Source organism: Streptomyces sp. 2114.4 (assembly GCF_900187385.1).
GTDB classification, from domain to species: domain Bacteria; phylum Actinomycetota; class Actinomycetes; order Streptomycetales; family Streptomycetaceae; genus Streptomyces; species Streptomyces mooreae.
In genome coordinates this window covers 3,909,333-3,967,003 of sequence record NZ_FYEY01000001.1, presented here as the reverse complement: position 1 = coordinate 3,967,003, position 57,671 = coordinate 3,909,333, and the positions used below count along the sequence as shown (strand labels likewise).

The window sequence follows — 57,671 nt, the reverse complement described above, 5'->3', positions numbered from 1 at the left end:
TACCGGGCCGCGTCGCTGCGCCGTGAGCTGGCGCGGGTGCGGGCCGGGCACGGCACTCTGGCCGGACTGCCGCTGCGCGCCCTGGTGAACGGGCTGCGGCTCGGACGGGTCCCGGACGTCACGGCCACGGCCTCCTTCGACTGCGACACCTGGGAAGACCTCAGCGCGGCACGCGCCCGTATCAGGGAGCATGGAAACGTGTTGGATGAATGGATCACCGCAGTCAAGGCCGAACTGGGCATCGAGCTCGATGTCGACACGGCGGCGCTTCTCGACCTCGCGCGGGACGCGGCGCACGGTGTGGCCCGGCCGGCCGCACCCCTGACGACTTTCCTGATCGGTTACGCGGCGGGCCGGCAGGGCCGGGACGTCAAGGAGCTGACCGAACGGGCCACCGCACTGGCCAACCGCTGGGCGGCGGAGGCCGAGGAGTCCGCCGGTCCGGCGGAGACCGGCGGCGGCCCGGGTGCCGAAACGAAGCCCGCAGAATGACCGACAGGGGCTTCGGCAAGGAATTCGACGGGGATTTCGAGGGCGATTTCGGCTGGGATTGCGGCGGGCAGCCCGGCGGCACGGTGGGCAGCGCAGGGAGCGCGGCGGCGGACGAGGGGCGCGTCGACCCGTTCGAGGAGGCGCTTGCACTGGCCAATGCCACGGCGCCGCTGCGCGTACGGCCCGGGGCCGAGGACAGCGGGGCCGGGCGGCCTACGACCGGCAGGGTGCCGTATGCCACCCGCGAGGCCGCGGCGGCCAACTCCGCCGCCGGCGGGGGCAGCAACGACATTCCCTACACACCGGACGACCCCTTCTCCCTCGATGACCCCATGGCCGCCGGGACCGGCGCCTCCGCACGCTCCTCCGGGCCCTCACGCGCACTCGGCAACGGCGCCTCTCGCCCCTCCGGGCCTTCCCGCCCCTCCGCCCCCGTCGGCCCCCAAGGCCCCCAAGGCCCCCAAGGCCCCCAAGGCCCCGAAGCCCCCGAAGCCCCCGAAGACCCTGCGGACCCCCCGCCTCCCCCCGGCCACGGCTCCCGTCCCGCCCCGGTCGCCGTCCCGTGGCACACCGCCCGGGACATCGCCGAGCGCGCCGTGACCGGTCCCCCCGAGCCCGTGACCTCGGCGCTCGGCGACGCGCTCGGCCGTACGCTCGCCGCTCCCCTCACCGCGCTCACCGATCTGCCGTCGTTCGACACCTCGGCGATGGACGGCTGGGCGGTGTCCGGCCCCGGCCCATGGCGTCTCGACCACCCCGCCGGCGCATCCGAGGCCGGCCCCCCTCCCGGCATCCTCGCAGGCCACGCCCCTGACCGGGCGCTCCACGACGGGCATGCGATCCCGATCGCCACCGGTGCGCGCGTGCCGTCCGGTGCCACCGCCGTGCTGCGCAGCGAGCACGGCGAGGTCCGTGAGCTGAGTGACGGCGGGCGGCGGCTGTATGCGCCGCAGCCCGCGCCGCCCGGTCAGGACATCCGCCCGCGGGGTCAGGAGTGCCGTCGCGGCGACCAACTGCTGCCCGTCGGCGCCCTGGTGACCCCTGCCGTGCTCGGCCTGGCCGCCGCGGCCGGTTACGACGAGCTGACCGCGTACCGCCGGCCACGCGCCGAAGTCCTCGTGCTGGGCGATGAGTTGCTGGGCCACGGCCTGCCGCAGGAAGGCCGGATCCGGGACGCGCTCGGCCCGATGCTCGCGCCGTGGCTGCATGCCCTGGGCGTCGAAGCGGCCGCGCCGCGCCATCTCGCCGATGACGCCGGCATCCTGTACGCCGCCGTTGCGGAGTCCACCGCCGACGTGGTGATCACCACGGGCGGCACCGCGGCGGGCCCCCTCGACCATGTGCACCCCACTCTGCGCCGGCTGGGCGCCGAGGTGCTGGTCGACGGGGTCGCGGTACGCCCCGGGCACCCCATGCTGCTCGCCCGCCTGGCCCCGCACCGGCATCTCGTCGGCCTGCCCGGCAACCCCCTCGCCGCCGTCTCCGGCCTGGTCACGCTCGCCGAACCGCTGCTCCGTACGCTCGCCGCCCGCCCTCCTGCCGCGCCGTACCGTACGCCGCTGGCCGGCCCGGTCCACGGGCATCCGCGGGACACCCGGCTCGTCCCGGTGGCCTACCGCGAGGACGAACGGCACGGCCTGATGGCGGCGCCGCTGCGCTTCCACGGCCCTGCCATGCTGCGCGGAATCGCCGCCGCCGATGCGCTGGCCGTCGTCCCGCCCGGTGGCGCGGAGCGCGGCACCGAGCTCGAACTCCTGGAACTTCCCTGGTCGGCCGGGGCGTCCGCGGGCTGGTCCCTGGGCTCATCGACGGGCTGGACCGCTCCGGGGGCCGGGTAGGGCCGGGCGCACCCTCTGCCACGCACATCCCCGGCCGCGTGCCCTCGACCGCGCACCGGTGCCGCGCATGCGTCAGCTGCTCGGCACCGCCTGCCGGATGGTGATCACGCGGTCGGTGAGTTCGAGTGTCGCTGCCTGCGGATCGCTGTAGCTCAGCACCCGGTGCCCCCGTACGACCGCCACCACCAGATCACCGAGCTCCCGGGGCGAGCGGCCCGCCTCGCTCTTCGTCACCGGTCGCTCGTCGAGATCCAGCCCGCTCCCGTAGGTCAGCAGATCCTCCAGGACCGTGCCGACGTACGGGCTGGCCATGGACATACCGAGCAGCCGCCCCGCCGCGCTGGAACTCGTGATGACCATGTCGGCGCCGCTCTGCTTCAGCAGCGGTACGTTTTCGTCCTCCCGGACCGCCACCACGATCGAGGCGTGCGTATTGAGCTGCCGTGCCGTCAGCGTCACCAGGGCCGCGGTGTCGTCGCGCTGGGTGGCCACGACCACGCGCGCGGCACGCTGCAACTCGGCTCTGGTCAGCGTGTCGGAGCGGGTCGCGTCTCCGTGCACGCCCACGAAGCCGTCACTGCTGGCGGCGTCCACGACGGTCTTCTGCGGGTCGACAACGACGATCTGCTCTTTCGGGACGCCCTGACCGAGCAGCGTCTCGATGGTGTGGCGGCCCTTCGTCCCGTACCCGATGACGACGACGTGATCTCGCATGCGGGACCTCCAACGGTGAATGCGTACCTGGTGCCGGGTGCGCGCGGTGAGGACTTCGAGCGTGGTGCCGACCAAGATGATCAGGAACAGCACGCGGAGCGGCGTGATGACCAGGATGTTGGTCAGCCGTGCGCCATCGCTGACCGGCGTGATGTCGCCGTAACCGGTGGTCGAGAGGGTGACCGTCGCGTAGTAGGCCGCGCCGAGGAAATCGACCTCGTGGTGGGCGCTGTCGCGGTATCCGGCGCGGTCGAACCACACGAGCAGCGTCGTGAGGGCCAGCACGCCGAGCGCCATCACCAGCCGCCGCAGGACCTGTTGGAGGGGCGGCACCATGCCTTGGGCGGGCAGGACGATGGAGCGGCCGGCCTCGGTGTCGTCCTTGGCCTCGGTCCGGGTGCGGGACCACAGGGAGCGGAGGGTGGAGGAACTGCCCGTCCCGCGGCGCGGTTGCTGCTCGCCGCTCATCCGGCCGGTGCTCCCAAAGCGGCCGGGGCTGAGACGGTCTGTGAAGGAGACATACCTCCCATGCTCCTTGATTCGGGCACCCCGCGTGCCCGGCCGCGGCGGGAGCCGGCGTGCGGCGGCAGGATGCCGCCGCACCGGCCGAGGTGCGAGCTGGGGTGAGCTGTGGTGGTGATCACGGAGCGTTGATATCGCCGGTGGCGGGGCGGTCGTGGGGTGATGCCGGGGCGCTCACCCGGTGGAGTGGCAAGTCGTACCGGAGAGCAGACAGCCGTGGCCCGGCACCCGGCCGTGGCCCAAGGGCCGCTCGCCGTAGCCCGGCACCGCCCCGCCGGACCCACCCGGCACCCCCGCCCCGGACCCTGCCCGGCACCGCGCCCGAGCCGCCCGCTGCCTCGGCCCGCGGCTGCCCCCGTGCGCCGGACGGAGGAATAACCGCACGTCATCCGGGGGCCGGTGGCCGACCCGGCGGTAGTTGTGGACCCCCGCACCGTCGCCCTGTGCGCGGACGACGAGTAGCCTCGCGCCATGCGAGCGATCACTATCCCGGAGCCCGGTGGACCCGAAGCACTTGTCTGGGCGGAGGTGCCCGATCCGCAGCCCGCCGAGGGCGAGGTCCTGATCGAGGTCGTGGCCAGTGCCGTGAACCGTGCCGACCTGCTCCAGCGCCAGGGCTTCTACGACCCGCCGCCGGGGTCCTCCCCGTATCCGGGGCTGGAGTGCGCGGGGCGGATCATCGGGCTCGGTCCCGGCGTGCACGGCTGGGCCGTCGGCGACGAGGTGTGCGCGCTGCTGGCGGGCGGCGGATACGCGGAGAAGGTCGCCGTCCCTGGCGGGCAGGTCCTGCCCGTGCCGAACGGCCTGGATCTGGTCTCGGCCGCCGCGCTGCCCGAGGTGACCTGCACGGTCTGGTCGAACGTCTTCATGATCGCGCACCTGCGGCCCGGCGAGACGCTGCTGGTCCACGGTGGTGCCAGCGGCATCGGAACCATGGCGATCCAGCTCGCCAAGGCGGTCGGTGCGCGGGTCGCGGTCACCGCCGGCGGCCCCGAGAAGCTGGCCCGCTGCGCCGAGTTGGGCGCGGACATCCTCATCGACTACCGCGAGCAGGACTTCGTCCAGGAGATCCGCAAGGCCACCGATGGCAGGGGCGCGGACGTCATCCTCGACATCATCGGTGCGAAGTATCTGCAGCGGAACATCAAGGCGCTGGCGGTCAGCGGGCGGTTGGCGGTCATCGGGCTGCAGGGCGGGGTGAAGGCGGAGCTGAATCTCGCCGCCCTGATGGCGAAGCGCGCTGCGATCACCGGCGCCGGGCTGCGGGCCCGCCCGCTGAACGAGAAGGCGGCCATCGTCGCCGCCGTCCGGGAGCATGTCTGGCCGCTGATCGGCAACGGACAGGTGCGGCCGATCGTGGACCGTACGCTCCCGATGCCCGAGGCCGCCGAGGCGCACCGCATCGTGGAGGACAGTGCGCATGTCGGCAAGGTCGTGCTGACCCTCTGAGCCGGCCCGGCCACCCCTCCCGTCACCCGCGCCGCCCGGGCCCGCCCCGCCCGCGTCCCGTCGGGTAACCCGCCTGATATGTCCGAGATGCCGTGAATCTCATCACATGTGACTCTGATGAGGTCACCCGACGGCTCGGCACGGGAGGGGCACTGTGGTCGCTCCAGGTTTCCGTTCGCGCATTGCCACCGGTCTGTTGGTGGCCGCCGTCGTCCTGCCCGTTCCGATAGGAGCTACCTCGGCTGCGGCCGCGGACCGGCGGGGCACACCGGTCGACCGCCCCCCGCACCTCGCCCGCCCGGGCGATCAGCCCGACGACTATGCGCAGGACGAGACCGGACCCGATGAGTACGGGTTCGACGAGTACGGGCCCGACGACTTTGCGGCCGACCGTCGTCCGTTCGGTGGCCGCGATGACGGAGCGGGCCGGGGCCACCATGGTCACCCCGGCCGTCCCGGGGCGCCGGCGCGCCTCCCGGAGCTGTCGCCTCGCTTCCCCGGGATGCCGGATGCCTTTCCGCGCTTCCCGCACCGGCCGTCGCACCGCCACTTCGGTGGTCCTCACCTGCCCGGACGGTGGCACCACCGCCCGCATCACCCGTTCAGCCCTGCATTCGTCGGGCCGGACGGTCCGTCGTACCCCTTCCCGGGACCTGACGACGGCGCGGGCTTCCCGGGGGCGGGTCATCACGGGCCGACCGCCGGGGCGAACGCTCCGGATGCCGACCGTGCGCACCGCCGCCCCGCTCCGCGCCCCCCGGCGCCGAAGCACCCCAGGCCCGCGGCGTCCGCATCCCATGCGGCAAAGAGCACCCCGGCACGGCTGTCGTCCTCGCATCGCTTCGATGTCGCCGACCGGTTCACCCGGCGTCCCTACGAGGCGTTGCCGCCGCTTCCGACCCCTTCCGCCCCGGAGGGGGCGCGCTCGGTACGGGAAAGCGCGGACGGCGAAGCGGCCGCAACGGCGAGTCCTTACGCCATGGAATCCCCGGACGCACCGGTCGAGCGAGTCCTTCCGCTGGGCGCCGGCCTCGCTCTCACGGGCCTGGGGCTGGCTTTCTTCGCCCTTCGGCTGCGCCGGAGCTGATGCCGGCCGCTTTGTCGGCGGACCTGCTGGCGGTCCTGTGGGCTGTCTTGTCCGTGGCGTTGTCGGCGGTTTCACGTGAAACGGTGGGAATCCGTTGTTTCACGTGAAACCGCGGCAGCCGAGCCCGCCCGGAAGGGTGGATCACCTTCTCTCAGGGGCACCACCCTTCATGACCCCTCGTACGAGAGAATGGCGGCATGGATATGCCGATGAATGAACGGTCGCAGGAAAATCCGCACGTCCTGGTGGTCGGCCCGGACGGCATGGCACTCGGCAGCTCCGGTGGCGGGGGCGAGGGCGACGAGCCCCGTGAGACCCCCGTGACGGACATGGTTGAACAGCCTGCGAAGGTCATGCGCATCGGCAGCATGATCAAGCAGTTGCTCGAGGAGGTGAAGTCCGCGCCTCTGGACGAGGCGAGCCGGGTCCGGCTCAAGGAGATCCATGCCAGCTCGGTCAAGGAGCTGGAGGACGGGCTGGCGCCCGAGCTGGTCGAGGAGCTGGAGCGGCTGTCGCTGCCGTTCACCGATGAATCGGTGCCGACGGATGCGGAGCTGCGGATCGCCCAGGCTCAGCTGGTGGGCTGGCTGGAGGGCCTTTTCCACGGCATTCAGACCGCACTGTTCGCCCAGCAGATGGCCGCCCGTGCCCAGCTGGAGTCGATGCGCCGCGCGCTGCCGCCCGGAGCCGTTCCGATGGACGGCGAAGAGGCCAAGCCCGGCCCGGGCGGCGCCCGCTCGGGCCCGTACCTCTAACCCGGTCCGTACTTCTCACCCGGCCCGTACTTCTCCTCACTCGGGCTCACTCGGGCCCGTACCTCCCACGCTGTCCCGGAACCGCATGCCGGAGCCGGCGCACCACGCGCGGAACAGACAGCAGCGGAACAGACAGAGGGGGCCGGCACGCTGTGCGCGTGCCGGCCCCTTTGCTGTCCACGGGCGGCCCTGGCGGTCCGTCGCCGTCGGCGACCTCCGTCAGCCGCTGCGGCCGGTCGAGACGGTCAGCTCGATGGGCTCGGTCTTGCTGGGGAGCCAGTAGCTGAAGGCGGCAGGCGTCTGACTGGTGACGGTGTTCTTGCCCCAGAGCGCACTGTCCTCGTGCGCGACGATCTTGTACTTCCAGCCTGCGGCCTCGATGCACTTCGTCACCGAGCCCAGGTTCTTGAAGCGGAACGAGGGGACGAGGATCTTGCCCTTCTCGCTGAAGCTCTTGCTCGGGTTGGTGCACTCGGACATCAGGATCGTCGCCGACTTGTCCTCCGGCTTGACGTTCTGGGCCGGCGAGGCCGTCTCGATGTCGGTGTCGTCGGAGTAGGCCGAGGACGGGCTGACGCCACCGCCGTTGTCCTCGCTGGAGCCGGCGCTCAGTCCGATGCCGATCGCGATCGCGGTGACCACGATCACGCCGACTATCGCCGAGATGACGACCACCGCGGTGTTGTTCTTGCGCCGGGCGGGGCCACCGGCCGGCGGCATCGAGGCCGTCACGGGCGGCGGGCTGTACGGCGGCGGCTGGAAGCCACCCGAGTTGAAGGGTGCCGGCCCCGGAACGGGCCCCGGCGCGGGCGTCGGGTAGCCGCTGTTCGGCGGCGGGGGCGTCGGGTAGGTGTTGTTCGGCGGCGCCGGCGTCGACGGGCCGAACCCGGCCGCCTGCGTCGGCTGGTACGGCTGCTGCACGCTCGGCGGCGCCGGGGTCTGCGGGTTGCCGGAGGCGGTGGGGAACACCGCGGAGGAGACCGAAGCGCCACTGGTGCGCGCCCGCGGGCCCTCGCCGATGATCAGTGGCGTGGCACCGGACTGCCCGGAGCCGACGATCCGCAGGCACTCGTCCCGCATCGCCTCGGAGGTGGGGAACCGCTCGTTGGGATTCTTCTTCAGCGCGCGGGCCACCAGCGCGTCCACGGCCGGCGGCAGCGAGCTGTTGATGCTCGACGGGACCGGGGGCTCTTCCTGGACGTGGGCGTAGGCGATGGCGAGCGGGGAGTCCGCGTCGAACGGCAGCTGACCGGTCAGCAGCTCGAAGAGCATGATGCCGACGGAGTAGAGGTCGGAGCGGGCGTCCACGGCCCGGCCGAGGGCCTGCTCGGGCGACAGGTACTGCGGAGTGCCGACGACCATGCCGGTCTGGGTCATGGACGTCACGCCGGACTGCATGGCGCGGGCGATGCCGAAGTCCATGACCTTGACCACGCCACGCTTGTTCAGCATGACGTTGCCGGGCTTGATGTCCCGGTGGACCAGGCTCATTTCATGGCTGACCTCGAGCGCGGCCAGCACATCGGCCGTGATCTTCAGGGCCTTTTCCGTCGGCATCGCGCCATGCTGGGCGATGTCGTTGTCCAGATCGGAGCGCAGCGGCTGGCCCGCGACGTACTCCATGACGATGTACGGCACCATGCCGCCGTCGAGCTCGTCCTCGCCCGAGTCGTAGACCGAGACGATATTGGTGTGCGTGAGTTTCGCCACGGACTGGGCCTCACGCCGGAAGCGCTCACGGAAGGCCTGCTCGCGGCCGAGTTCGGTGTGCAGCGTCTTGATCGCGACCTCGCGGTCCAGCACGCTGTCGTAAGCGAGGTGCACGGAGGCCATGCCACCGGCGCCCAGAAGATCCCGAAGCTGGTAACGTCCTCCGCCGACCGAACGGCCCTCGAATTGGCCCTGAGCGCCGTCCTGGCTCATCGTTCCGCTTCCCCCTAGGCGCTATACGCACATGTATAGCGATCAAAATCTGGAATTCCGCAGCCAAGTCTGCCCCAGGCCTCGGACACGTCAAGCTGTGTGCCCGTTCCGTGACCAGATGTGCAAGATCCCGTCGCGGTCAGAAGACGGTTCCGTGCCTCATTACCCCAGGTGAGCTTGCGGCAAGTGACGCGCGGCAGGTTTGATGGCCGGTCCGCGACGGACCGGCGAGTGCCGCGGAGCCTGTAGCGTGCTCTAGCGAAGACCGATGACCTTACCGCTCTCATGCGGATTGATTCGACGGCGAGGACCGATGGCACCGACGCAGAGCCCCCAGGGCCCGTCCGATCCTGACGCCACCGGCTCCAATATCCCCGACGCACCGGAGATGTGGGGCAACGGCGGGCTGGTCGGCGATGGCCGCTACCGGCTCACGCGACGGCTCGGCCGCGGCGGAATGGCGGAGGTGTTCGCGGCCGAGGACGTACGTCTCGGCCGGACCGTCGCCGTGAAGCTGCTGCGCGCCGACCTCGCCGAGGACCCGGTCTCCAAGGCCCGCTTCACGCGTGAGGCACAGTCCGTGGCCGGGCTGAACCACCACGCGGTGGTGGCGGTCTACGACTCCGGCGAGGACCTGGTCGGCGGCAACACCGTGCCGTACATCGTGATGGAGCTGGTCGAGGGCCACACCATCCGCGATCTGCTGCTCAACGCCGACGCCCCGCCGGCGGACCAGGCGCTGATCATCGTCTCCGGTGTGCTGGAGGCACTGGCCTACAGCCACCAGCACGGCATCGTGCACCGTGACATCAAGCCCGCGAACGTGATCATCACGAACACCGGCGCCGTCAAGGTCATGGACTTCGGTATCGCCCGTGCCCTGCACGGCGCCGCGTCCACCATGACCCAGACCGGCATGGTCATGGGCACCCCTCAGTACCTCTCCCCGGAGCAGGCGCTCGGCAAGACCGTCGACACCCGTTCCGACCTGTACGCCACCGGCTGCCTGCTCTACGAACTCCTCACCCTGCGGCCGCCGTTCACCGGCGAGACGCCGCTGTCGGTCGTCTACCAGCACGTTCAGGACATGCCGGTGGCGCCCTCCGAGGTCGCCGACGCGGTGCCCCCGGAGCTGGACGGCCTGGTCATGCGGTCGCTGGCGAAGGACCCCGACGACCGCTTCCAGTCCGCCGAGGAGATGCGCGGCCTGGTCCAGTACTCGCTGCAGATGCTGCACGAGCAGGGCGGTCACACCGGCACCTGGAGCACCGGCCCGGTCGCGGTGCACGAGGGCGGTCACACCTCGTCCCTGGGGGCTGCGGCCACCACCGCGCTGCCGCACCCCGACGCCGGGCAGACCACGGCGCAGCCGATCCTCACGCCCGGTATGCGGGCCGACGACGGCGGCTTCGACGGCGGGCCCCGGCCGGCCAAGGGCGGCCGCGGCAAGGTCTGGCTGATCGCTGCGCTCGCGGTGATCGCCATCGCCATGGGTGTGGCCTTCGCGATGCAGAACACCGGTGGTCAGGGCAAGAAGCACGACACCCCCACGTCGCAGTCGCCGAAGCCGACGAAGGACGACAAGGCGAGCGAGCAGCCTTCGGAGGAGCCGAGCGTCCCGGAGAGCGACCCCGGCAACACGGGTGAGGACGACAGCACATACAGCGAGCCGCCGCCCGAGCAGCCCAGCACGCCGGAGACCTCACAGCCGCCCACGTCACAGCCGCCGACATCGGAGCCGCCGACGTCCGCGCCGCCCAGCGACACCGGAGGGACGTCCGACGGCGGCCCCACGGACGGCACCGCTGACGGGGGCGCCGCGGACGGCGGCACCGCCGACGGCGGGGCGAGCGCCGGTACGGACGGCGGCGCCACCAGCGGCAGCGGCGCGGACGGCGGCCCCGGCACCACGCTCGGTGCGGGCGGCTGAACCGTCGCCCTGCCCGGCTCAGCCGGTGAAGGCGTTCCGTACGGCCCGGTACTCGCGGGTCCACCACACGGCCAGTGCGGCCGCTGCCGGGAACTGAGGGTCGGTGCGGCGGTCGCCCAGCTGGTAACGCCAGGTCAGCATCCAGAAGTCGTTCAGCCGCTCCCACCACACCCGGTGGACGGCCGCCGCGAGCTCATCGGCGCCGGCATGGCAGGTCCTGCGGTAGGCGCCCGCGTACGCCGCCACCTTCGCCAGGTCCAGCGTGCCGCACGGGCGGACGAAGAAGATCGCGGCGGCGCGCACCGCCTCCTCGGCCCGGGGGTGGACGCCCAGCCGGTCCCAGTCGACGATCGCAGTCGGCTCCGCGTCGCGGTAGAGCACATTCAGCGGATGGAAGTCCCCGTGCACCCAGCCGGCCGGCGGCTCCGCGCCGGGGGCCGGACGGTGGTGCGCCAGCTGCGCCAGCAGGGCCCGGCGCTCCAGCAGGCGGTGTTCGGCGAGTTCGTCGAAGCTGGTGCGCGGCCGGGCGCCGCGGGCCAGGGCCAGCAGCTCCTCGATCGTCTCGAAGGTCCGCTCGGGGTCGGCGCCGGCGTCCGCGCAGGGCAGCCGGGGCGGATGCGGCTCGTCGGCCATGACCTGCTCCAGCGTGGTGTGGACGAGCCCGAGCAGGGCGCCGAGCTGCCAGGACTGGCCGCGGGTCAGTGCGGCGCCGCCCAGGTGCCCGCCTTCGACCCAGGGGTGCAGGGCGTAGCAGCGGCCGTCGAGGACGGTGACGGTGTGGCCGTCGTCGTCCGCGACGGGCGGGACGACCGGCAGGCCGAGCGCGGCGAGCCGGCGGGTGGCGCGGTGCTGGCGGGTGAGGGCCGCGCGGTCGCCGTCGAGGTGGTGTTTGAGGAAGTAGCGGCCGCGGGTGGTGGCGAGGAAGTAGCCGTGGTTGAGCAGGCCCTCGGCGACGGGTTCGCACGACAGCGGCGCACCGGCGCCGGCGTAGTGGCGGAGCAGGGATCCGAGGGTGGCTTTGTCGGGCGTTGCCGCCGTCCGGACTACAGATGAGCGCAGCACGCGCCAGATGTTAGATCAACTGCGCGCGTCGGGGTGGGTGTGCCGGAAAGCCTTACGCAGAGTGCGCATAGCGGAAGACGGGTACATCGGTGAGGCAGTGCATGGTCACGAACTCCGGCTCGATGCGCAGGAAGACCGGGTCGAAGGGGACGCCGTCGGCGAGCAGCGGAGTGCGGCCGAAGAGCGCGCGCACCGCGGGGGTGGGCTCGATGACCCGGGCGGTGCCGGTGAACTGCACCGACCATGTGTCGGGCTCGCCGCTGTTGACGTTGTCGGCCTCGTAGGCGACCACGCTGCCGTCCAGGGCCTGGTGGTAGTCGTAGCCGCGGTGCAGCCGCAGGACCAGCCGTCCGTCGAGGACGAGGTGACGGGTGACGGTGGTGAAGGGCAGCGCCCGCCGACTGGCCGAGACGCGCCCGTAGGGCGTGCGGCTCAGCAGGTCGATGGCACGGTAATTGTCGGTGGGCATGTCACCACCTTGCCGGGCGGTTCCGGTCGGCACGTAGGGGCCGGCAGCCCTCGGCGGACCGGGTCGATGGTCCTGAATCGCCATGAGCCGGGCAGGGCGGCGCCCGGCTGTTTCAGTGGCGCTCCGCCTGCCGTCGTGCGACGTACGCGGCGGCCTGCGAGCGGCGCTCCATGCCGAGCTTGGACAGCAGGCTGGAGACGTAATTCTTGATCGTTTTCTCGGCGAGATGGAGTCGTTCACCGATGGCGCGATTGGTCAGCCCCTCGCCGATCAGGTCGAGAATCCTGCGTTCCTGGTCGGTGAGGTTCGCCAGCCGGTCGTCGCCCTTCGCGGTATTGCCGTCGCGCAGCCGCTCCAGCACGCGGGCGGTGGCCACGGGGTCGAGGAGGGACTTACCGGCCGCCACCTCGCGCACCGCGGAGAGCAGTTCATTGCCCCGGATGGCCTTGAGGACATAACCGGCCGCACCGGCCAGAATCGCATCGAAAAGGGCCTCGTCATCCGCGAACGAGGTGAGCATCAGGCATTTGATGTCCTCGTCCTGCGAACGGATCTCACGGCAGACCTCGACACCGCTCCCGTCCGGCAGCCGGACGTCGAGCACCGCCACGTCCGGACGCGTCGCCGGGATCCTGACCAGGGCATCTGCGGCGGTACCCGCTTCGCCGACCACCTCGATGTCGTCCTCGACCGACAGCATTTCGTGAACGCCACGCCGGACCACTTCGTGGTCGTCGAGCAGGAATACCGTGATTTTTCCGTCTTCGCGCACCTCACCAGTCTCACACATCAACCCTTCCCGTGCTCCAGGTCAGCGATATAACGTGCCGTTGTCCCGGCGGCCTGCAACGCTGTGACCAGGAGTTGTTCCAAGCCTCCGCGGTTTACTTGGAAATCCAAGCAAAATCGCAGGTCAGCGCCGTTTCCACTTCGGCTTTGACAATGGGTAACGTGCAATGAGCAGGCCACCTTCCGGGAGCTTTGTTCCACCCGGAGCCGGCCGCGTTCGCACACACCCCGTGCGCCGTATCGGATACCGGGTGAGCCGCAATACGGCCACCGGCGGACCCCGGGGGCCGGACAGACGGAGGAGCAGCACGTGACCGTGGAAGGCACTGCGCAGCGGAAAAACGCCCGCGGCAGCAGCAAGCGCACCACCGCCAAAAAGGCGACGTCGGCGAAGAAGGCGTCCCCGGCCAAGAACCGGAACTCCGGTCGGCCCGAGCAGGCGGAGCAGGACCAGCTCGTACAGCTGCTGACCCCCGAAGGGAAGCGGGTCGAGCACCCGGATTACTCGATCGATCTCTCCGCCGACGAGCTGCGCGGGCTCTACCGCGACATGGTGCTCACGCGGAAGTTCGACGCCGAGGCGACCACCCTCCAGCGCCAGGGCGAACTGGGTCTGTGGGCCTCGCTGCTGGGTCAGGAGGCCGCCCAGATCGGCTCCGGCCGGGCGCTGCGCGACGACGACTATGTCTTCCCGACCTACCGCGAGCACGGTGTGGCGTGGTGCCGGGGCGTCGACCCGACGAATCTGCTGGGCATGTTCCGCGGTGTCAATCACGGCGGCTGGGACCCCAACAGCAACAACTTCCACCTGTACACCATTGTCATCGGTTCGCAGACGCTGCATGCGACCGGCTATGCGATGGGTGTGCAGAAGGACGGCACGGATTCCGCGGTCATCGCGTATTTCGGTGACGGTGCCTCCAGCCAGGGAGATGTCGCGGAATCCTTCACCTTCTCCGCGGTCTACAACGCCCCGGTCGTGTTCTTCTGCCAGAACAACCAATGGGCGATTTCCGAGCCCACCGAGAAGCAGACCCGAGTGCCGCTCTACCAGCGCGCCCGCGGTTACGGATTCCCCGGCGTACGGGTCGACGGCAATGACGTGCTGGCCTGTCTCGCGGTGACCAAGGTGGCGCTGGAGCGCGCGCGTACCGGCCAGGGCCCGATGCTCGTCGAGGCCTTCACCTACCGCATGGGTGCGCACACCACCTCCGACGACCCGACGAAGTACCGGGAGGACGAGGAGCGGGCGGCCTGGGAGGCCAAGGACCCGATCCTGCGGCTGCGGATGTATCTGGAGGCCGAGGGCCTGGTCGACGAGGCGTACCTCGCCTCGATCGACGAGGAGAGCGAGGCCCTGGGCAAGCGGGTCCGCGATGCCGTGCGTGCCATGCCCGACCCGGACACCATGGCGATCTTCGAGAATGTCTATGCCGACGGGCATGCGCTCGTCGATGAGGAGCGCGCGCAGTTCGCCGCGTACCAGGCGTCGTTCGTCGATGCCGATGCCGCCGCGGAGGAGAACTGACCATGGCCGTCTTCGAGAAGATCACCATTGCCAAGGCGATCAACGAATCGCTGCGTGCCTCCATGGAGGCGGACCCCAAGGTCCTCGTCATGGGCGAGGACGTCGGCAAGCTCGGCGGCGTCTTCCGGGTCACCGACGGTCTGCAGAAGGACTTCGGCGAGGAGCGGGTGATCGACACCCCGCTCGCCGAGTCCGGCATCGTCGGCACCGCGATCGGCATGGCGCTGCGCGGCTACCGCCCGGTCGTCGAGATCCAGTTCGACGGCTTCGTCTTCCCCGCCTACGACCAGATCGTCACCCAGCTCGCGAAGATGCACGCCCGCGCGCTGGGCAAGGTCAAGGTGCCGGTCGTCATCCGCATCCCGTACGCGGGTGGCATCGGCGCGGTCGAGCACCACTCCGAGTCCCCCGAGGCGCTGTTCGCGCACGTCGCGGGGCTCAAGATCGTCTCTCCCTCGAACTCCTCCGACGCCTACTGGATGCTCCAGCAGGCCATCGCGGGTGACGACCCGGTCATCTACTTCGAACCCAAGCGCCGCTACCACGACAAGTCGCGCCTGGACACCGAGTCGATCCCCGACCCCCTGCACAAGGCCCGGGTCACCCGGACCGGTTCCGACCTCACGCTGGCCGCCTACGGCCCGATGGTGAAGGTCTGCCAGGACGTCGCCAATGTCGCGGCCGAGGAGGGCAAGTCGATCGAGATCGTCGACCTGCGCTCGCTCTCCCCGATCGACTTCGACACCGTGCAGTCGTCGGTGCAGAAGACGGGGCGGCTGGTCGTGGTCCACGAGGCCCCGGTCTTCTTCGGTGCGGGTGCGGAGATCGCCGCCCGGATCACCGAGCGGTGTTTCTACCACCTGGAGGCCCCCGTCCTGCGGGTCGGCGGGTTCCATTCCCCGTATCCGCCCTCCCGTCTGGAGGACGAGTACCTTCCGGGACTGGACCGGGTGCTCGACGCCGTCGACCGTGCGTTGGCGTACTGAGGGTTTGAGGAGAGTTCGTAACCATGACTGCAAGTACCGCCCGAGCCCAGCGCTTCCGCGAGTTCAAGATGCCCGACGTGGGCGAGGGCCTCACCGAGGCCGAAATCCTCAAGTGGTACGTCCAGCCGGGTGACACCGTCACCGACGGCCAGGTCGTCTGTGAGGTCGAGACCGCCAAGGCCGCCGTGGAACTGCCCATTCCCTACGACGGAGTGGTGCATGAGCTGAACTTCGGCGAGGGCGTCACCGTCGACGTCGGCACCGCCATCATCTCCGTGGACACCGACCCCGGCGCCGGGCCGGTCGCGGCACCGGCTGCGCAGCAGGCGCCGCAGGCCGCCGCGTCCACCGAGGAGGAGGCCGAGCCTCAGGGCCGGCAGGCGGTGCTGGTCGGCTACGGTGCCGCGCCGTCCTCGACCAAGCGCCGGGCGCGCAAGCCCCAGGCAGGGGTGCCGGCCCAGCCGGAGCCCGCGCGCGCCGCGCTCCAGGCGGAGCTGAACGGACGGGCCGCATCCTCCGCACCGGCCGCCGCCCCGGTGGCCGCTCCGGCTGCTCCCGCCGTCTCCCCGGCCGCCGCTCCCGTGACTCCGGCCGCCAACGGCGCGGGTGCGGGGCACGCCGGCCGGCCGCTGGCCAAGCCGCCGGTGCGCAAGCTCGCCAAGGACCTCGGTATCGACCTGGCGGCGGTCGTCCCGACCGGCCCGGACGGTGTCATCACCCGCGAGGACGTCCATGCGGCCGCCACCCCGGCAGCGGCGCCGTCCACGACCGAGGTTCCCGGCGCCCCGGCAGCCGCCCCGGCCGAGCCCGGTCTCGTCGATGCCGCCGCCCGCGAGCGGCGGGTGCCGGTCAAGGGCGTACGCAAGGCCACCGCGCAGGCCATGGTCACCAGCGCCTTCACCGCGCCGCATGTCACGGAGTTCATCACCGTCGATGTGACCCGCACGATGAAGCTGGTCCAGGAGCTCAAGCAGGACCCGGACATGGCGGGGCTGCGGGTCAACCCCCTGCTGCTCGTCGCCAGGGCCTTCCTCGTCGCCATCAAGCGTCATCCGGAGGTCAACGCCGCCTGGGACGAGGCGCGTCAGGAGATCGTCTACAAGGACTACGTGAACCTCGGGATCGCGGCGGCCACCCCGCGCGGTCTGATCGTCCCGAACATCAAGGACGCCGGGGTCAAAACACTCCCCCAACTCGCCGCGGAACTGGGCGATCTGGTCGCCACCGCCCGCGAGGGCAAGACGTCCCCGGCGGCGATGACCGGCGGTACGGTCACCATCACCAACGTCGGCGTCTTCGGCGTCGACACCGGGACGCCGATCCTCAACCCGGGGGAGTCGGCGATCCTCGCCTTCGGAGCGGTCAAGCTCCAGCCGTGGGTCCACAAGGGCAAGGTGAAGGCGCGCCAGGTCACCACCCTCGCGCTGTCCTTCGATCACCGGCTCATCGACGGCGAGTTGGGCTCCAAGCTGCTCGCGGATGTCGCGGCCGTGCTGGAACGGCCCAAGCGCCTGATCACCTGGGGATGAGCCGGGATGCGGGACCGGGCGGTTCGGAGCGGTGTTTCACGTGAAACTCCGTCTCGGGACCGCCCCGGCCCCGTGGACGAGCAGCTGCTCGCCCGCCCCGCGCCTCCGCTCCGGCCGTACGGCAGCGCGTACGCCGGCTACCGGCAGGCCGAATCAGAAAGACATCCTCGGCGGGCGCCGCAGCGCACCCATGCCGGTCAGCCGCGGATGAGTTCCACGGCACGGCTGAAGTGAGCCACCGGTCCGACCGGGGCCGACTCATCCGGGTGGGTGGCGCCGCGGGTCAGCGCGAAGCTCGCCCACAGGCCGGCGACGATCAATGCCAGCACGACGGTGTTCCGCGTACGGCGGCCGGCGTTCGTCCTGGGCTGCATGGTCAACTCCCCTTGGGTGTGGGAGCCTCCCCGACTCCCTGCCTCTATTCACCCACGGAATCCGTGCCGGACCGTACGCGGCAGGTATGGACTCTTGTCAGACTTGAGGCGGACCCGGCATCGCTCTCCGGTACCTCTTTCGGCAGACGGCGGGCCCGTTGCGGGAAAGGGTTTGCGGCCGTCGGCCGGGCTGCCTACGGTCGGCGGAATGAGCAGCGAAATGATCATCCGGCGCTACCGGGCATCCGACCAGGACGTGGTCACCGATCTGTGGTCCCGGGCCGTGCAGAAGGCGCATCCCTTTCTCGACGGGGAGGACCGGGGCGAACAGGCCCGGATCCTCCGTGAGGTGGACCTCGTCCGGACGGAGAACTGGGTAGCTGAGCGTGAGGGCAGCGTCGTCGGGCTGCTCGGAATGCTGCCCGGCGGGGACGGGGACGGAAGCGGGGACGGTCCCGGGGCCGGTGTCGGGGGGCTCGTTGTGGCGCCGGAGGCCCAAGGGGCCGGTATCGGGCGGGAGTTGGTGGAGCATGCGGCGTCGCTGCACGGTGCGCTGACCCTGGAGGTCTTCGAGGGGAACGGCACGGCCCGGCGCTTCTTCGCGCGTCTGGGCTTCACGGAGCGGGGGCGGCGGACGGACGAGGAGACCGGCCATCCGGTGATCGCCCTGGAGCGGGCCGCGCCGCTGAAGTCGGTGGGCTGGCTGCATGTGCGCGACGGGCGGCTGCTGAGCGTACGGACGCGGGGGAATGACACGTTCTATCTCCCCGGTGGCAAGTACGAGCCCGGGGAGACGGCGCGGGAGGCCTTGTCGCGTGAGCTCAGCGAAGAGCTCGGCCTGCTGGTGCCGGTGGAGGACCTTTCGGAGGCGTTTGTCATCCATGACGTGGCCCACGGCAAGAACGGGCGCCGGCTGCGGATGACCTGCTTCACCGGCGGGCCCCAGGACATCACACCGGTCCCCGGCCGGGAGATTGCCGAGTTCGCCTGGTTCGACCGCCAGGAGGCGCGTGAGCGCTGTGCCCCCGCCCATTCGCAGGTGGTGAACCGGCTGATCGCCCAGGGGCGGATGCCGGGCTGAGGGCGCGGCGGCCGGGGGGCGGCGGTCGGGCCGGGGTGGCCGGGGCCGGGGGCCCGCCGCCCGGCCGTCCCTCCGCGGCAGCCGCGACTCCCAGCGTCCCACCAGGACCCCTGGCCCCGCCTCACCCCCCACGCCACCTCCCCCCACCCCGCTCCTGTCCGCATCGCGGAATGAAGTACCGGACGCATACCTGTTGTATCTATCCTGTGTGCATGCCCTCTGCCTCCACGCCCACCGCTCCTGCCAGAGAGTCCGCCGCCAAGCAGCCGCCCGCCGCCGAGCGGGTCTATGCACACATCAAGGACGCCGTCCTGGATCGCCGCTACGAGGGCGGGATGCTGCTCACCGAGGGGGAGCTGGCCGACGCGGTGGGGGTGTCACGGACGCCGGTGCGGGAGGCGCTGCTGCGGCTGGAGGTCGAGGGGCTGATCAAGCTCTACCCGAAGAAGGGCGCGCTGGTGCTGCCGGTCTCCGCGCAGGAGATCGCCGATGTCGTCGAGACCCGGCTGCTGGTGGAGAAGCACGCCGCGGCCAAGGCGGTGCCCGTGAGCGAGACGCTGGCCGGCGAGCTGACCGAGCTGCTGGAGACGATGCGGGAGCAGGCCGCGGCCGGTGATCTGGCTGCCGTCTCCGTCACCGACCGCGCCTTCCATGCCGCCATCGTGCGTAGCGCCGGCAATCAGATCCTGGACCGGCTCTACGAGCAGCTGCGCGACCGCCAGTTGCGGATGGGCGTAGCCGTGATGCATGCCCACCCCGACCGGATCGCCAAGAACATCACCGAGCATGCGGAGATCCTCGAGGCCCTGCGCGCAGGGGATGCGGACGCCGCGACCGATGCCGTGCAGCGGCACGTCAGCTGGGTCCGTCACCTCGCGCAGGGGGACGTGCGATGAGCGGTGGTTCCGAAAGCTCCGGCAGCCCCGGCAACTCCGGTATACGCGGCTGCTCCGCCCGGCTGCTGCCCGCCGACCCGCCCGGCGGCCGTAAGGCCATGGCCGTCTGGGGCATCGGCGTCGCGGTCTACTTCGTCGCGATCACCTACCGCACCAGCCTCGGCGTGGCGGGCCTGGACGCCGCCGAGCGCTTCCACATCAACGCCTCGGCGCTGTCGACGTTCTCCATCCTTCAGCTACTGGTGTACGCGGGGATGCAGATTCCCGTGGGTCTGATGGTCGACCGGCTCGGTGCCAAGAAGGTACTGACCCTCGGCGTGGTGCTCTACACCGTCGGCCAGTTCGGCTTTGCGCTCTCCTCGTCGTACGCCATGGCGCTCGGCTCCCGTGCGCTGCTCGGCTGCGGGGACGCGATGACCTTCATCAGCGTGCTGCGGCTGGGCTCGCGGTGGTTCCCGGCCCGCCGCGGCCCGATGATCGCCCAGATCGCCGCGCTCGTGGGGATGGCGGGCAATCTGATCTCCACCCTCATCCTCGCCCGGTTCCTGCACAGCTTCGGCTGGACCCCGACCTTCGCCTCCAGCGCCGTCGGCGGCATCGTCGTGCTGATCGTGCTGCTGCTCTTCCTCTCGGACCACCCCAAGGGCTTCGAGCCGCCGCCCGCATCCGCCGAGCACACCGGCACGGGGTTCGTGCGCCGGCAGATCATGGACGCCTGGCGGGAGCCCGGCACCCGGCTGGGCATGTGGGTGCACTTCACCACCCAGTTCCCCGCCATGGTGTTCCTGCTGCTCTGGGGGCTGCCGTTCCTCGTCGAGGCGCAGGGCCTGTCGCGTGGCACCGCCGGTGAACTGCTCACCCTCGTGGTGCTCTCCAACATGGCGGTGGGCCTGATCTACGGCCAGGTCATCGCCCGCCATCACGCCGCCCGCATGCCACTGGCACTGGGCACCGCCGGCGCCACGGCTCTGATGTGGGCGACGGTCCTGTGCTGGCCGGCCGACCATGCGCCGATGGGGCTGCTGATCGTGCTCTGTGCGGTGATGGGCGCCTGTGGCCCCGCCTCGATGATCGGCTTCGACTTCGCGCGGCCCGCCAACCCCCCGGAGCGTCAGGGCACCGCCTCGGGCATCGTCAACATGGGCGGCTTCACGGCCTCGATGACGACGCTGCTCGCCATCGGCGTCCTGCTGGACGCGACCGGCGACAACTACCGGATCGCCTTTGCCTCGATCTTCGTCCTGGAAGCGACCGGGGTCTCCCAGATCCTGCGGCTGCGGCGGCGCGCGGCACGGCGCGAGCGCGAACGGCTGGTGGTCAGCCGGGTGGAAGCGGTCCACGTGCCCGCATGAGGCCTGCAGGCCGGTCGGTCGGCGGCCGGTCCGTTTCACGTGAAACGGACAGGGCTGTTTCACGTGAAACGGCTCACTCCGGGGCCAACTGCTCGTGGCCGGCCGACGGTCAGGGCATCGAGTGGGGTCCCCCCCCACCGGCCCCGCCCCGCTACGGCGTGATGGCGAAGTTGCCCAGGATCGCCTGGGCCAGCTCCTCATCGCCGTCGATCTTGATCTGTTCGGCGACGGCCGCCGGGCGGACCCGGCCGCAGGCCAGCTGGTGGAAGGTGTCCCAGTCCAGGGCGAGCGTCACGGTCGGGCCGAGCGAGACACTGCCGTCGATCGTGGCATTGCCCTCGGCGTCGAGGCGGACCGTGCGCAGGAATTCCAGCGGCCCGCTGACATCGAAGACCACCGCCGAAGCGGCGGGCGCCTGGGCCCTCTTGGCCACGATGCCGGGCAGCGCCTTCACCAGCAGATCGCGGGTCACCTGCGCGCCGGGGGAGTCGAGATTGCCGGGCTTCTTGAGGGCCCGGCGGAGGTCCTGCTCATGGACCCAGACATCGAACGCCCGCTGCTGCAGCACGAATTCCAGCGTACGGTCCTCACCGAGCGGGCTGCGCACCACGGCGTCCGGCTGCCGGGACTCGTTGCGCAGCTGCCGTGAGCGGCGGATGACGGTGTATTCGAGTTCGCTCAGCATCTCCGGCGCGGTGTGGTGCCGGCGGACGTCGACCTGCACCTCCATGCGTCGCGCCGACTCGCTGCGTACGTGGTAGAGATCGCGCGGCAGCGTATGGATCGGCCGCGGGTCACCCAGCATTTCGCATTCCAGGCCGATGACATGGGAGACCACATCGCGAACGGACCATCCTGGCAGGCCCGTCGCCCCGTTCCACTCGCCTTCGACGAGCGGAGTGACCAGCTCGGTTATCGCTTCTATGGAGTGAGTCCAGGCATCGATGGAGGATTGAAGGCTGGGATGGACGGTCACGGGACCCCTCGGACGGTTCGTACGCGGGCTGCTGTCTGTGCAGTTAAGTTACGCTGCGCACGGGCACCCCGGCAGTGCTTTCGGGTGACCATCGTAGGCCGATGTTGCGGGGCCGCAGAGGGCCGTACGGCCGGGAAGCCCGCTCCTCAGTCGTCTCCGCGCTCCCGCTCCGCCAGCCGGACCACACACACCGCGATGGCGATCAGCAGCGGCGGATCCGCGTCGTCCCGTACGACATTGACGGCATAGGTGTCGCGCACGGTCAGCCAGCGGCGCGAGATCTCCGCCAGCAGTTCGCCGTCGTACTCGATCGCGAACTCCCGGTCCAGGATCTTTCCGCTGACATCCAGCTCGGTGCCGTCCACCAGCGCCACGCGGTAGTGGTTGCGCAGCAGCGAGAGCCGCTTGCGCTTGATCGTGGCCAGCGGCTGGTCATCCCGCTCGATGGTCATGGTGTCGCGCAGGCTGAGCATCTTCTTGCGGATGGTGATCAGCACCCGCCGCTCGGTGTTCTTCAGCTCGAAGGTCTCCCGCAGCCGCAGCGCCTTCCCGTCCACGAGGAAGGCGTGCCGCCCGTGCTCGTCGTCGATCCAGTAGTCGTCGCCGATGCCGAAGATGCGGTCGCGCACCAGGTACTTGCCTGAGTGCCGGGGTGACCCCCCGGGGGATTGCTGCATGGCTGACGTGTTCCCGCGGGGACCTGCGGAATGTGCACGCACCGGAGTGACGTTGAATGTGCACATGGCTTCACGTGCACGCGTCCGCGCTCCCGAGCTGATCGGCAAGGGTGGCTGGCTGAATACCGGTAACAAGGATCTGACCCTCTCTGACCTGCGGGGACGCATTGTCGTTCTGGATTTCTGGACTTTTTGCTGTGTGAATTGTCTGCACGTCCTGGACGAGCTGCGGGAGCTGGAGGAGCGGCACCGCGACACCGTCGTGATCATCGGCGTGCACTCCCCGAAGTTCGTGCACGAGGCCGAGCACCAGGCGGTCGTGGACGCCGTGGAGCGCTACGGCGTCGAGCACCCGGTCCTCGACGACCCGGAGCTCGCCACGTGGAAGCAGTACGCGGTACGGGCCTGGCCGACGCTCGTGGTGATCGACCCCGAGGGGTATGTCGTCGCCCAGCACGCCGGCGAGGGCCATGCGCACGCCATCGAGAAGCTGGTCGAGGAGCTGGAGGCCGAGCACGCGGCGAAGGGCACCCTGCGCCGCGGCGACGGCCCCTACGTACCGCCGGAGCCGGTCGCCACCGATCTGCGCTTCCCCGGCAAGGCGGTCCGGCTTCCCGGGGGCAGCTTCCTCGTCTCGGACACCACCCGGCACCAGCTGGTGGAGCTGGCCGCGGACGGTGAACGGGTGCTGCGGCGGATCGGCACCGGCGAGCGCGGTCTGACGCCGGACTCCTTCAACGAACCGCAGGGCCTGGCACTGCTGCCCGACGGCCGGGTGGCCGTCGCGGACACCGTGAACCACGCCCTCCGCGTCTTCGACCCGGCATCCGGTGCGCTGGAGACCGTGGCCGGCACCGGCAAGCAGTGGTGGCAGGGCTCGCCCACCTCCGGGCCGGCGCGCGAAGTGGATCTCTCCTCACCGTGGGACCTCGCCTGGTGGCAGGACCGGCTGTGGATCGCGATGGCCGGGGTGCATCAGCTGTGGACCTGGGATCCGGCCGCCGGCACGGTCGAGGTCGCGGCCGGCACGACCAATGAGGGCCTGGTGGACGGCCCGGCCGCGGAGGCATGGTTCGCCCAGCCGTCCGGCCTCGCCGCGGCCGGTGACCGGCTGTGGATCGCGGACTCGGAGACCAGCGCGGTCCGCTGGGTGGAGCGCTCCGCACCAGGTGACGGCTATGTCATCAACACGGCCGTCGGCACCGGCCTCTTCGACTTCGGGCACCGCGACGGCGCAGCGGACCAGGCGCTGCTCCAGCACCCGCTGGGCGTGACCGCCCTGCCCGACGGCTCGGTCGCCATCGCGGACACCTACAACCACGCACTGCGCCGCTTCGATCCCGCGACCGGCGAGGTGACGACACTGGCGACGGATCTGCGCGAGCCGTCCGCAGCGGTGCTCGTCGACGACGACATCGTGGTGGTGGAGTCGGCGCGGCACCGGCTGACCCGGCTGCGGCTGCCCGAGGAGGCCGTCCGCGTCGCCTCGGTGGCGCACCGCACCCAGCGCGCGGCCACCGAGGTCGCCCCGGGCGCGCTGCGCCTGGAGGTGGTCTTCCAGGCCCCGGCCGGTCAGAAGCTCGACACCCGTTACGGCCCCTCGACGCGGCTGCTGGTCAGCGCGACGCCGCCGGAACTCCTCGCCGACGGTGCGGGCGCGGGCACCGACCTCGCGCGGGATCTGGTGCTCGCGGACGGGGTGACCGAGGGGGTGCTGCATGTCTCGGCGATGGCCGCGTCCTGCGACGACGCCCCGGACATCGAGTACCCCGCCTGCCATGTGCACCAGCAGGACTGGGGCGTTCCGGTCGAGATCGCCGAGGGCGGGGTGGCCCGGCTGGGGCTCGTGCTGGCGGGGCTGGACGCCGGGTAGGAGCGGGATCCCGGGCCCGTCGGCCGGGCCCGGGACGGGGTCAGGCCGGCGGGCCGGTGCGTCGGCGGATCAGTTCCCGACGCCGCCCGCCAGCTGAGCCCCGTGAAGGCTGGAGCTCCAGTTGGTGACCTTGCTCTTGCCGACGGAGACGTGGAGGCGCTTCTCCGCGAAGTTGACGGTGACCGGACCGTGCGTGACCGAGCTCGCCGAGATGCCCATGAAGTCGATGGTCACCGACTTCTGCTCGGTGCCCTTGGTGGCTGCGGTGTTGGTCGGGATGACCGCGTAGGCGTAACCGTGGGCGGGCACGGTGATGCGGGTGCCGTCGAAGTGGCCGGGCGTGCCCTGCAGCAGGGGCAGCGGGGACTTGGCGTTGTTGAAGCGCAGCAGCGGGGCGTTGTAGAGCTTGCAGTCGTGGCTGGTGGAGTTCTTGAACTTCACCGCCACATGGCTCTTCGGACCGGTCTGCTGCGAGAACGTGACCTTGTACGTGCTGGGGTAGCAGTCGGGCACCCGCCGGGACGCCGTCCCCGCTGCGCCGGCCGCGGCCGCACTCCCGCCGATGATCCTGCGCTTCTTGGTCTTGGAGGTCTTGGAAGTCTTGGAAGACGAGAAGGAGGACTTCTTCGACTTCTTCGAGGAGTGGCTGTTGCAGCCGGTCAGGGCGAGGGAGCCGGCCAGTCCGAGGGCCAGTGCGGCGTACGCGGCGGAACGGCTGCGGGAGCGGCGTGCGGTCATGGGTGGTTCCCCCAGTGGAGTGCTGCAATCAGCGAGGCGCGTCTGGCATGGCACGGCCACGATATCCATTGCCGGCGGATGCGCCAGGGTGGGTTCGCCGGGGCCGTGGCCGATGTGGCAGCAAAGCGGGGCAGATGGTTCGTACGCAGCGGAGATCGGCCCGTAGCCGGGGATGAAGAGCAGCCCCGGGGCGGCGCGGGGCCACCCCGGGGCAGGCACCGGAGAGCGTCCGGGCAGGAGACAGGGCGCCCGCTGGGGGAGTGCGGGCGCCCTGGTTCAGGGGGCTTCGCCGGTCGCGTCGCGCGGCCCGGGTCAGCGGGCCGGGGTCACCAGGCGGCTGCGTCGTTCGCGTCCGACTGCCAGTACGTCACCCACGCGCTGTCGTCGAGGTGCACCGAGCCGCCGGGGAGCGCCACCGCCGCCGAGCCGCCGATGCTGCCCTTGCCGTCGCGGCCGGGGAGGCTGACCGTCAGCGAGGTCACGGTGCGGCCGTTGCCGCCGGATCCGTCGGCGGACGAGGTCAGCACGCCGGCGTAGCCGGACTCGCCGGGGGCGAGGGTGACCACGGACTGCGGCCTGCTGGCGGGCAGTTCGGCGAGCGGGGACTGCGCCTGGTCGAACCGCAGGTAGGGGGAGTAATAGAGGTCGCAGACGGCACCGGAGGTGTTGGTGGCCTTCAGCAGAAGGTGGTTGACCGGCCGGGTCAGCCGCTCGGCGACGATCCGGATCTTCGCGGCATCGCACGCGGTGTGCCGGACGGCGGAGACACGGGCGGAGGCGTTGGGGGACGTGGCCGCGCGGCGCGAGCCCGTCCCGGTGGTCTTTGTCCCCGCGTCCGTTCCGGTGCCGTTGCCGCCGCGCTCCGCGTAAACCTGCTCCGTCCGGCCGCCTTCGCTCCGGCCGCCATCGGTCCCGGTGCCGCCCTGCCCGGCCTCCTCGCCCTGGCCCGCCGAGGCTGCGGCGACCTGGGGCGACGGGTTGAACGGCTTGGCCGCGCTCGTCTTGAGCGGGTTGTCCTGGCCGCCGCAGGCGGTGAGGGTGAGCGCGGCGGCGGCGGTCAGCCCGGCCGCGGCGATCCGCAGCGTACGGCGGCGGACGGTACGGGACCCACGAGAGGCAACGGTGACGGTCCGGGTGCCGGCATCGCCGGCGGCTTCGGATCGGGCGTGGCTGCGCGGCATGTCCGGTCTCCCCCGGTCGGTGGTCCGCACCGCCCCGGCGGTACGTCCTGCGGTCTGGCCGACTCTCTCCAGCGGCCTGAACACCAGATTGCCGCCCGCCGCTGCCGTGCCACTAACGTGCGCCTAACGTTTCCGCGCCCGGGCCGTTCCGACCGCCCGAGCTGCCCCGGCCGTGCGCGCCGTCCCGGCCATGCGCGCCGTCCCGGCCGTCCGCGCCGTCCGGCCGTCCGCGCCGTTCCAGGCCAGGCCGTCCCCGGGGCCGGGGGAGCGACGGCCGCAGCTCAGCCGCCGGGGCCGTCGTTCCCCTTGCACGCGTCACCTGTTCCGTTCGTGCTTCCCCTCGCCGCCTTCGCCCCCTTCGCCGCCTTCACCGCGGTCGTCCCGCGCGAACAGCTGCGTCAGCGTGCTGATCGTGTAGACGTCGGTGGCTTCTTCGTCCACCAGATGCATCTCCGCGAGCCGGTCCAGACCGTCCTGGGTGCGCTCCGGGTCGTACCCGGCGAGCGCCGCCGCCAACGAGGCGTTGAGGTGGCCGTCCGCGCTGGTCGCCAGCGCGCTGAGCAGCCGTGCGTCGTCCGCCGACAGCCGGGCGACGGACATCCGCAGCGCCGCCGCGATACCGGTGTCCTCGGCCGACAGCAGCGCCAGCCGCCGCCGTTCGTCGCGCAGCGCCGCCGCCAGCCGGGCCAGCCGCCAGCGCGGCCGGGCGGTGAGCTGGGCGGCCGCGGCCCGCAGCGCCAGCGGCAGACCGTCGCACAGGTCGACCAGTTCCCGCGCGGCGGCCGGGTCCTCGGCGACCCGCTCCGGGCCGAGCATGGCGCCGAGCAGCGCCGCGCCCTCCTCGTGGCCGAGCGTCTGGATGCCGACCGGCCGGGCGCAGTCGGTGGCGACCAGACCGTCGAGGCGGCTGCGGCTCGTGACGACCGTGGCGCAGTGCGGGCCACCGGGCAGCAGCGGCCGTACCTGCGCCGAGCTGCTGGCGTTGTCGAGGACCACCAGCATCCGGCGCTCCGCGACCAGCGACCTGAACAGCGCCGATGCGGCCTGCGCCGAACCGGGTACGCGCTCCAAAGGAGTGCCCAGCGCCAGCAGGAAGTCGCGCAGGATCTCGGCCGGGGGCGCCTCGTCGCCCTCGCCGAAGCCGCGCAGATCGGCGAAGAGCTGCCCGTCGGGGAAGGCCCCGGCGTACAGATGCGCCCACTGCACGGCGCAGGCGGTCTTGCCCACGCCGGCCGGCCCCGCCACCACCGCGAGCGGGCTCTCGCCCGTCGTACGGTCCGTCAGCACCGCGGTGAGTGCGGCCAGCTGGTCCTCCCGGCCCAGGAAGCGGGCGGGCGGACGGGGCAGCAGCCGCGGTGCCGCGCCGCCCCGCCCGGAGCCGGACCCGTCACGCCCGCCGGCCGTGGTGCCGGACTGCGTCCGGCCGGTACCCGGCGCCTGGGGACCGCCGTCCGCCGCACTCCGGTCGGCGACCCCCTGGGCGGGCGCCTGCCCCTCACGGCCAACGGGACGCGCCCCGCCGCCCGTTGTGGAGCGGCCCGCTGCCGGAGCACCGGTACGGCCGCCTCCGGAAGCCTCCCCGGAACCAGCCCCTCCGGACGGCGCCCCGCCCGGCGCGGAGCCCGCGCCGGGTGCCCCGGGCTTCGCCGCGCCCTGCCGGCTCGCGCCGGCCGCCTCCGCGCGCAGAATCTCCTCGTACGCGTTCCGCAGCCGCTCGCCGGGATCGACACCCAGCTCCTCGTTGAGCAGCCGGCGGGTGCGGTGGAACCACTCCAGCGCATCGGACTGCCGCCCCGTATGGAACAGCGCCCGCATCAGCCCGGCGATCAGCCCCTCCCGCAAGGGATGGTTGACGGCGGCGGAGTAGAGGACGGCGGCGGCCTGTTCGTGCTCGCCGAGGGCGCCGTGCGCCCGCCCCAGCGCCTCCACGGCCGTCAGCCGGCGCTCCTCCAGCGCATGCGCGGCGGCCGCGAACGGCGGACTGGTGACCGTGCCGGTCAGCGCGGGGCCGCGCCACAGGCCCAGCGCCTCCCGCAGCAGCGGTACGGCGTCGCCCGGCGCCGCCTCGGGGCGCGCCAGAGCCACCAGTTCACCGAAGCGGTGGGCGTCGATCAACTCCTCCGGCAGGCGCAGCAGATAGGCGGACCCATGGGTGGTCAGCTCGATGCCGTACGCCTCCGCGCCGCCCTCGGCGAGCGTGGCGCGCAGCCGCGAGACATGCCCCTGGACGACGGTGCGGGAGTGTTCGGGGGGCTCGTCCTCCCACAGGGAGTCGATCAACTGCTCCAGCGGGACGGTGGTGTTGGGCTGCAGCAACAGCAGCGCAAGCACACTGCGCCGTTTGGCGGGTCCGAGCGACAGCTCCGCGGAGCCGGTCGTCACGGAGATCGGACCGAGCAGTGAGAATTCCAACTCAGCCCTCCAGGAAGGCCGTCAGGGCGTTCGCCAGCAGATACGGGTCCTCGGAGCCGCACAGTTCACGCGCCGAGTGCATGGACAGGATCGCCACGCCGATGTCGACCGTGGCGATGCCGTGCCGGGCCGCGGTGATCGGCCCGATGGTGGTGCCGCACGGCATCGAGTTGTTGGACACAAAGCTCTGCCACGGCACGCCGGCCCGCTCGCAGGCCGCCGCGAAAACGGCCCGTCCGCTGCCGTCCGTGGCATAGCGCTGGTTGACGTTGACCTTGAGGATCGGCCCGCCGTTGGGCATCGGGTGGTGCCCGGGCTCATGCCGTTCGCTGTAGTTGGGGTGGACGGCGTGCCCGGTGTCGGACGACAGGCAGACGGTGCCGGCGAAGGCCCGCGCCCGGTCCTCGTACGAGCCGCCGCGGGCGAACACCGAGCGCTCCAGGACCGTGCCGAGCAGCGGTCCGTCCGCGCCGGTGTCGGACTGGCTGCCGTTCTCCTCGTGGTCGAAAGCAGCCAGTACCGGAATGCTGGTCAGCGCGCTGCCGGCGGCCGCCGCCGCGGTGAGCGCGGCCGTACCGGCGTGGACCGACAGCAGGTTGTCCATCCGTGGCCCGGCCACCAGCTCGCGGTCGCGGCCCAGGTAGGCGGGCGCCTCGATGCTGTGCACCATCAGGTCCCAGCCCTTGATGTCGTCGGCCGGTATGCCGGTCTCCTCGGCGACGAAGGCGATCAGGTCTCCCTCGGCGACCTCGCCCAGGCCCCAGATCGGCGTCATATGGCGTTGCTTGTCGAGCTTCAGGCCGTCGGCGTTCACCGAGCGGTCGAGGTGCACGGCCAGCTGGGGCACTCTCAGCAGCGCCCGGTCGACGTGGACGAGCCGGTGACTGCCGTCAGCGAGCGTCACCCGCCCGCTCAGCCCCAGGTCGCGGTCGAGCCAGGTGTTGAGCAGCGTGCCGCCGTAGATCTCGACGGCGATCTGCCGCCAGCCGCGCGAGCCGGTGTCCGGAATCGGTTTGACGCGCAAATTGGGAGAGTCTGTGTGAGCACCGACAATACGGTACGAAGTCGAGGGGCTTGCGCCCTCGGGCACGTACCAGGCGATGATCGCGCCGCCGCGCAGCACAAACTTCCCGCCGGTTCCGCCGTCCCATTCGTCGACCTCGGCGACCTGCCGGAACCCGGCCTTTTCCAGCCGCTCCGCCGCATTTGCCACTGCGTGGTAGGGCGACGGACTGGCGGCGAGGAAGGACATCAGGTCGTCGGTGTGGCCGCGATCGAAGCGGACGGAGTTGGTCATGGATTCAGCATAAGGAGCCGGACCCCGCATTCCCCGCGTGCATGCATGGTGACTCCGCTCCCTTCCGGCCAGGATTTCAGTATTCGGGCCCGGAAGCCTCCGGAGCAGGGGATTCCGGGCTCCGGGGCGATGGTCCGGCGCACGCCGCGTACTGCCCGTGCGTACGCCGCGCCTTGCCCGCGCGTCCCGCAGCTGCCCCGGAGGCCCCGGCGGCCGGCCCCGCCGCCTGCCGGACATGACGAAGCCCGCCTCTCCGGGGGAAGAGAGGCGGGCGCCATCAGTCTGGACGGCCCGTCTGAGAGTTTCCTGAGAGACCCGCCGTCGCAGCAGGGCCGCGCAAGGCGCTCCTAGAACGCGGCCTCGTCGAGCTCCATCAGCGACTGGTCGACGGTCTCGGCCAGCCCGCGCTGGACGCCGACGCCCGGCAGGACGTTGTGCGCGAAGAACTTCGCCGCGGCGATCTTGCCGGTGTAGAAGGCCTTGTCCTTCGCCGAGGCCCCGGCCAGCTTCTCTGCGGCCACGGCCGCACCCTTGAGCAGGAGGTAGCCGATGACGACGTCACCGGAGGCCATCAGCACGCGGGTGGTGTTCAGGCCGACCTTGTAGATGGACTTGACGTCCTTCTCGGTGGCCGCGAGGTCGGTCAGCATGGCGCCGACGATCGCCTCCAGGTCGGCGGCCGCCTTGGCCAGCTCGCCGCGGGCCTGCTCCAGCTCCTCGCCGCCGATGTTGTCCGCGAGGAACTTCTTGATCTCGTCGGAGAGGGCGGTGAGCGCCTGGCCCTGGTCGCGGACGATCTTCCGGAAGAAGAAGTCCTGGCCCTGGATCGCGGTGGTGCCCTCGTAGAGGGTGTCGATCTTGGCGTCACGGATGTACTGCTCGATCGGGTACTCCTGCAGGTACCCGGAGCCGCCGAAGGTCTGCAGCGACTGCGCCAGCTGCTCGTAGGACTTCTCCGAACCGTAGCCCTTGACGATCGGCAGCAGCAGGTCGTTGAGGCGGATCGCGGCGCTCGCGTCCTCGCCCGCGGCCTCCTTGACGATGATCTCGTCCTGGACCGTGGCGGTGTAGAGCACCAGGGCGCGCATGCCCTCGGCGTACGCCTTCTGCGTCATCAGCGAGCGGCGCACATCGGGGTGGTGGGTGATCGTGACGCGCGGCGCGGTCTTGTCCGTGAAGGCGGCCAGGTCCGGGCCCTGCACGCGCTCCTTGGCGTACTCCAGCGCGTTGAGGTAGCCGGTGGAGAGGGTGGCGATGGCCTTCGTGCCGACCATCATCCGGGCGAACTCGATGATCTTGAACATCTGGCGGATGCCGTCGTGCTTCTCGCCGAGCAGCCAGCCCTTGGCCGGGTGGTTGGCGCCGAAGGTCATCTCGCAGGTGTTGGAGGCCTTCAGGCCCATCTTGTGCTCGACGTTGGTGGCGTAGGCGCCGTTGCGCTCGCCCAGCTCGCCGGTCTCCCAGTCGAAGTCGTACTTCGGCACGATGAACAGCGACAGGCCCTTGGTGCCCGGACCGGCACCTTCGGGGCGAGCGAGGACGAAGTGCACGATGTTCTCGGACATGTCGTGCTCACCGGAGGTGATGAAGCGCTTGACGCCCTCGATGTGCCAGGTGCCGTCCTCCTGCTGCACGGCCTTGGTGCGGCCGGCGCCGACGTCCGAACCGGCGTCCGGCTCGGTGAGCACCATGGTGGAGCCCCACTGCTTGTCCACCATCAGCTGGGCTATGCGGTGCTGCTCCTCGGTGCCCTCCTCGAAGAGCACACCGGCGAAGGCGGGGCCGGACGCGTACATCCACACGGCCGGGTTGGCGCCCAGGATCGTCTCGGCGAAGCCCCAGAGGAGGGAGCGCGGCGCGGTGGTGCCGCCGAGCTCCTCCGGGATGCCCAGACGCCACCACTCGGCGTCCATGAAGGCCTGGTAGCTCTTCTTGAACGTGTCCGGGACCGGCGCGGTGTTGGTGTCCGGGTCGAAGACCGGCGGGTTGCGGTCGGCGTCGGCGAACGACTCGGCCAGCTCGTTCTCGGACAGCCGGGTGATCTCGGCCAGCACGCTCTTGGCGGTGTCGACATCCATCTCCGCGAACGGTCCGGTGCCGTACACGCTGTCACGGCCGAGCACCTCGAAGAGGTTGAACTCGATGTCGCGGAGATTCGACTTGTAGTGCCCCATGGATACGGCTCCGTAAGGGTTCGGGAGGGAGGACCTCAAACGCAAATACCAGCAAGTAGCAAGTGCCTACGATGATGCTACCCACCGGTAATAAGAATCAACCCCTACCGCCCATCTGTGACGAGCGTCCCCCGGCGAATCGCCGACTCAGTACGCTGTGGCGCATGTACGGCTACGACCAGAACGCGGGTGCCGGGCAGCAGCACTACGGAGCGCCGCCGCCCCCGCCGCAGCAAGCGCCCCAAGGGGGCTACGGCGAGGCGCCGCTGTATCCCGAGCCGTCCCCGCCCTCGCTCGCCGATGCGGTGCGTGCCTTCACCACCGGCTCGATGTCGGCCGAGGACTTCCAGGGCATCTTCTCCACGTCCAAGATCTACTGCCCGCGCGGTGACAACCCCGGCTTCCTGGCGCTGCACAACACCCAGCAGCCGGTGATCCCGATGTTCACCTCCCTCAAGGAGCTGCGGCGGTACGCGGGCAAGGAGTCGAAGTACTTCGTGATCACCGGCGCCGAGGTGCTGGACCTGCTGCCGACCGGCTACGGGTTCGTCCTAGACATGGAGGGTGATCACCGGATGGTCTTCGACGCGAAGGCCGTGGAGCAGATGGTCGACTTCGCGATGCGGCGCATGTACGGCTGACCGCCCCTGCTGCGCTGCGGGTCAAGGGCCGCCGTCGCGGCGGCATCGAGGGCCGGTCCCGGAAGGGGGGCCGGCCCGAAGTGTGTCCGGAGCCGGGGCGAGTCCGTCCGGAGCGCCCCCTTTGACCTGCGCACATGCGGACGGGAATACCGCACGCCTTGCGGGTTGTTCACCATTCAACTAAGTTGGGGGAACGACCGAGGAGGCCGTCATGCCCGCAGTGACCGTAGAGAACCCGCTGACCCTGCCGCGTGTGGCGGCGCCCGTCACGGCGCACGCCCGTCCCGTGCTGGCCGTTGCCACCGCTCCGAGCGGCTTCGAGGGCGAGGGCTTCCCGGTGCGCCGGGCGTTCGCCGGCATCGACTACCAGCACCTCGACCCGTTCATCATGATGGACCAGATGGGCGAGGTGGAGTACGCGCCCGGAGAGGCCAAGGGCACCCCCTGGCACCCGCACCGCGGCTTCGAGACGGTGACCTATCTGCTCGACGGCACCTTCGTGCACCGTGACTCGCACGGGGGCGGCGGCGTCATCAACGACGGCGACACCCAGTGGATGACGGCCGGTTCGGGCCTGCTGCACATCGAGGCGCCGCCGGAGTCGCTGGTCATGTCCGGCGGTCTCTTCCACGGCCTCCAGCTGTGGGTGAACCTGCCGAAGAGCGACAAGATGATGGCCCCTCGCTACCAGGACATCGGCGGCGGCCAGGTCAAGCTGCTGACCTCGGGCGACGGCGGAGCGCTGCTGCGGCTGATCGCCGGTGACCTCGACGGACACGACGGGCCGGGCATCACCCATACGCCGATCACGATGATGCATGTGACGGTGAACCCGGGCGCGGAGCTGACCCTCCCCTGGCGCAAGGACTTCAACGCCCTCGCCTACGCCCTGGCCGGACGCGGCTCGGCCGGTGCGGAGGGGCGCCCGTTCCGTATGGGGCAGTCGGTCGTGTTCGGTGCCGGCGACTCGCTCACGATCCGGGCGGACGAGTCCCAGGAGTCGCGCAGTCCGAACTTCGAGGTGGTGCTGCTCGGTGGGCTGCCGATCCGCGAGCCGATGATGCATTACGGCCCGTTCGTGATGAACACCCACGCCGAACTGGCGCAGGCCTTCGAGGACTTCCAGGCCGGCCGGCTCGGGACGATCCCCGCCGACGGGCACTGACGCCCGGTCGGCAGCAGGGGCGGCGTTTCACGTGAAACGCCGCCCCTGACCCGTTTCGGCGACCGGGTCCGGGCCTGTGGCCGTGGTGGACTGGTGAGGTGCAAAACGACTCGGAGGAAAACGGGCCCGGCGCCGGACGTGAACGGCCACGGTCCTCACCGCCGTTGCTGCCGGTCCAGGCCCGCCGTGCCGCGGCCTGGTGCCTGGTGGCGCTGTTGCTCGCGGCCGTGGCGGCCCTCGTGGTGTGGCTGTGCATCGAACTGAGCGCGGCAGTCACGCCCGTACTGCTGGCGCTGCTCGGCAGCGGGCTGCTCGGACCGCTCCACCGGCGGCTGGTGGCGATGAAGCTCAACCGCTCACTGGCCGCCGGACTGACCTGTGCGGTCCTTTTGGTGGTGGTCGGTGGCGCCGGATACATCGTCGTCAGCGCGCTGGTCGACACCGGTGACCAGATCATCTCCTCGCTCAGGCAAGCCGCCAAGGACCTCTCCCAGCACTTCGGTGCGGCCGGTACCTCGCTCGACGATCTCGCCTCCCGTTCCAAGGAGCTGGTGACCAAGTTCGGCGGCACCGCGGCCTCGGGGCTGCTGACCGGTGTCAGCGCGGTCGGCCAGTTCCTCGCCGCCTCGGTCCTGGCCCTGCTGCTGACCTTCTTCTTCCTGCGGGACGCGGACAAGGCCGTCCGCACCTTGCACCACTGGGCGCCCGGCAGCTCCGCACCGCAACTGGAGAAGATGGCCCGCCGCGGCTTCCAGTCCATCGAAGGCTTTATGCGGGGTACCACCTTCATCGCCCTGATCGACGCCGTCTGCATCACCGTCGGACTGCTGATCCTCCGGGTGCCGGGCGCCGTCGGGCTGGGTGCGCTGGTCTTCGTCGGCGCCTATATCCCCTACCTCGGCGCCTTCATCTCCGGCGCCGTGGCGATCCTGGTGGCGCTGGCCGACCGCGGCTTCGTGATCGCGCTCTGGGCGCTCGGCGTCGTCCTGGCCGTGCAGGTGCTGGAGGGGCATGTACTGCAGCCGATGATCCAGAGCCGGACGGTCAAAATGCATCCGGCGACGGTGCTGCTGGCGATCACCGCGGGCGCCAGCGTCGCCGGGATCCTCGGCATGCTGCTGTCCGTACCGCTGACCGCCGCCGTCACCGGCATCCTCCACGAGCTGCGGGAGCACTACGCCGCGGGACCGGACTCCGCGGGCCCGGACTCAGGTGACACCGGACCCGCCGCGTCCCCCGCGTCCTCGTAGAGCTCGAACCACGTCGACTTGCCGTCCCCGCGCGGGTCCACGCCCCAGGAGCCGGCCAGCAGTTCCAGCAGCATCAGACCGCGCCCCGACGACGCCAGTTCGCCGGGGCTGCGGCGGTGCGGCAGCTCATCGCTGCTGTCGGCGACATCGACGCGGATGCGCCGGGCGCCCCGCTCACCGGTGATCTCGGCGACCAGCAGCGCCTCTCCGTCGGTGTGCAGCAGGACGTTGGTGACCATCTCGGAGACCATCAGCACCGCCGAGTCCACCTGGTCCGGGTCGGCCCAGTCGTGCAGCACGTCACGGACCTGACGGCGCGCCTCGGCTATCCGCTCCGGCTCGGCCTGCGCGACGGAGAGCACCGTGCGCCGTATGGGCTGCGGCGCGAACAGGCCGCCGGTCCCGACCCCGCAGCCGGCGGCTTCGCGGCACAGCAGGAGCACGGCGATGTCGTCCTCGCGGCGGTCCGCCAGCGGCCCGGTGGTGTGGTGCGAGGACGGGCCGTGCACGGCCTGGACCAGGGCGTCGGCCAGCCGCTCCAGGCTCTCGCCGTCCCCGCCGGGCTGATGCGCCTCGATGATGTCGCGCAGCCGCTCCCGGCCGGTCTCCAGATCGTGGCCGCCGGTCTCGATCAGCCCGTCGGTGCACACCATCATGGTCTCGCCGGGCTCCAGGACGAGCCGGGTGGTCGGGTAGTCGGCGTCCGGGACGATGCCCAGCGGCAGCCCGCCCGCGGTGGGCCGGACCAGCACCGTGCCGTCGCTCATCCGGATCGCCGGGTCGGGGTGGCCGGCCCGTGCGATGTCCAGCAGCCCCGTCGCCGGGTCCACCTCGATATAGAGGCAGGTCGCAAAGCGCTGGTCCTCGCCGTGGCCGCGGAGTTCGGTCTCGTTGATCCCGGCCAGGAACCGGGAGGCGCGGGAGAGCACCGCATCGGGGTGGTGGCCCTCGGAGGCGTAGGCCCGCAGTGCGATCCGCAGCTGCCCCATCAGGCCCGCCGCCCGTACGTCGTGCCCCTGGACATCCCCGATGACCAGCGCGATCCGGCCGGACGGCAGCGGGATCATGTCGTACCAGTCGCCGCCGACCGTCAGCCCGCCGCCGGTCGGGACATAGCGGGCCGCGACCGTCATCCCCGGGATGTCCGGCTGCACCGTGGGCATCATGCTGCGCTGCAGCCCCAGTGCCAGCTCCTGCTGCTCCTCCTGCATACCGGCCCTGGCCAGCGCCTGTGCCAGCATCCGGGCGACGGTGGTCAGCACCGAGCGCTCATCGGGCGTGAACGCCACCGGCTGGGCGAACGCCGCCATCCAGGCGCCGATCGTCCGGCCCGCGTTCACCAGCGGCAGGAACGCCCAGGACGTCCGGCGGAAGCGGGCGGCCAGCGGCCAGGTGCCGGGGTAACGGCGGCTGTACTCCTCGGGCGTGGGCAGATAGATGGCCCGGCCGGTACGGATGACCTCGGCGGCCGGATAGTCGGTCTCCAGCGTCATGGCGACGAACGGCCGCTCGTCGTCGCCGTGGTGGCCGTGATGGCCGATGACCGACAGCCGGTCGCCCTCGATACCGAAGACCGCCAGCCCGTCCGGCATGAACCCGGGCATGGACAGTCCGGCCGCGACCCGCAGCACCTCGGCGGTGGACCGCGCCTCGGCCAGCCCCCGGCCCGCGTCCAGCAGGAACGCCTCGCGTGAGCGGCGCCAGTCGCCGGTGATCGGGGTGTGCGCGGCGGAGGTACCGGGCTGCGGCTCGGGCACCTCCTGAAGAGTGCCGACCAGCTCGAAGCCGCCGTCGACGATGCGGGGGCGGGAGCGGGAGCGGACGATGCGCTGCACCCGTCCGCGCTCGTCCACGATGCGCAGCCGGGCCTCGGCGAGCGTCTTCTCGGCGAGCGCGAGCTGCACGATCCCGTTGATCTCGGCGAAGTCGACGGGATGAAAACGGGAGCGCACCGCGGCCTCGGTCAGCTCCACCGGGGCGGCGGGCAGCCCGAGCAGCCGGGCCGCTTCGGAGTCGAGGGTCACCCGTCCCGCCGCGTTGTCCCAGCGCCACAGGCCGGTCGCGATGGCGGCCAGGAGATCCTCGGTGCGCATTGCCTCACTTTATGTGTGTTTAGCGGGACCGGGCCAGCGATCCGGACGTGACCATCGTCCCAATGGAGACACCCCGCTCCGCTGATGCGTATATGTCAACGAAGACGTGCGGGCCGGGACGGTAACCTGGAGCGGTTATGTCAATCCTGGGGTGGCCTTTCGGGTGATCCACGGGGAGAGCGACCGGGCACCCGCGCCCGTACTCCTTTTCCTCTCCCTCTCCCGACAACTCCTCACCTCGACCTCGCGACGACTTGGATGAGCGATGCATCGGTACCGGTCCCATAACTGCGGCGAGCTCCGAGCCGCGGACGTCGACACCGACGTCCGCCTCAGCGGCTGGCTGCACAATCGACGTGACCTGGGCGGCATCCTCTTCATCGATCTGCGTGACCACTACGGTCTCGTTCAGCTCGTCGCCCGCCCCGGCACCCCCGCCAACGAGGCCCTTGGCTCCCTGACCAAGGAGACCGTCGTCCGGATCGACGGCAAGGTCAGCGCGCGCGGCGCCGACAACGTCAACCCCGACCTGCCGACGGGCGAGATCGAGATCGAGGTCTCCGACGTCGAGGTGCTCGGCGCCGCCGACCAGATCCCCTTCACGATCAACGCGGACGACGGCGTCAACGAGGAGCGGCGCCTCGAGTACCGCTTCCTCGACCTGCGCCGCGAGCGGATGCACCGCAACATCATGCTGCGCACCGCCGTCATCTCCGCCATCCGCCACAAGATGGTGGCCCTCGGCTTCAACGAGATGGCGACCCCGATCCTGTCCGCGACCTCCCCCGAGGGTGCCCGCGACTTCCTGGTCCCCTCGCGTCTGCACGCCGGCAAGTTCTATGCGCTGCCGCAGGCCCCGCAGCAGTTCAAGCAGCTGCTGATGATCGCGGGCTTCGACCGCTACTTCCAGATCGCGCCCTGCTTCCGCGACGAGGACGCCCGCGCGGACCGCTCGCCGGGCGAGTTCTACCAGCTCGACATCGAGATGAGCTTCGTCGAACAGGAGGATGTCTTCCGGCCCGTCGAGAAGCTGATGACCGAGCTGTTCACCGAGTTCGGCAACGGCCGTACGGTCACCTCGCCCTTCCCGCGCATCCCGTTCCGCGAGGCGATGCTCAAGTACGGCTCCGACAAGCCGGACCTGCGCGCCGAGCTGGAGCTGGTCGATGTCTCGGACGTCTTCGCGGGCTCCGGCTTCAAGGCCTTCGCCGACAAGCACGTCCGCGCCCTGGCCGTGCCGGACACCGCCGACCAGTCGCGCAAGTTCTTCGACCAGCTGGGTGACTTCGCCGTCCAGCAGGGCGCCAAGGGCCTGGCCTGGGTCCGGGTCGGCGAGGAGAATGCGCTGACCGGCCCGATCGCCAAGTTCCTCACCGAGGACGACGTCAAGGCGCTGGTCGCCGCCCTGGACCTCAAGCCCGGCCACGCGGTCTTCTTCGGCGCCGGCGAGTTCGACGAGGTCTCCAAGATCATGGGTGCGGTCCGCGTCGAGGCCGCCAAGCGCGTCGGCCGCTTCGTCGAGGACGAGTTCCGCTTCTGCTGGATCGTCGACTTCCCGATGTTCGAGAAGGACGAGGACACCGGCAAGATCGAGTTCTCGCACAACCCCTTCTCCATGCCGCAGGGCGGCCTGGAGGCGCTGGAGACCAAGGACCCGCTGGACATCCTGGCCTGGCAGTACGACATCGTCTGCAACGGCACCGAGCTGTCCTCCGGCGCCATCCGTAACCACGAGCCCGAGGTCATGTACAAGGCCTTCGCGATCGCCGGCTACGACAAGGAGACGGTCGAGGCGGAGTTCGGCGGCATGCTCCGTGCCTTCAAGTTCGGCGCCCCGCCGCACGGTGGCATCGCCCCCGGCGTCGACCGCATCGTCATGCTGCTGGCCGACGAGCCCAACATCCGCGAGACCATCGCCTTCCCGCTCAACGGCAACGCCCAGGACCTGCTGATGGGCGCCCCGAGCGAGGTCGACGAGGCGCGCCTCAAGGAGCTGCACCTCTCCCTGCGCAAGCCGCAGGCGAAGTAGGCGGCATCGCCCGGGGCGAGAAGCCCCGGACAGGCTGAGGGGCGGCGTTTCACGTGAAACGCCGCCCCGGCCCGTGTGCGGCCCCCTCGGCCGGGAGCGGCACGCCCCCGCGGACGGCTCCGGATCCGGCCGAGTGCCCCGACCGCCCCATCCGTGTGGCAGGGCCCCGGCAGGGCACGCACTGTGGTGCCCATGCAGCAAGCAAGTCTCCTCACCGCCAGGTCCGCCCTGGGGCCGCCGGCTCGGGTGACCCGCCCCGTCCCGGCAGGCGACCTGCGGTGGCTCACCGCCGTGGCCGTCGTCTTCACCGCCTGCCTGCTCGCCTCCGCCGTCGCCGCGCCCGGCCTGGGGTGGGACGAGACGGTGTACGTCAGCCAGGTCGACCCTCATGCGCCGGCCGCGTTCTTCAGCGCCCCGCGCGCTCGCGGTGTCACCTTCCTGCTCGCCCCGGTGGCGGCCGTGACGACCTCGGCGACCGTGCTGCACTGCTACCTCGCGGTGCTCTCCGGCGCCGCGCTTCTGCTCACCCTGTGCACCTGGCGCCGGGTGCTGCCCGCCCCCGTACCGGCCCTGGGCGGCGCGCTGTTCGCCGGGCTGTGGGTCACGCTCTTCTACGGCGGGCAGGCGATGCCCAACCTGTGGGTCGGCTACGCCGCGCTCGCCGCCACCGGCTGCTTCCTGCGGGCCGTACGGCAGCAGCCCCGCCAACTGGCCCCGCGCCGCGACTGGCGTGCCGCGGCCGGCCTCGCCGCCGCGGTCGCCGTGGCCGCGCTGATGCGTCCCACCGACGCCATCTGGCTGGCCGTGCCGCTCTGCGCCGCCGCGCTGTGCGTCCCGTCCTGGCGGCGCCCCGCGGTGCTGCTCGCGCTGCCGGCCGGCCTGGCGCTGGGGTGTGCCCCCTGGGTCGTGGAGGCGTATCTGTCTTACGGCGGGCTCCTGGCGCGGCTGCACAGGGCCGCGCAGATTCAGGGTGGTCTCGGCTGGCATCTGACCTTCGACGACCACGCACGGGCACTCCAGGGCAAGACCCTGTGCCGCCCCTGCCATCTGAGCTGGGAACACCCGGTGACGGCGGTGTGGTGGCTGGTGCTGCCCCTGGCGGTCGCCGGAGCGGTGTGGGCGGCGCTGCGTGCCCGCGAGCCGCGTGGCGGGCTGCACGGGTACGGGCCGGCGGAGCGCAGCGGGGCCCGGCACCCCCTCGGGCTGGCCCCCATCCGGCCCGGTAGCTTCGGCCCGGATCCGGCGGACGACCCCACCCCCGGCGGCGGGCGGCACGGCCGCGGTCCCGCGTGGCCGCTGGTGCGCCTGAGCGACCCCCGCGGCCCGCTGCACCGGTACGGCCCGGCTCCCGTCGTCCTCCCGGCCCTGGCCGGCTTCTGCCTGGCCGCCCCCTACCTCCTGACGGTGGACTACGCGGCGCCCCGCTTCCTGCTGCCCGCCTACGCCCTGCTGATGATGCCGGCCGCCTGGTTCCTGTACTGGCTGACCCTCCTGCCGCGCCGCCGGCACGCCTGGGCGGTGGCCGTCCTCGTCCTTGTGCTGCTGAGCCACGAGGTCATCCAACTGACGGTCTGGCACACGATGGTGCGGAGCACCGCACGGGCACAGGCAGGTGTCGAGCGGATCGCCACGGCGCTGCGGGCGGCCGGCGTACGGCCGCCGTGTGTGGTGAGCGGCGAGGAGGCGGTACGGGTGGCGTACCGGGCGGGCTGTGCGTCCCGCCAGCCCCGCGGCCATGACGCCAGCATCACCCCCGCGGGCCTGGCCCGGCTGGGTGCGCGCCGTCCGGTCGCCGTCGTGGTGGCAGGCGGTCAGCGGCCGCCGGCCTACGCCCGTGGCTGGCGGCGGGTCACCCTGCCGCCGGTGCCGGCCTTCGGGCGGCCGGCCGCTTATGTGTCCTCGCCGCGCAAGCGCTGAGCGACGTCCTGCCGGGGACCGGAAGGCCTCCGGACGCAGTGCGCCCGTCCGACCCAGGGGGCGGACGGGCGCGAGTGCGGTGCTGAGAGGTCCGGGCGCGAACACGCCCGCGCCCGAACCGGCTTACCGCCCCGGGGCGCCGGCCGGAACCGGCGCGCACGGGCGGACGTGGCTTACTGCTCCGCGCCGCCGAAGCGCTCGCGGTAGGACTCCAGATCGTCCTCGGTGATCTTCGCGAAGAGCACCGGCGGCACCGTGAAGGGCGTCCCGGCGGGCACCGAGGCCAGTGCCTGCGCCTCCTTGGGAGAGACCCACACCGCGGTGTCGTTCTCCAGGGCGAAAGCCCCCCGCATCGCCTTGGCCGACGACGGGATGAACGGCTCGGAGACGATCGCGTAGAGGTGGATGAGGTTCATCGCCGTCCGCAGCGTCAGCGCCGCCGCGTCCTTGTCGGTCTTGATCTCCAGCCACGGGGCCTTCTCCTCCAGGTAGGAGTTGCCCGCGCTCCACAGGGCGCGCAGCGAGGCCGCGGCCTTACGGAACTGCAGGGCCTCCATGTGGCCCTCGTACTCCGCCAGCAGCCCGGCGATCTCCTCGCCGAGCTTCTGCTCCGCGGCCCCGGCCTCGGCGCCCGCGGGCACCTCGTCACCGAAGCGCTTGCGGGAGAACGACAGCACCCGGTTGACGAAGTTGCCGAGGGTGTCCGCCAGGTCCTTGTTGACCGACGCCGAGAACAGCTCCCAGGTGAAGGAGGTGTCGTCCGACTCCGGGGCGTTGGCGATCAGGAAGTAGCGCCAGTAGTCGGCGGGCAGCAGCTCCAGCGCCGCGTCCGTGAAGATGCCGCGCCGCTGGGAGGTGGAGAACTTCCCGCCGTAGTAGTTGAGCCAGTTGAAGGCCTTGAGGAAGTCGACCTTCTTCCACGGCTCGCGGGTGCCCAGCTGCGTCGCCGGGAACATCACGGAGTGGAACGGCACATTGTCCTTCGCCATGAACTCCGTGTACCGGACGTCATCGGCCTCGTACCACCACGACTTCCAGTCGCGGCTGCCGTCGGAGACGGCGTCCGCCCACTCCTTGGTCGACCCGATGTACTCGATCGGGGCGTCGAACCAGACGTAGAAGACCTTGCCCTCGGCCGCCAGCTCCGGCCACACATCGGCCGGCACAGGAACGCCCCAGTCCAGGTCACGGGTGATCGCCCGGTCCTGGAGGCCTTCGGTCAGCCACTTGTGCGCGATGGACGAGGCCAGCGTCGGCCAGTCCTTGCTGCCGTTGCCGTCCAGCCAGCCCTCGACCTCGTGCTGCAGCTTCGACTGAAGCAGGAAGAGGTGCTTGGTCTCGCGCACCTCCAGCTCACCGCTGCCGCTGATCGCCGACCGGGCGTCGATCAGATCGGTCGGGTCGAGCACCCGGGTGCAGTTCTCGCACTGGTCGCCGCGCGCCTTGTCGTAGCCGCAGTGCGGACACGTACCGACGATGTAGCGGTCGGGCAGGAAGCGGTCGTCGGCGATCGAGAAGACCTGGCGGATCGCCCGCTCCTCGATGAAGCCGTTCTCGTGGAGCTTGCGCGCGAAGTGCTGCGTCAGCTCCACGTTCTCCCGCGACGAGCTCCGGCCGAAGTAGTCGAATTCGAGGCCGAAGCCCTCGTAGATCGCCTTCTGCTTGTCGTGCTGCTCCGCGCAGAACGCGTCGACCGACTGGCCCGCGTCCTTCGCCGCCAGCTCGGCGGGGGTCCCGTGCTCGTCCGTCGCGCAGATGTAGAGCACGTCGTGCCCGCGCTGCCGCATATACCGCGCATACACATCGGCCGGGAGCATGGACCCCACCATGTTGCCCAGGTGCTTGATCCCGTTGATATACGGAAGGGCGCTGGTGATGAGGTGTCGAGCCATTGCCGGCTGCTCCCAAGTCGCTACGGTGAGTGAGGATTTGCTTTACGGAACGTCAATATCGTACTGGACGGGGTGGGGGTGCCCGCGCGGCCTTTCCCGGGGCGACCGGCCCGCCCGTTCCGCCCTCTCACGCCGCCGCGTCCGCCGGCCTCGTGCGGTCCTCCGCCGGGATCCGGCCCTGCCTCGCGGGCCGGCCGTTGACCAGCAGCCCGGCGACCAGCGCGGCCAGCAGCATGATCGCTGAACCCGCGCCGATGGCCACGGTGAACCCGTGCACCACTCCGCTCTTGACGATCCCCTCCCGCACCGCCGGGGTGAGGCCGAGCGCCCCGCTGCTGCGGGCCGCGGCCGCCAGGTGGTCCGCGATGTACGCCGCACTCGTCGAGGTCGCGATCGTGTTCAGCAGCGCCGTACCGATCGAACCGCCCACCTGCTGCGCCGTGTTGACCGTCGCGGACGTGACACCGGAGTCGTGCGCGGCCACCCCGGACGTGGCCGTCGCCATCACCGGCATGAAGGTCAGGCCCATGCCGAGGCCGACGAGCAGCATGGCCGGAAGTACATGGGAGACATACGCGGGCTCGGCCGTCAGGAAGGTCAGGGTGAAGAGCCCCGCGGAGGCGAGGAGGGCGCCGGGGACCATCAGGAACCGGGGCGGGATCCGGTGCAGCAGCCTCGCCGAGATCTGCGTCGACCCGACGACGATCGCCGCCACCATCGGCAGGAAGGCCACCCCGGTCCTGACCGGTGAATACCCGAGCACGGTCTGCAGGTAATAGGTCATGAACAGGAACATTCCGAACAGCCCGATGACCGCCAGCGCCATGGTAAGGAAGGCGCCGCCACGATTCCGGTTGCGGACGATGTGCAACGGCAGCAGGGGGTGGCGCGCCCTCGTCTGCCACCACGCGAAGACGCCCAGCAGCACCACGCCCCCCAGCAGCAGCCCGAGGACCAGCCCGTCCCCCCAGCCCCGCGGCTCCGCTTCGCTGCACCCGTAGACGATCGCGACCAGACCGCCGCAGCCCAGCACCACACCCGGAACGTCCAGGGAAACGCGCCCCCGCTCGGGGCGGTCGCGCAGGAAGACGGCGGCGCCGGTGAGGGCGATCACGGCGATCGGGATGTTCACGTACAGGCACCAGCGCCAGTTCAGATACTCGGTCAGCAGCCCGCCGGCGATCAGCCCGATGGCCGCGCCCCCGCCCGCGATCGCCCCGTAGATGCCGAAGGCCTTGCTGCGTTCCTTCCCGATGGTGAAGGTGGTGGTCAGCAACGACAGTGCGGAGGGGGCCAGCAGCGCCGCGAAGGCGCCCTGCAGTGCCCGCGCCCCGAACAACAGCCCGGATCCGGTGGCCGCGCCGCCCAGCCCGGACGCGACGGCGAAGCCGACCAGCCCGATCATGAAGGTCCGCTTCCGCCCCACCAGGTCGGCGACCCGCCCGCCGAGCAGCAGCAGCCCGCCGAAGGCGAGCGTGTACGCGGTGATCACCCACTGGCGGTTCGCGTCCGACATCCCCAGGTCCCGCTGAGCCGACGGCAGCGCGATATTCACGATGGTCGCGTCCAGCACCACCATCAACTGGGCAATCGCGATCACCACCAGCGCCCACCAGCGCCGTGGATCGGGCTCGGCCGCGGTGGCCCAGGAGGGAATGCTGGGCCTGCGCGGCGCCGGAGGCGGGTCGCCGCCCCCCTCTCGGCTCGCCTCACCCATCACGACCCACCTCGCTCGCTGGTACGGCCGCCCCGGCACGCCCCGCCGGCCGGCACCTGAGCGGCAGGGTGAGAGCAGGGCATTTCCCCCATTCAGCGTAGGCAGTGGGGCGGGACGGCGCCTGCTGTGCCGGGGTGGGGCGAGGCGGGGCGAGCGGCGGCCGCACCGCTCGCCCTGACCGGCGTGCCCGGCGTGCCCGGCGTGCCGTGGCGTACCCGGGTGCCTCGTCCAGGGGCCCGCCGGCCTCAGTCCATGGGTTTCCGGACCTCGGTGCGGATCTTGGCCGTCTCGTCGGCGAGGGCCTGGAGGTCGATGGACTGCGGGTCCTGCGCCAGGTCCGCGCCGTCGGCCTTGGCGACGCTCGCGTTCGTCCGGGAATCGGCCCAGACGCAATACGACAGGGTGATCTTCTGTCCCGACTCCCGGCGCACATCCACACCGCAGGTCAGCGGGTCTCCGCCGCCGCTCGGGGTGATTTTCCGGTCCGACACCGCGACGTCCGTGTTTCCGTCACCCGTCATTCCCCGCAAGGTGTGATCGACCGCTGTCTCCGGGTCGTCGATGGTGCCGTAAATACCCATCATCACCAGCGACGTGGTGCCGTTCGCGTACTGCCCGCCCGCGGTCTTCAGCCCGTGCGCGTAGGCCCCGTCGTGCGGCACCGACGCATCGGCCTGCTGGGAGACGTCCTTGACGAGCTTGTACTTCCCGGCGGCCAGCGTCTGCGGAACCGTGATCCGGTACTTGGGGCCTGCGTCGTCGCCACCGGAGCCGCCACCGGAGCTCTGGCCGCCGTGCAGTACCGCGGAGGCGACCATCCCCAGGAGCGCCAGGCCGCCGAACGTCGCGCCGGCGATCGCCCATTTCTGCCCGGCGCTTTTCCTGGGCGGGAAGGGCGGCGGCATCCCCGGCCCGCCGTGCCCGTAGGGGGCCTGCTGCGGGGCGCCGTAGGGGGCTTGCTGTCCGTAGGGCGCCGGCTGGCCATACGGTCCTTGCTGTCCGTACGGGCCCGGCGGCGGGGCCGCGGGTGTCCAGCCACCCGGAGCCGGCTGCTGGGGACCGGCGGGCTGCTGGGGGCCGCCCGGCTGTCCGGGTGGCGGCGCGCCGGGCGGGAAACCGTGTCCGGGCGCATTCCCGAACCCCGGCTGGGGCTGCTGCGGCGTATTCATTTATTCCCCCTCGTTCCGGATTGACGGACTCGTTCAGCCTTTTCGGGCTTGTTCACCATTCATGGATGAACGCTTTCCCGTGTCGTATTCCGTCCGTCATATTCGTCATGGCGGGTGTCGTGGCGCGGCACCCTGGAGTATTCGCGGTCGGTGATTTCGGGGAACACTCTGTCATACGGGATCGGTAACGCCAGGGGCGGTGTCCGGCGGATAACCGTCCCCGAGGTTCTTTTTCTTTCTCCCGCGGGCGGCCCCGTACAGCCGGGCACGAAAGGGGACGGCCGCGGCGGGCCCGGGGCCCGGCCGCGGCCGGTGAGGTGTCGTCAGGGAAGCGGAAGCGCGGTCCGCTGAAGAGCGGTCAGCTGGCCTTGATGATGCCCGCGGTGCGGGCCTCCGCAAGCCACTCGGGGAACTCGACCATCAGCTGCTGGTAGAGCTCGTCGTGGGAGAGGCCGCGCGGGTCGCGGCCGGCGTGGAAGAAGCCGGCATTGTCGACGACGCGCTTCTCCGGAACGGCCAGGTCGTCGAGCTTGCGGAGGAAGTCGAAGCCCTTGGCGTCCGGGTCACCGAAGCCGATGAACTGCCAGAAGATGGGGAGTCCGGCCGCCTCGCAGAGCGCCTTTTCGGCGGCCGGCTTGGAGGTCGGGGCGCCGTCGGTCTGGAAGATGACGAAGGCCGGGGCGGTGGAGCCGGACTTCTTGTAGTGCTCGACGACGGCGTTGATGGCCCAGTGATAGTTCGTACGGCCCATGTGGCCGAGGCCGGCGTGCAGCTCCGCGATACGGCCCTCGTAATTGGTGAGGTCGATGTCGGCGGTGCCGTCGATGTCGGTGGAGAAGAAGACGACGGGGACGGTGGCGTCGTCGTCGAAGTGCGCGGAGAGGCCGAGGGCCTGCTCGGCGAGGTTCTGGACCGTGCCGTCCTTGTAGTAGTTGCGCATCGAGCCGGAGCGGTCGAGGACCAGGTAGACGGCGGCGCGCTGGGTGGCGAGACCGTGCTTGTCCAGGGTGGCGGCCGCGGACTTGTAGAGGCTGAGGAGCGCGGGGGCCGTGGCGGGGAGGGAGCCCGCGCCCTCGGACCGGTCCTCCGCCTGCGGCTTCGCCTCGGTCGCCGGGTCGGCTGCGGCGGCCTTCACGTCGGCGGTCTTCGCCTCGGCGGTCTCTGCCGCGGCTGCCTTGTCTTCGACGGCCTTGTCCTCGGCGGCCTTCACGTCGGCGGACTTGTCCTCGGCCTCCTCGTCCTGGGGCGCCGGGGCGGTCGCCGGCTCGGCCTCGGAGGTGGCTTCCGGCTGGTCGGCGGCCTTGGCGTCGGTGGCGGTGCTGGTGTCGGCCTTCGGCTCGGTGTCGGCCGTTGCCTCCGCCTTCGCTTCGGGCTCCGCCTTCTCCTCGGGCTTCGCTTCCGGCTCGGGCGCGGCCTTCGGCTCGGGCGTGGCTTCCGGCGCTGCCGCCGCCTCTGCCGCGGACGGCTCGGTCTCGGTCTCGGTCTCGGTCGCGTTCTCGGCCTCGGCGACTGCGGTCTCGGCAACGGCCTTGTCCGCAGGCTCCGCGACGACCTCCGCCGCAGGCTCAGCCTCGGCCTTCGGCTCGACCGTCGGCTCGGCCTCCGCCGCAGCCTCGCCCTTCGGCTCGGCCTCCGCCGCAGCCTCGCCCTTCGGCTCGGCCTCCGTCACGGGCTCCGGCTTGTCGAAGGCCTGGCTCACCAGGTCGGAGACGGGGTCGGGAGCGGCCGGGGTGGCAGCCGGGGCCGCTTCCGTGGTGGACGGCTCGGTCGTTGCGGGCGCACCGGCGACGGCGTCGGCGTGAGCGTCGACGTCGGAAACAGCCTCGTCCTCCCGCACCACGGAAGTCTCCGCCGCCCGGTCTCCCCGGTCCGCCGGGCCGCCCTGTGCCGGCAGCGTCGCGGTCGTCGGGGCCGGAGCCGGAGACGGGTCCGTGTCGGGGCTCTCCGCGGGGGCGGTCCGTGCGGCCGGGACCTCGGCCTCCGGAGCGGCGGCCGGGGTGGACTCTTCGCGAGCCTCCGGGATGGTCGCGGACTCCGGCTTGTCGGCGCCGCTCGGGGCCGCGCCGGTTTCTTCACGGGTCGCCTTGGAGCGACCGAAAGCGTTGCGCAGCAGACTCCGAATGCCCATCGGCGAACCTCTCTTGCGTGTGGTGGGTGCGGCGTATGTCCGTGAAGCGCGGACATGTCCCTGACCAGGACGGATACGTAAGGGTAGCCGCCGACACCGGCCTCATCGTGGGACCCCGCGCCTTGTGCGGTGGGCCATCCGGGGGTGTTGCGGAGGCCGGTGGTTTCAGCCGGCCCGGCCCGGGCGCGTTCGCCCTGCGTACGAGGTGGTCCGGTCGTCCGCACCTTCTCCTCGGCCGTCCACAAAACCTCCCCGCAGTCCGTACTCGCCGCCCGACGGTACGCACCATCCGCCCGTACCGGCACACCGGCTCCCGCCCGTACCGGCGCACCGGCTCCCGCCCAGCCACTCAGGGCACCTTGGCCGTTCGGAAAGGTTCGCCCATGGGTATGAGGCCTGCGGAGCAAGGGGCCGCAGGGGAAGGCGCGTTGGTGCGACCCCTGCCACGACTCCGGCATCGACTCCGGCCACGGCGCCGGCACGGCACCGACTCCGGGCCCGCCCACATCACGCCGCGGAAACGATGTGGCAAGAGCTGGGTAAGAAGTGAGTCGCTCATGTATCCGATGGGCAGGTGTGCCCGTCTTCTCCGGTGACCATTGTCCAGAGCCGCCCGTTGTGCCTTAGGCGGCCGTAAGAAGGCAAGAACCCTTTCGAGGGTGACGGGAGATGTGGGCGCATGGGGCTGACCAGTCAGTCGCTCGAATACACGGTGATCGTGCTGGCGGTGGCCTCTGTCGCCGCCACGGTGTGGCTCTGGCCTCGGCTGTCGCGGCGCGGGGTGGGCCCCGTCCTGGGCAGACTGGGCGCCATCCTGGTCACCCAGGTGTCGATCGTGTGTGCACTCGCCCTCGCCGTGAACACGAACTTCGAGTTCTACGGCAACTGGGACGAGCTGCTGGGCAACAACGACAAGGCCCCGGTGTCCGTCAGCGAGGGGGGCGGGCAGTACGCCTCGGTCGGCAATATGAAGGGCGGACTGGTCCAGCCGGCCGGTCCGCAGGGCCTCGACCGGGTGACCGGACTGCCCAAGGGGCCCGCGGACAAGGTGGGCAAGGTCGAGTCCGTACGGATCGTCGGCCGTCGCAGCCGGGCCATAAACCCCGGCTTCGTCTACCTGCCGCCGCAGTACTTCCAGCAGCAGTTCCGCCGTCAGCGGTTCCCTGTCATGGTCGTCATCAGCGGTTACCCCGGCGGGATCATGAACCTCGCGCAGCACCTCCAGGTGCCGCAGAACGCGGGCCGGCTGATCGCGCAGGGCAAGATGCAGCCGACGGTGATCGTGATGGTCCGGCCGACGATCGCGCCGCCGCGGGACACCGAGTGTGTGGATGTGCCGGGCGGGCCGCAGGCCGAAACGTTCTTCACCAAGGATCTGCCGGACGCCATGAAGTCGGCCTACCGGGTGGGCCACGACCCCAGCGCCTGGGGTGCGTTCGGGTACTCGTCCGGTGGCTCCTGCTCGCTGCAGCTGGCGATGCGCAACCCGAACGCCTACACCTCGGCGGTCTCGCTCTCGGGTGACTACGCGATCAAGGACGACCTGACCACCGGCAGCCTCTTCGGCCCCGGCCCCGAGGGCGCCCAGCGGGAGCGTGAGCACGATCTGCTGTGGCGGCTGAAGAACCTGCCCGCGCCGCAGATCTCCGCGCTGGTCGCCAGCAGCCGGAAGGGCGAGGCGGATTACGGCGAGACCATGAAGTTCATCCATGCCGCGAAGTCGCCGATGTCGGTCGACTCGATCATCCTGCCGCAGGGCAGCCACCAGTTCGCGACCTGGCGGCGCGAGGTCGTGCCGGCCCTGGAGTGGCAGAGCCAGCAGCTGACGTTCCCGCAGGACACCCAGGCTGCTTCCCCGTCGCGGAAGCCGGGGGCGGGCGCACCGGGCAAGGGCGGCGCACCGGGTAAGGGCGGTGCTTCGGGCGCCGACCAGCAGGCCGGGCCGTCCAAGTCGCCGACGGCGTCCGACGACAAGGGACGCCGGCGGGTGGAGGCGGAGCGCCCCCGGGGGTGAGCCGCGGAGGATCGCAGAGCAGGGGCGTCGGAGCTGTCCGGCGCCCCTGTTGCGTGTGCTGGGGTGTGGTGTGGGTGCGGGAGGTGGCAGCGGGTGTGCCCGCGGGGTGACGTGTGTGCGGCGTGGGCCGGCCGTCCGTAGCGGTCACATGATTCGCCGGGCCCCGGGTAACTGGATGTCCCATCGGCGCACAGCGCACCTCGCACCCCCGGGAGTGACCTCATGGCGCGTACGCAACAGGGCGACGAGGCGGTGTGGTCTCCCGTGGCCACGCGGGCCCCGCTGGCCGTCCGGATCCTTCTGCTGGTGCTGGCCTTCGCCGCGATGGTGGCCTTCGCGGTGGCGCTGGCCCGGGTCACGCTGACCCCGTCGGCGGCCTCGGTGCCGCTGACCCATCCCAACCTCCGCCCCGGCGACTCGATCCGGAGCTATCTGGCGCAACCGCACCTGGCCGATACGGTCAAGCAGCTCGGTGGCAATGTCCTGTTGGGGGTGCCGTTCGGGGTGCTGCTGCCGGTGCTGCTGCCCCAGGCTCGCGGGCTGCTCCGGGTCGGTGTGGCGACGGCACTGGTGATGCTGCTGGTGGAGCTGGTGCAGGGGGCGCTGATCACCGGCCGGGCGTTCGACATCGACGATGTGCTCCTCAACTGCGCCGGCGCGCTGATCGGTTACCTGCTGCTGGGGCTCCGGCTGGGCCGCGCGGTGCATCCGCGGCGTCGCCACTGGTGGCACCGGTTCGGGGGAAAGGCCTCGGCGGTGGGGCAGCAGCCGTCCAAGGCCTCCGAGGCGCCCGCTCCGTAAGGTCCGCCCGGCCTCGCTCCAGGGCCCGGTCCGGCCCGCTCCAGGCTCGTCCGGCCCGTCCCGTAGCGCCGTGAAGGATCCGCCCCGTGCCGGGCACTACGGGCGGTAGACCATCCCTGGCTCCGGCTTCGCCGGGGACAGCAGCTGGGAGACGGTGACGACCGTGTAGCCGCGCTTCTTCAGCTCCTTGAGGATGCCGGGGACGGCCGGCACGGTCCCCTTGTAGATGTCGTGCAGCAGGATGATGCCGTCGCGCTCGGTCTGGTCGAGCACCCGCTTGGTGATCAGGGCGGAGTCGTTGGTCCGGTAGTCCTTGGCGGTCACGCTCCACAGGACCTGCGCCAGGCCGAGCCGCTTGCTGATCTCGGAGACCTCTCCGTCGGTCCTGCCCTGCGGCGGGCGCATCAGCTTCGGCGTCTTGCCGGTGATCTTGCGGACCGCGTCCTGGACGCGGGACAGCTCGCGGGTGGCCTCTTTGGGCTCGATGTCGGTCAGGATCTGGTGCGACCAGGTGTGGTTGGCCGGCTCATGGCCCTCGGCATCGATCCGCTTCACCTCGGCGGGGCGCTTGTCGACATGGTTCCGGCCGAGCATGAAGAAGGTCGCGTGCACCTTCTCCTTCTTGAGGATGTCCAGCAGGCGGTTGGTGTTCTCGCTGGGGCCGGCGTCGAAGGTGAGCGCGACGCACTTCGCCGTGCGGCAGTCGACGTCATCGCCGCTGCCGTTCTTGCCGCCCGCGTTCTTGGCGTCCCCGGCCGCGGCGAGCCGGGCGTCCTTCGCCTTGACGTCGGCGGCCGGTGCGTCGGCGCGGGCGTCGGCCGGGGCGGTGACGTCGTAGGTGGCGCAGCCGCTGAGGGCCAGGGCCAGGGCAGTGACCGCCGGCAGCCCGGCTATGGACGTACGGCGGGCCGTGGACATCTGCTTCGGCATGCGGGCCTCTCTTCGGGCGGGTGCGGGCAACAGCGGGCCCATGACCTGCGTTTTTGCACATGGCAAAGCCGACGCGTACGGCGGCGTCACCGCCTCGCGCCGCCCTCCGGTCACAGGGGTCGAACACCTCGACAGGGACTATACATAGGCAGTACACACCGCATGTATACGTGGGGTGTGTAGGTGGACTGCGCAGGTGAGGCAGGGAAGGGAAGCGGGTGGGCGCCGAGGCCGTCGGGGCGGCCGTCCGCGCCCACCCCGATCGGACGCGTCCGCCGCGACACCCCGCCCCCACCGGGGTGGACTCGTACCGTGACCGCGCCCTCGCCGGACGACTGTCTGGCCCGTAACGACTGGATCTGCGGCGACTACCTGAGCACCCGTCGGCAGATCCTGCTCGACGCGGTCGTCCAGCACCTCCAGCTGACGGTGATCTCGGTGGCGCTCGGGCTGGTGATCGCCCTCCCGCTGGCGCTGCTGGCCCGCCGCAGGCGCTGGACGGTCGGGCCGGTGCTCGGTATCACCACGGTCCTCTACACCATCCCGTCGTTGGCGATGTTCTCGCTGCTGTTGCCGGTCTACGGGCTGTCCGCCACCCTCGTCGTGGTCGGGCTCGCCCTGTACTCCCTCACCCTGCTCGTACGGAACATCCTGGCGGGGCTGGACGGCGTCCCCGCCGAGGCCAAGGAAGCGGCCCGCGGGATGGGGTACGGGCCGACGCGGCAACTGCTGGCCATCGAGCTGCCGCTGGCCGTACCGGCCGCGATGGCCGGGCTGCGGATCGCCACCGTCTCGGCGGTCGCGCTCACCACCGTCGGGGCGATCGTCGGGTACGGCGGGCTGGGGAACCTCATCTACGCCGGGATGAACTCCTTCTTCAAGGCGCAGGTGCTCACCGCGTCCGTGCTGTGCGTGATCCTCGCGATCGTCTTCGATCTGCTGCTGCTCGGCGCGGAGCGGCTGCTCACCCCGTGGCGCCGGGCCGGACACCGGGCGCGGAGGCGGACCCGGGCCGGCGAGGGAGTGAAGCGGCTGGTCACCGCCGCCGGGCGGCGGACATGAACACCCTCTCCGCGGTCTGGGCCTGGCTGACCACCGCCGCCAACTGGTCCGGCGAGAACGGTGTCTGGCACCGCCTCGAACAACACCTCGTGCTCACCTTCGCCTGCCTGGTCATCAGCGCCCTGATCGCGCTGCCGGTCGCGCTGACCCTCGGCCACCTCGGCCGGGGCGGTGCACTGGCCGTCAACCTCGCCAATATCGGCCGCGCGGTGCCGACCTTCGCCGTACTCGTCCTGCTTCTGCTGACTCCCCTCGGACGGCACGGGCAGTGGCCGACGGTCATCGCGCTGGTGCTGTTCGCCGTCCCGCCGCTGCTGACCAATGCGTATGTCGGGATGCGCGAGGTGGACCGGAACGTGGTGCGGGCCGCGCGGGGCATGGGGATGACCGGGACGCAGCTGGTGTGGCGGGTCGAGGTGCCGCTCGCCTTCCCGCTCGTCCTGACCGGCATCCGGATCGCCGCGGTCCAGCTGGTGGCCACCGCCACGCTCGCCGCGCTGGTGGGCGGTGGCGGCCTCGGCCGGATCATCACCGCGGGGTTCAACCTGGCCAGCACGCCTCAGGTGGTCGCCGGCGCGGTCCTGGTCGCGGTGTTCGCGCTGCTGATGGAGGCCGCCTTCGAGCTGGCCCAGCGGTGCGCGCCGGACCGGTCACGGGGGAGGATCCGGTGAGGGCGGCCGGTGCGGCGCTTGCTGCCCTCACCGCCGTCGCCGCCCTCACCGCACTCGGGCTCTCGGCCTGCGCCGGCGGCCCCTCCCTGGAGAACCGCTCCGCGATCACCGTCTCCCCCGGCGACAGCCACGATCTGGCCATCGGCTCGGCGGGCTTCACGGAGAGCGAGCTGCTGGCCCAGATGTACGCGGCGCTGCTCCAGCACGCCGGCTACCGCACCCACGTCCTGACGGTCGGCAACCGTGAGCTGTACGAACCGGCCGTGCAGGCCGGGCAGATCGATGTGGTCCCCGAGTACGCCGCCACCTTCGCTGACTGGCTCAACGCCAAGAACAAGGGGGCCCAGGCGGCACCGGTCGCCTCGCCGGACCTCGGCGCGACCATGGCCGCGCTGCGCCGCCTCGCCGGCCCCCGCGGTCTGACCGTGCTCCCGGCCGGCCGGGCCGTCGACCAGAACGCCTTCGCGGTGAGCGCCGCCTATGCCCGCAAGCACCACCTCAAGACCCTCGGCGACCTGGGCCGCGCCAAGCTGCCGGTGCGTCTGGCGGCGGGCGATGAGTGTGTCCAGCGGCCGTTCTGCGCACCGGGGCTGAAGAAGAAGTACGGGATTCACATCACCGCCATCGACCCGAAGGGTGTCGGCACCACGCCCGCCAAGCAGGCCGTCCAGAACGGTCAGGACCAGATGGTGCTGACCACCAGCACCGATGCCACCCTCGACCAGTTCGGCCTGGTGCTGCTCGCCGATGACAAGAAGCTCCAGAACGCGGACTACGTCGTCCCTGTCGTCAACCGCGCCCGCGCGGGCAGCGCACGGGCGGCCGCCGCACTCAACCGGCTCAACAAGGTCCTGACCACCGCCGATCTGGCCCACCTCGATGAGGAGGTAGACAGCTGGCGGCGCCTGCCGGCGGATGTGGCCCGCAACTACCTCCGGTCCCACGGGCTGTTGCCCAGGGGGTGACGCGCGCCGGGTGTGCGGGGTGGCGGGCTGTTTCACGTGAAACAGCCCACTCCGCCGAGCGCCCTCACTCCGTGGGAACGGAATCCACCGCGGCCCGCTCACGCGGCACCCCTTGCTCGTCGGAGCCGATGGTGCGGCGCAGCGCCTCATGGAGCTTGGTCGGTGTGAGGACGCCCAGGAAGCGGTGGCCGTCCAGGACCGCGATCCAGCCGGCGTCATGCTTCAGCATCTCGCTGAAGGCTGCCTTGAGCGTGCTGCTCACCGGCACCCAGGCCTCCATCCGGCGGGCATGACCGGCGACCGTGCCCGCCACTGCGGCCAGTTCCTCCGTGCCCGCCCAGCCGTGGAGTGCGCCCTCCTCGTCGAGCACCACCGCCCAGCGGGCGCCCTCGGCCCGCAGCCGTCTCCCGGCGTCCGCCGCCGGTTCGCCGAGCCGCACGAGCGGAGGGCGTTCGAGGTCGCCACGGTCGATCCCGGTGACCGAGAGCTGCTTCAACGCGCGGTCGGTGCCGACGAATTCGGCGACATAGGGGGTGGCGGGGGCGCCGAGGACGCTCGCGGGGGTGTCGTACTGCTCGATCCGGCCCTCCCCGTAGACCGCGATCCGGTCGCCGAGCCGGATGGCCTCCTCGATGTCATGGGTGACCAGCAGCACCGTCTTGTGCATGGTGGCCTGCAGCCGCAGAAATTCCTTCTGCAGCCGGTCGCGGACGACCGGGTCGACCGCGCCGAACGGCTCGTCCATCAACAGCACCGGCGGGTCGGCGGCGAGCGCACGGGCCACCCCGACCCGCTGCCGCTGGCCACCGGAGAGCTGGTCGGGGTAGCGCGAGCCGTAGACCGCCGGGTCCAGGCCCACCAGGTCCAGGAGTTCGGCGGCCCGCTCGCGGGCCCTGGCCTTCTTCCAGCCGGTCAGAAAGGGCACGGTGGCGGTGTTGTCGAGGACGGTGCGGTGGGGGAAGAGACCGGTCTGCTGGATGACATAGCCGATCCGGCGGCGCAGGGCGACCGGGTCGACACCGGCGACGTCCGCACCGTCGACGGAGATCCGGCCGTGGGTGGGGTCGATGAGCCGGTTGACCATCATCATGGTCGTCGTCTTGCCGCAGCCGGACGGTCCGACCAGCGTCACCAACTCCCCCTCGCCGACCTCGAAGGAGAGGTCGTCGACGGCGGTGGTCCCGTCGGGGTAGCGCTTGGTGACGGACTCGAACCGGATCATTGCGCCATTGAATCCCGCGGGGTGTGAACGGACCCGTCACACGGGCAATCGGGTGGCCGCCGGTGCCGGGGACGTACGGGCCGGGCCGGCGGGCCGTGGGGCCGCGTCCCGCCGAACGGAGGGCCGGACAGCCCCGGTGCGCGGGGCCGTACGAGTTGCTTCCGCCGCACCGCCTCTCCTCCTGCCGCGTCCGGCCCCACCGGCGTGCTTACGATCCCCTTCGGCCACCGTTCGGAAGGGTGGAAGGGAACGCCACGATGAGAGCCGTAGCAGTCAGCGCATTCGGTGAAAAGCCGCAGCTCATGGATCTTCCACAGCCCGAACCAGGACCCGGTGAGGTTCTGGTGCGGCTGTCCGCCGCCGGACTCAACCCCGTCGACTGGAAGCTCGCCGACGGCATGTTCGGCGATGCCGTGCCGGCGGCCTTCCCCCTGGTCCTGGGGTCGGACGGGGCGGGCGAGGTCCTGGCGATCGGGAACGGCGTACGGCGATTCACCGTCGGCGACGCGGTGTTCGGACAGTTCCAGCGGCCGGAGCAGGGCGGCGGTTCCTACTGCGAGCTCGCCGTCGCCGACGAGAGCCGCCTCGCGCACGCCGCCCGGAGCGTCACCTACGCCACGTCCGCGGGACTGCCGACGGCCGGCATGACCGCGTACAACCTGGTCGAGGAGACCCGGGTCACCGAGGGCACCCGGGTGCTGGTCGTGGGTGCGACCGGCGGCGTCGGCACCTTCGTCACCCAGCTCGCGGCCGGCCGCGGCGCCGAGGTGATCGCCACCGCGCGCCCGGCGAAGGCGGAGTTGATGCGGACGCTGGGCGCCGCGGAGACCGTCGACCACGCCGCGGGCCCGCTCGCCGACCAGGTCCTCGCGGCCCATCCGGACGGCGTCGACGTGCTGATCGACATGGTCGGCGGGCCCGCCGAGTTCCGCGAGCTGACCCGGACCGTACGCGACGGCGGCACGGCCGTCTCGCTCCTCGGCTCGGCCGACGCCGATGAGCTGACCGACAACAACCTGCGCGGCTTCAACTTCGTCAACCGCCCCTCCCCGCAGTTGCTGGAGATCCTTGCCGGCCAGGTCGACGCGGGCCGGCTGACGGTCCTCGTGGGACGCGAGGTCGCGTTGGAGGAGGCGCCGGAGGCCTTGGAAGCCAGCCGCAGCGGCCGGGCACAGGGCAAGACGGTCCTGGCGATCTGAGCGGAGCTCAGGGCCCGGCGGCGGCGCGGGCGAGCCGGCGCGCCCGCAGTGTCCGGGCCGCCGGCGGACCCGCCGCGGCCAGCGCCGCGGTCAGCGTGCCGGCGCCGACGATCAGCCAGACGCCGGTGAGCAACGGACCGGTGAGCGCGTCGGCGTAGGCGCCCGCGGCGGGCCGGGAGATCACGGCGGGCAGCGCCTCCAGCGCCCGGCCGCGGACCAGCGCGAGCGCGGCGGCCAGCAGGGCGGCGGCCGCCGCGCAGCCCAGTCCCGTACAGATCAGCGCCCGCCGCCGCTGCCGCGCGAGCAGCAGCCCGCCGGTCAGACACAGCGCCGCGGCGGGCGGCAACAGCAGTGCCCCGGTCCGCACGACCCGGTAAACGGCCCGGATCCGCGGCACGTCCGGTGCCTTCAGCAGCACGATCTCCACCCCGGCCCGCGGCACCCGGCGGAGGAGGTCCAGCCCCATGCCGTTGTGCGACAGCTGACGCTTGACCCGTTCCACGACCGGTGTGAGATCGAGGGTGACCGCGGAGCGGCCGGAGGCGGTCAGACTGCCGTCCAGGCTCCGGTGGGCGGTCCGGTGCACCCCGTTCCACACCGCGGGAAAGCCGCGCCCGGTGACGACCTGCCGTACCTGCGTGGCCACGAACTGGCGCAGGCCGCGGGTGAAGTGCTTGCGCAGTGCGGGACGCTCGGCGCGCG

Annotated in this window: 44 protein-coding genes (2 of these 44 cut by a window edge); 23 read left to right on the top strand and 21 right to left on the bottom strand. The window is 71.3% G+C overall.

Annotated features, from left to right (window positions below; translation table 11 throughout):
• On the top strand, window positions 1-492 hold the 3' portion of the coding sequence (locus CFW40_RS17370; protein WP_088798762.1) for a DUF6457 domain-containing protein. It extends 486 nt beyond the left edge of the window; the window shows 492 of its 978 coding nt (coding positions 487-978); its start codon lies off the left edge, out of view; it ends in the stop codon at window positions 490-492.
• A complete protein-coding gene (locus CFW40_RS17365; RefSeq protein WP_088798761.1) occupies window positions 489-2,330 on the top strand; it encodes a molybdopterin molybdotransferase MoeA in 1,842 nt (613 codons plus the stop codon). Before CFW40_RS17370 ends, CFW40_RS17365 begins: the two co-directional genes overlap by 4 nt.
• Before the next feature lie 72 nt (window positions 2,331-2,402).
• Here the strand turns inward: CFW40_RS17365 and CFW40_RS17360 are convergent, their stop codons facing one another.
• Complete coding sequence (locus tag CFW40_RS17360) at window positions 2,403-3,512, bottom strand: TrkA family potassium uptake protein (RefSeq protein WP_088798760.1); 1,110 nt, start codon at window positions 3,510-3,512, stop codon at window positions 2,403-2,405.
• 525 nt (window positions 3,513-4,037) lie between these two features.
• Between CFW40_RS17360 and CFW40_RS17355 the strand changes: the two genes are divergently transcribed.
• Both CFW40_RS17355 and CFW40_RS17345 read left to right on the top strand, forming a co-directional pair.
• Window positions 4,038-5,015, top strand: coding sequence for an NAD(P)H-quinone oxidoreductase (locus tag CFW40_RS17355; protein WP_088798759.1), 978 nt, complete (start codon window positions 4,038-4,040; stop codon window positions 5,013-5,015).
• Window positions 5,016-6,299: 1,284 nt separating this feature from the next.
• Window positions 6,300-6,857: a bacterial proteasome activator family protein gene (locus tag CFW40_RS17345; RefSeq protein ID WP_176956475.1), complete on the top strand. Its 558-nt coding sequence runs from the start codon at window positions 6,300-6,302 to the stop codon at window positions 6,855-6,857.
• 219 nt (window positions 6,858-7,076) lie between these two features.
• Here the strand turns inward: CFW40_RS17345 and CFW40_RS17340 are convergent, their stop codons facing one another.
• Entirely contained in the window at window positions 7,077-8,780 is a 1,704-nt protein-coding gene (locus CFW40_RS17340) for a protein kinase (RefSeq protein ID WP_088798756.1), read from the bottom strand.
• Window positions 8,781-9,093: 313 nt separating this feature from the next.
• Here CFW40_RS17340 and CFW40_RS17335 point away from each other — a divergent pair, with 313 nt between their 5' ends.
• Window positions 9,094-10,710, top strand: coding sequence for a protein kinase (locus CFW40_RS17335; protein ID WP_088798755.1), 1,617 nt, complete (start codon window positions 9,094-9,096; stop codon window positions 10,708-10,710).
• Between the two features lie 18 nt (window positions 10,711-10,728).
• On the opposite strand, the gene CFW40_RS17330 is transcribed toward CFW40_RS17335, so the two are convergent.
• The 3 genes from CFW40_RS17330 to CFW40_RS17320 form a co-directional block, all read right to left on the bottom strand.
• Window positions 10,729-11,772: a phosphotransferase gene (locus tag CFW40_RS17330; RefSeq protein ID WP_088798754.1), complete on the bottom strand. Its 1,044-nt coding sequence runs from the start codon at window positions 11,770-11,772 to the stop codon at window positions 10,729-10,731.
• Window positions 11,773-11,824: 52 nt separating this feature from the next.
• The gene (locus tag CFW40_RS17325; protein WP_088798753.1) at window positions 11,825-12,241 is read right to left on the bottom strand and encodes a pyridoxamine 5'-phosphate oxidase family protein; all 417 of its coding nucleotides are present in this window, start codon (window positions 12,239-12,241) and stop codon (window positions 11,825-11,827) included.
• A 112-nt stretch (window positions 12,242-12,353) separates the two neighbouring features.
• The gene (locus CFW40_RS17320) at window positions 12,354-13,013 is read right to left on the bottom strand and encodes a response regulator transcription factor (RefSeq protein WP_088798752.1); all 660 of its coding nucleotides are present in this window, start codon (window positions 13,011-13,013) and stop codon (window positions 12,354-12,356) included.
• 327 nt (window positions 13,014-13,340) lie between these two features.
• Between CFW40_RS17320 and pdhA the strand changes: the two genes are divergently transcribed.
• The 3 genes from pdhA to CFW40_RS17305 are packed head-to-tail and all read left to right on the top strand — an operon-like array spanning window position 13,341 to window position 17,073.
• Complete coding sequence (gene pdhA, locus CFW40_RS17315; protein WP_088798751.1) at window positions 13,341-14,558, top strand: pyruvate dehydrogenase (acetyl-transferring) E1 component subunit alpha; 1,218 nt, start codon at window positions 13,341-13,343, stop codon at window positions 14,556-14,558.
• Window positions 14,559-14,560: 2 nt separating this feature from the next.
• Entirely contained in the window at window positions 14,561-15,544 is a 984-nt protein-coding gene (locus CFW40_RS17310) for an alpha-ketoacid dehydrogenase subunit beta (protein WP_088798750.1), read from the top strand.
• Window positions 15,545-15,567: 23 nt separating this feature from the next.
• Complete coding sequence (locus tag CFW40_RS17305) at window positions 15,568-17,073, top strand: dihydrolipoamide acetyltransferase family protein (protein ID WP_088798749.1); 1,506 nt, start codon at window positions 15,568-15,570, stop codon at window positions 17,071-17,073.
• Window positions 17,074-17,270: 197 nt separating this feature from the next.
• On the opposite strand, the gene CFW40_RS37115 is transcribed toward CFW40_RS17305, so the two are convergent.
• Window positions 17,271-17,447 carry a hypothetical protein gene (locus CFW40_RS37115; protein WP_176956477.1) on the bottom strand — a complete coding sequence of 59 codons (177 nt, stop codon included), beginning with the start codon at window positions 17,445-17,447 and terminating at the stop codon, window positions 17,271-17,273.
• A 208-nt stretch (window positions 17,448-17,655) separates the two neighbouring features.
• Here CFW40_RS37115 and CFW40_RS17300 point away from each other — a divergent pair, with 208 nt between their 5' ends.
• The 3 genes from CFW40_RS17300 (at window position 17,656) to CFW40_RS17290 (ending at window position 20,776) form a co-directional block, all read left to right on the top strand.
• Window positions 17,656-18,528 (top strand): GNAT family N-acetyltransferase, encoded by an 873-nt coding sequence (locus CFW40_RS17300; RefSeq protein WP_088798748.1) that lies wholly within the window; start codon window positions 17,656-17,658, stop codon window positions 18,526-18,528.
• Between the two features lie 212 nt (window positions 18,529-18,740).
• Complete coding sequence (locus CFW40_RS17295) at window positions 18,741-19,424, top strand: GntR family transcriptional regulator (RefSeq protein WP_088802179.1); 684 nt, start codon at window positions 18,741-18,743, stop codon at window positions 19,422-19,424.
• A gap of 98 nt (window positions 19,425-19,522) precedes the next feature.
• Window positions 19,523-20,776: a nitrate/nitrite transporter gene (locus CFW40_RS17290; protein WP_088802178.1), complete on the top strand. Its 1,254-nt coding sequence runs from the start codon at window positions 19,523-19,525 to the stop codon at window positions 20,774-20,776.
• Window positions 20,777-20,927: 151 nt separating this feature from the next.
• On the opposite strand, the gene CFW40_RS17285 is transcribed toward CFW40_RS17290, so the two are convergent.
• Together CFW40_RS17285 and CFW40_RS17280 are read right to left on the bottom strand one after the other, a co-directional pair.
• Window positions 20,928-21,752: a maleylpyruvate isomerase family mycothiol-dependent enzyme gene (locus CFW40_RS17285; protein WP_088798747.1), complete on the bottom strand. Its 825-nt coding sequence runs from the start codon at window positions 21,750-21,752 to the stop codon at window positions 20,928-20,930.
• A 146-nt stretch (window positions 21,753-21,898) separates the two neighbouring features.
• A complete protein-coding gene (locus tag CFW40_RS17280) occupies window positions 21,899-22,429 on the bottom strand; it encodes an LURP-one-related/scramblase family protein (RefSeq protein ID WP_088798746.1) in 531 nt (176 codons plus the stop codon).
• 64 nt (window positions 22,430-22,493) lie between these two features.
• Between CFW40_RS17280 and CFW40_RS17275 the strand changes: the two genes are divergently transcribed.
• A complete protein-coding gene (locus CFW40_RS17275) occupies window positions 22,494-24,302 on the top strand; it encodes an NHL domain-containing thioredoxin family protein (RefSeq protein WP_088798745.1) in 1,809 nt (602 codons plus the stop codon).
• Between the two features lie 69 nt (window positions 24,303-24,371).
• On the opposite strand, the gene CFW40_RS17270 is transcribed toward CFW40_RS17275, so the two are convergent.
• The 5 genes from CFW40_RS17270 to CFW40_RS17250 form a co-directional block, all read right to left on the bottom strand.
• Window positions 24,372-25,040, bottom strand: coding sequence for a DUF4232 domain-containing protein (locus CFW40_RS17270; protein ID WP_088798744.1), 669 nt, complete (start codon window positions 25,038-25,040; stop codon window positions 24,372-24,374).
• 326 nt (window positions 25,041-25,366) lie between these two features.
• Window positions 25,367-26,221: a DUF4232 domain-containing protein gene (locus CFW40_RS17265; RefSeq protein WP_088798743.1), complete on the bottom strand. Its 855-nt coding sequence runs from the start codon at window positions 26,219-26,221 to the stop codon at window positions 25,367-25,369.
• Between the two features lie 315 nt (window positions 26,222-26,536).
• Window positions 26,537-28,633, bottom strand: coding sequence for a BTAD domain-containing putative transcriptional regulator (locus CFW40_RS17260; RefSeq protein ID WP_088798742.1), 2,097 nt, complete (start codon window positions 28,631-28,633; stop codon window positions 26,537-26,539).
• Window position 28,634: 1 nt separating this feature from the next.
• The gene (locus CFW40_RS17255) at window positions 28,635-29,930 is read right to left on the bottom strand and encodes a M18 family aminopeptidase (protein WP_088798741.1); all 1,296 of its coding nucleotides are present in this window, start codon (window positions 29,928-29,930) and stop codon (window positions 28,635-28,637) included.
• 347 nt (window positions 29,931-30,277) lie between these two features.
• A complete protein-coding gene (locus CFW40_RS17250; RefSeq protein WP_088798740.1) occupies window positions 30,278-32,104 on the bottom strand; it encodes an acyl-CoA dehydrogenase in 1,827 nt (608 codons plus the stop codon).
• A 164-nt stretch (window positions 32,105-32,268) separates the two neighbouring features.
• Between CFW40_RS17250 and CFW40_RS17245 the strand changes: the two genes are divergently transcribed.
• The 3 genes from CFW40_RS17245 to CFW40_RS17235 all read left to right on the top strand — a co-directional run bounded on the left by CFW40_RS17245 (window position 32,269) and on the right by CFW40_RS17235 (window position 35,160).
• Complete coding sequence (locus tag CFW40_RS17245) at window positions 32,269-32,745, top strand: SseB family protein (RefSeq protein ID WP_088798739.1); 477 nt, start codon at window positions 32,269-32,271, stop codon at window positions 32,743-32,745.
• Window positions 32,746-32,956: 211 nt separating this feature from the next.
• The gene (locus CFW40_RS17240; protein WP_088798738.1) at window positions 32,957-33,910 is read left to right on the top strand and encodes a pirin family protein; all 954 of its coding nucleotides are present in this window, start codon (window positions 32,957-32,959) and stop codon (window positions 33,908-33,910) included.
• Between the two features lie 98 nt (window positions 33,911-34,008).
• Window positions 34,009-35,160 carry an AI-2E family transporter gene (locus tag CFW40_RS17235; RefSeq protein WP_088798737.1) on the top strand — a complete coding sequence of 384 codons (1,152 nt, stop codon included), beginning with the start codon at window positions 34,009-34,011 and terminating at the stop codon, window positions 35,158-35,160.
• On the opposite strand, the gene CFW40_RS17230 is transcribed toward CFW40_RS17235, so the two are convergent.
• A complete protein-coding gene (locus CFW40_RS17230) occupies window positions 35,085-37,253 on the bottom strand; it encodes a SpoIIE family protein phosphatase (protein ID WP_088798736.1) in 2,169 nt (722 codons plus the stop codon). The genes CFW40_RS17235 and CFW40_RS17230 overlap by 76 nt on opposite strands.
• Before the next feature lie 265 nt (window positions 37,254-37,518).
• On the opposite strand from CFW40_RS17230, the gene aspS reads away from it, so the two are divergent.
• Window positions 37,519-39,282 (top strand): aspartate--tRNA ligase, encoded by a 1,764-nt coding sequence (gene aspS, locus CFW40_RS17225; protein ID WP_088798735.1) that lies wholly within the window; start codon window positions 37,519-37,521, stop codon window positions 39,280-39,282.
• A gap of 192 nt (window positions 39,283-39,474) precedes the next feature.
• Window positions 39,475-41,199, top strand: coding sequence for a hypothetical protein (locus CFW40_RS17220; RefSeq protein ID WP_143034555.1), 1,725 nt, complete (start codon window positions 39,475-39,477; stop codon window positions 41,197-41,199).
• Window positions 41,200-41,372: 173 nt separating this feature from the next.
• Here the strand turns inward: CFW40_RS17220 and metG are convergent, their stop codons facing one another.
• The 4 genes from metG to CFW40_RS38695 all read right to left on the bottom strand — a co-directional run bounded on the left by metG (window position 41,373) and on the right by CFW40_RS38695 (window position 48,105).
• Window positions 41,373-43,091: a methionine--tRNA ligase gene (gene metG, locus CFW40_RS17215; RefSeq protein WP_088798733.1), complete on the bottom strand. Its 1,719-nt coding sequence runs from the start codon at window positions 43,089-43,091 to the stop codon at window positions 41,373-41,375.
• A 127-nt stretch (window positions 43,092-43,218) separates the two neighbouring features.
• The gene (locus CFW40_RS17210; protein WP_256331425.1) at window positions 43,219-44,808 is read right to left on the bottom strand and encodes an MFS transporter; all 1,590 of its coding nucleotides are present in this window, start codon (window positions 44,806-44,808) and stop codon (window positions 43,219-43,221) included.
• A gap of 245 nt (window positions 44,809-45,053) precedes the next feature.
• A complete protein-coding gene (locus CFW40_RS17205; RefSeq protein ID WP_143034556.1) occupies window positions 45,054-45,977 on the bottom strand; it encodes a hypothetical protein in 924 nt (307 codons plus the stop codon).
• Between the two features lie 358 nt (window positions 45,978-46,335).
• Window positions 46,336-48,105 carry a VWA domain-containing protein gene (locus CFW40_RS38695; RefSeq protein ID WP_088798730.1) on the bottom strand — a complete coding sequence of 590 codons (1,770 nt, stop codon included), beginning with the start codon at window positions 48,103-48,105 and terminating at the stop codon, window positions 46,336-46,338.
• 679 nt (window positions 48,106-48,784) lie between these two features.
• Between CFW40_RS38695 and CFW40_RS17195 the strand changes: the two genes are divergently transcribed.
• Together CFW40_RS17195 and CFW40_RS17190 are read left to right on the top strand one after the other, a co-directional pair.
• Window positions 48,785-50,119, top strand: coding sequence for an esterase family protein (locus tag CFW40_RS17195; RefSeq protein ID WP_088798729.1), 1,335 nt, complete (start codon window positions 48,785-48,787; stop codon window positions 50,117-50,119).
• A gap of 222 nt (window positions 50,120-50,341) precedes the next feature.
• A complete protein-coding gene (locus tag CFW40_RS17190; RefSeq protein ID WP_176956478.1) occupies window positions 50,342-50,920 on the top strand; it encodes a VanZ family protein in 579 nt (192 codons plus the stop codon).
• 96 nt (window positions 50,921-51,016) lie between these two features.
• On the opposite strand, the gene CFW40_RS17185 is transcribed toward CFW40_RS17190, so the two are convergent.
• Window positions 51,017-51,850, bottom strand: a complete 834-nt coding sequence (locus tag CFW40_RS17185) for a polysaccharide deacetylase family protein (protein WP_088798728.1) — start codon at window positions 51,848-51,850, stop codon at window positions 51,017-51,019.
• 312 nt (window positions 51,851-52,162) lie between these two features.
• Here CFW40_RS17185 and CFW40_RS17180 point away from each other — a divergent pair, with 312 nt between their 5' ends.
• Genes CFW40_RS17180 through CFW40_RS17170 form a run of 3 tightly spaced genes read left to right on the top strand, consistent with a single transcriptional unit; the run spans window position 52,163 to window position 54,548 of the window.
• On the top strand, window positions 52,163-52,912 hold the full coding sequence (locus CFW40_RS17180) for an ABC transporter permease (protein WP_088798727.1): 750 nt from the start codon (window positions 52,163-52,165) through the stop codon (window positions 52,910-52,912).
• A complete protein-coding gene (locus CFW40_RS17175) occupies window positions 52,909-53,583 on the top strand; it encodes an ABC transporter permease (RefSeq protein ID WP_088798726.1) in 675 nt (224 codons plus the stop codon). The genes CFW40_RS17180 and CFW40_RS17175 overlap by 4 nt, the downstream gene beginning before the upstream one ends.
• On the top strand, window positions 53,580-54,548 hold the full coding sequence (locus CFW40_RS17170; protein ID WP_256331426.1) for an ABC transporter substrate-binding protein: 969 nt from the start codon (window positions 53,580-53,582) through the stop codon (window positions 54,546-54,548). Before CFW40_RS17175 ends, CFW40_RS17170 begins: the two co-directional genes overlap by 4 nt.
• A 64-nt stretch (window positions 54,549-54,612) precedes the next feature.
• Here CFW40_RS17170 and CFW40_RS17165 read toward each other — a convergent pair whose 3' ends face one another.
• The gene (locus tag CFW40_RS17165; RefSeq protein WP_088798724.1) at window positions 54,613-55,770 is read right to left on the bottom strand and encodes a betaine/proline/choline family ABC transporter ATP-binding protein; all 1,158 of its coding nucleotides are present in this window, start codon (window positions 55,768-55,770) and stop codon (window positions 54,613-54,615) included.
• Between the two features lie 257 nt (window positions 55,771-56,027).
• Here CFW40_RS17165 and CFW40_RS17160 point away from each other — a divergent pair, with 257 nt between their 5' ends.
• Window positions 56,028-56,969, top strand: a complete 942-nt coding sequence (locus tag CFW40_RS17160) for an NADP-dependent oxidoreductase (RefSeq protein WP_176956479.1) — start codon at window positions 56,028-56,030, stop codon at window positions 56,967-56,969.
• Between the two features lie 7 nt (window positions 56,970-56,976).
• On the opposite strand, the gene CFW40_RS17155 is transcribed toward CFW40_RS17160, so the two are convergent.
• A protein-coding gene (locus tag CFW40_RS17155) for a hypothetical protein (RefSeq protein ID WP_176956480.1) crosses the window boundary here: on the bottom strand, window positions 56,977-57,671 show its 3' portion. 292 nt of this gene lie beyond the right edge of the window; only the last 695 of its 987 coding nucleotides appear in the window; its start codon lies off the right edge, out of view — the gene reads right to left on this strand; it ends in the stop codon at window positions 56,977-56,979.

Coding starts and splice junctions, on each gene's coding strand:
- CFW40_RS17365 (WP_088798761.1), top strand. CDS start 489: ATGACCGACAGGGGCTTCGGCAAGGAATTCGACGGGGATTTCGAGGGC.
- CFW40_RS17360 (WP_088798760.1), bottom strand. CDS start 3,512: ATGAGCGGCGAGCAGCAACCGCGCCGCGGGACGGGCAGTTCCTCCACC.
- CFW40_RS17355 (WP_088798759.1), top strand. CDS start 4,038: ATGCGAGCGATCACTATCCCGGAGCCCGGTGGACCCGAAGCACTTGTC.
- CFW40_RS17345 (WP_176956475.1), top strand. CDS start 6,300: ATGGATATGCCGATGAATGAACGGTCGCAGGAAAATCCGCACGTCCTG.
- CFW40_RS17340 (WP_088798756.1), bottom strand. CDS start 8,780: ATGAGCCAGGACGGCGCTCAGGGCCAATTCGAGGGCCGTTCGGTCGGC.
- CFW40_RS17335 (WP_088798755.1), top strand. CDS start 9,094: ATGGCACCGACGCAGAGCCCCCAGGGCCCGTCCGATCCTGACGCCACC.
- CFW40_RS17325 (WP_088798753.1), bottom strand. CDS start 12,241: ATGCCCACCGACAATTACCGTGCCATCGACCTGCTGAGCCGCACGCCC.
- CFW40_RS17310 (WP_088798750.1), top strand. CDS start 14,561: ATGGCCGTCTTCGAGAAGATCACCATTGCCAAGGCGATCAACGAATCG.
- CFW40_RS17305 (WP_088798749.1), top strand. CDS start 15,568: ATGACTGCAAGTACCGCCCGAGCCCAGCGCTTCCGCGAGTTCAAGATG.
- CFW40_RS37115 (WP_176956477.1), bottom strand. CDS start 17,447: ATGCAGCCCAGGACGAACGCCGGCCGCCGTACGCGGAACACCGTCGTG.
- CFW40_RS17300 (WP_088798748.1), top strand. CDS start 17,656: ATGAGCAGCGAAATGATCATCCGGCGCTACCGGGCATCCGACCAGGAC.
- CFW40_RS17295 (WP_088802179.1), top strand. CDS start 18,741: ATGCCCTCTGCCTCCACGCCCACCGCTCCTGCCAGAGAGTCCGCCGCC.
- CFW40_RS17290 (WP_088802178.1), top strand. CDS start 19,523: ATGGCCGTCTGGGGCATCGGCGTCGCGGTCTACTTCGTCGCGATCACC.
- CFW40_RS17280 (WP_088798746.1), bottom strand. CDS start 22,429: ATGCAGCAATCCCCCGGGGGGTCACCCCGGCACTCAGGCAAGTACCTG.
- CFW40_RS17275 (WP_088798745.1), top strand. CDS start 22,494: ATGGCTTCACGTGCACGCGTCCGCGCTCCCGAGCTGATCGGCAAGGGT.
- CFW40_RS17270 (WP_088798744.1), bottom strand. CDS start 25,040: ATGACCGCACGCCGCTCCCGCAGCCGTTCCGCCGCGTACGCCGCACTG.
- CFW40_RS17265 (WP_088798743.1), bottom strand. CDS start 26,221: ATGCCGCGCAGCCACGCCCGATCCGAAGCCGCCGGCGATGCCGGCACC.
- CFW40_RS17255 (WP_088798741.1), bottom strand. CDS start 29,930: ATGACCAACTCCGTCCGCTTCGATCGCGGCCACACCGACGACCTGATG.
- CFW40_RS17250 (WP_088798740.1), bottom strand. CDS start 32,104: ATGGGGCACTACAAGTCGAATCTCCGCGACATCGAGTTCAACCTCTTC.
- CFW40_RS17245 (WP_088798739.1), top strand. CDS start 32,269: ATGTACGGCTACGACCAGAACGCGGGTGCCGGGCAGCAGCACTACGGA.
- CFW40_RS17240 (WP_088798738.1), top strand. CDS start 32,957: ATGCCCGCAGTGACCGTAGAGAACCCGCTGACCCTGCCGCGTGTGGCG.
- CFW40_RS17230 (WP_088798736.1), bottom strand. CDS start 37,253: ATGCGCACCGAGGATCTCCTGGCCGCCATCGCGACCGGCCTGTGGCGC.
- aspS (WP_088798735.1), top strand. CDS start 37,519: ATGCATCGGTACCGGTCCCATAACTGCGGCGAGCTCCGAGCCGCGGAC.
- CFW40_RS17220 (WP_143034555.1), top strand. CDS start 39,475: ATGCAGCAAGCAAGTCTCCTCACCGCCAGGTCCGCCCTGGGGCCGCCG.
- metG (WP_088798733.1), bottom strand. CDS start 43,091: ATGGCTCGACACCTCATCACCAGCGCCCTTCCGTATATCAACGGGATC.
- CFW40_RS17210 (WP_256331425.1), bottom strand. CDS start 44,808: ATGGGTGAGGCGAGCCGAGAGGGGGGCGGCGACCCGCCTCCGGCGCCG.
- CFW40_RS17205 (WP_143034556.1), bottom strand. CDS start 45,977: ATGAATACGCCGCAGCAGCCCCAGCCGGGGTTCGGGAATGCGCCCGGA.
- CFW40_RS38695 (WP_088798730.1), bottom strand. CDS start 48,105: ATGGGCATTCGGAGTCTGCTGCGCAACGCTTTCGGTCGCTCCAAGGCG.
- CFW40_RS17195 (WP_088798729.1), top strand. CDS start 48,785: ATGGGGCTGACCAGTCAGTCGCTCGAATACACGGTGATCGTGCTGGCG.
- CFW40_RS17190 (WP_176956478.1), top strand. CDS start 50,342: ATGGCGCGTACGCAACAGGGCGACGAGGCGGTGTGGTCTCCCGTGGCC.
- CFW40_RS17185 (WP_088798728.1), bottom strand. CDS start 51,850: ATGCCGAAGCAGATGTCCACGGCCCGCCGTACGTCCATAGCCGGGCTG.
- CFW40_RS17175 (WP_088798726.1), top strand. CDS start 52,909: ATGAACACCCTCTCCGCGGTCTGGGCCTGGCTGACCACCGCCGCCAAC.
- CFW40_RS17165 (WP_088798724.1), bottom strand. CDS start 55,770: ATGATCCGGTTCGAGTCCGTCACCAAGCGCTACCCCGACGGGACCACC.
- CFW40_RS17160 (WP_176956479.1), top strand. CDS start 56,028: ATGAGAGCCGTAGCAGTCAGCGCATTCGGTGAAAAGCCGCAGCTCATG.